52 protein-coding genes and 1 tRNA gene (2 of these 53 running past the window's edge) are annotated in these 55,698 nt (G+C 66.2%); 27 read left to right on the forward strand and 26 right to left on the reverse strand.

Annotated elements, in window-relative coordinates; translation table 11 throughout:
- Both GVM20_RS08545 and ald read right to left on the reverse strand, forming a co-directional pair.
- Positions 1 to 792, reverse strand: the beginning of a protein-coding gene (locus tag GVM20_RS08545; protein WP_166546785.1) for a TIM-barrel domain-containing protein. Its footprint begins 1,983 nt before the window's first position; the window shows 792 of its 2,775 coding nt (coding positions 1-792); its start codon is at positions 790 to 792; its stop codon lies off the left edge, out of view.
- 163 nt (positions 793 to 955) lie between these two features.
- Positions 956 to 2,050 carry an alanine dehydrogenase gene (gene ald, locus GVM20_RS08550; protein ID WP_166546786.1) on the reverse strand — a complete coding sequence of 365 codons (1,095 nt, stop codon included), beginning with the start codon at positions 2,048 to 2,050 and terminating at the stop codon, positions 956 to 958.
- A 137-nt stretch (positions 2,051 to 2,187) separates the two neighbouring features.
- Between ald and GVM20_RS08555 the strand changes: the two genes are divergently transcribed.
- The 3 genes from GVM20_RS08555 to GVM20_RS08565 all read left to right on the forward strand — a co-directional run bounded on the left by GVM20_RS08555 (position 2,188) and on the right by GVM20_RS08565 (position 4,776).
- The gene (locus GVM20_RS08555; protein WP_166546787.1) at positions 2,188 to 2,628 is read left to right on the forward strand and encodes an Lrp/AsnC family transcriptional regulator; all 441 of its coding nucleotides are present in this window, start codon (positions 2,188 to 2,190) and stop codon (positions 2,626 to 2,628) included.
- A gap of 191 nt (positions 2,629 to 2,819) precedes the next feature.
- Positions 2,820 to 3,854, forward strand: coding sequence for a diacylglycerol/lipid kinase family protein (locus GVM20_RS08560; protein WP_166546788.1), 1,035 nt, complete (start codon positions 2,820 to 2,822; stop codon positions 3,852 to 3,854).
- A 10-nt stretch (positions 3,855 to 3,864) separates the two neighbouring features.
- Positions 3,865 to 4,776: a hypothetical protein gene (locus GVM20_RS08565; RefSeq protein ID WP_166546789.1), complete on the forward strand. Its 912-nt coding sequence runs from the start codon at positions 3,865 to 3,867 to the stop codon at positions 4,774 to 4,776.
- 6 nt (positions 4,777 to 4,782) lie between these two features.
- On the opposite strand, the gene GVM20_RS08570 is transcribed toward GVM20_RS08565, so the two are convergent.
- Positions 4,783 to 5,328 carry a DUF2141 domain-containing protein gene (locus tag GVM20_RS08570; protein WP_234031923.1) on the reverse strand — a complete coding sequence of 182 codons (546 nt, stop codon included), beginning with the start codon at positions 5,326 to 5,328 and terminating at the stop codon, positions 4,783 to 4,785.
- Between the two features lie 223 nt (positions 5,329 to 5,551).
- Between GVM20_RS08570 and rpe the strand changes: the two genes are divergently transcribed.
- From rpe to GVM20_RS08610, 8 genes are all read left to right on the forward strand, one after another.
- The gene (rpe, locus tag GVM20_RS08575; protein WP_166546790.1) at positions 5,552 to 6,214 is read left to right on the forward strand and encodes a ribulose-phosphate 3-epimerase; all 663 of its coding nucleotides are present in this window, start codon (positions 5,552 to 5,554) and stop codon (positions 6,212 to 6,214) included.
- Positions 6,214 to 8,085, forward strand: coding sequence for a heparinase II/III family protein (locus GVM20_RS08580; RefSeq protein WP_166546791.1), 1,872 nt, complete (start codon positions 6,214 to 6,216; stop codon positions 8,083 to 8,085). The genes rpe and GVM20_RS08580 overlap by 1 nt, the downstream gene beginning before the upstream one ends.
- Positions 8,086 to 8,094: 9 nt before the next feature.
- A complete protein-coding gene (gene purH, locus GVM20_RS08585) occupies positions 8,095 to 9,717 on the forward strand; it encodes a bifunctional phosphoribosylaminoimidazolecarboxamide formyltransferase/IMP cyclohydrolase (RefSeq protein WP_166546792.1) in 1,623 nt (540 codons plus the stop codon).
- Positions 9,718 to 10,097: 380 nt separating this feature from the next.
- Positions 10,098 to 10,283, forward strand: coding sequence for a hypothetical protein (locus tag GVM20_RS08590; protein WP_166546793.1), 186 nt, complete (start codon positions 10,098 to 10,100; stop codon positions 10,281 to 10,283).
- Between the two features lie 4 nt (positions 10,284 to 10,287).
- Positions 10,288 to 10,968 carry a peptide-methionine (S)-S-oxide reductase MsrA gene (msrA, locus tag GVM20_RS08595; protein WP_166546794.1) on the forward strand — a complete coding sequence of 227 codons (681 nt, stop codon included), beginning with the start codon at positions 10,288 to 10,290 and terminating at the stop codon, positions 10,966 to 10,968.
- A gap of 199 nt (positions 10,969 to 11,167) precedes the next feature.
- Positions 11,168 to 11,632 (forward strand): Fur family transcriptional regulator, encoded by a 465-nt coding sequence (locus tag GVM20_RS08600; RefSeq protein WP_166546795.1) that lies wholly within the window; start codon positions 11,168 to 11,170, stop codon positions 11,630 to 11,632.
- Between the two features lie 77 nt (positions 11,633 to 11,709).
- Positions 11,710 to 13,638 carry a 1-deoxy-D-xylulose-5-phosphate synthase gene (gene dxs, locus GVM20_RS08605; protein WP_166546796.1) on the forward strand — a complete coding sequence of 643 codons (1,929 nt, stop codon included), beginning with the start codon at positions 11,710 to 11,712 and terminating at the stop codon, positions 13,636 to 13,638.
- Entirely contained in the window at positions 13,631 to 14,191 is a 561-nt protein-coding gene (locus GVM20_RS08610; RefSeq protein ID WP_166546797.1) for a hypothetical protein, read from the forward strand. Before dxs ends, GVM20_RS08610 begins: the two co-directional genes overlap by 8 nt.
- Positions 14,192 to 14,200: 9 nt before the next feature.
- Here the strand turns inward: GVM20_RS08610 and GVM20_RS08615 are convergent, their stop codons facing one another.
- On the reverse strand, positions 14,201 to 15,223 hold the full coding sequence (locus GVM20_RS08615; RefSeq protein ID WP_166546798.1) for an MlaA family lipoprotein: 1,023 nt from the start codon (positions 15,221 to 15,223) through the stop codon (positions 14,201 to 14,203).
- Positions 15,224 to 15,341: 118 nt separating this feature from the next.
- On the opposite strand from GVM20_RS08615, the gene GVM20_RS08620 reads away from it, so the two are divergent.
- Entirely contained in the window at positions 15,342 to 16,139 is a 798-nt protein-coding gene (locus GVM20_RS08620; protein WP_160759871.1) for a crotonase/enoyl-CoA hydratase family protein, read from the forward strand.
- Between the two features lie 9 nt (positions 16,140 to 16,148).
- Here GVM20_RS08620 and GVM20_RS08625 read toward each other — a convergent pair whose 3' ends face one another.
- Entirely contained in the window at positions 16,149 to 16,826 is a 678-nt protein-coding gene (locus tag GVM20_RS08625; protein ID WP_166546799.1) for an NnrU family protein, read from the reverse strand.
- Between the two features lie 47 nt (positions 16,827 to 16,873).
- Positions 16,874 to 17,332, reverse strand: coding sequence for a PaaI family thioesterase (locus tag GVM20_RS08630; protein ID WP_166546800.1), 459 nt, complete (start codon positions 17,330 to 17,332; stop codon positions 16,874 to 16,876).
- A 77-nt stretch (positions 17,333 to 17,409) separates the two neighbouring features.
- On the opposite strand from GVM20_RS08630, the gene GVM20_RS08635 reads away from it, so the two are divergent.
- Positions 17,410 to 17,763 (forward strand): winged helix-turn-helix transcriptional regulator, encoded by a 354-nt coding sequence (locus tag GVM20_RS08635; RefSeq protein ID WP_166546801.1) that lies wholly within the window; start codon positions 17,410 to 17,412, stop codon positions 17,761 to 17,763.
- Here the strand turns inward: GVM20_RS08635 and GVM20_RS08640 are convergent.
- The 4 genes from GVM20_RS08640 to GVM20_RS08655 form a co-directional block, all read right to left on the reverse strand.
- Positions 17,760 to 18,269: an FKBP-type peptidyl-prolyl cis-trans isomerase gene (locus tag GVM20_RS08640; protein WP_166546802.1), complete on the reverse strand. Its 510-nt coding sequence runs from the start codon at positions 18,267 to 18,269 to the stop codon at positions 17,760 to 17,762. The genes GVM20_RS08635 and GVM20_RS08640 overlap by 4 nt on opposite strands.
- An 8-nt stretch (positions 18,270 to 18,277) precedes the next feature.
- Positions 18,278 to 19,594 (reverse strand): amidohydrolase family protein, encoded by a 1,317-nt coding sequence (locus tag GVM20_RS08645; RefSeq protein WP_166546803.1) that lies wholly within the window; start codon positions 19,592 to 19,594, stop codon positions 18,278 to 18,280.
- The gene (locus GVM20_RS08650) at positions 19,591 to 20,985 is read right to left on the reverse strand and encodes an amidohydrolase (RefSeq protein ID WP_166546804.1); all 1,395 of its coding nucleotides are present in this window, start codon (positions 20,983 to 20,985) and stop codon (positions 19,591 to 19,593) included. The genes GVM20_RS08645 and GVM20_RS08650 overlap by 4 nt, the downstream gene beginning before the upstream one ends.
- A 120-nt stretch (positions 20,986 to 21,105) precedes the next feature.
- Positions 21,106 to 22,716, reverse strand: coding sequence for a peptide MFS transporter (locus GVM20_RS08655; RefSeq protein ID WP_166546896.1), 1,611 nt, complete (start codon positions 22,714 to 22,716; stop codon positions 21,106 to 21,108).
- 214 nt (positions 22,717 to 22,930) lie between these two features.
- On the opposite strand from GVM20_RS08655, the gene GVM20_RS08660 reads away from it, so the two are divergent.
- Together GVM20_RS08660 and GVM20_RS08665 are read left to right on the forward strand one after the other, a co-directional pair.
- Positions 22,931 to 23,284 (forward strand): GntR family transcriptional regulator, encoded by a 354-nt coding sequence (locus GVM20_RS08660; RefSeq protein ID WP_166546805.1) that lies wholly within the window; start codon positions 22,931 to 22,933, stop codon positions 23,282 to 23,284.
- Positions 23,285 to 23,496: 212 nt separating this feature from the next.
- Positions 23,497 to 23,775, forward strand: coding sequence for an integration host factor subunit beta (locus GVM20_RS08665; RefSeq protein WP_160759862.1), 279 nt, complete (start codon positions 23,497 to 23,499; stop codon positions 23,773 to 23,775).
- A 301-nt stretch (positions 23,776 to 24,076) separates the two neighbouring features.
- Here GVM20_RS08665 and GVM20_RS08670 read toward each other — a convergent pair whose 3' ends face one another.
- Positions 24,077 to 25,762, reverse strand: a complete 1,686-nt coding sequence (locus GVM20_RS08670; RefSeq protein ID WP_166546806.1) for a cation:proton antiporter domain-containing protein — start codon at positions 25,760 to 25,762, stop codon at positions 24,077 to 24,079.
- Here GVM20_RS08670 and GVM20_RS08675 point away from each other — a divergent pair.
- From GVM20_RS08675 to GVM20_RS08685, 3 genes are all read left to right on the forward strand, one after another.
- Complete coding sequence (locus GVM20_RS08675; protein WP_166546807.1) at positions 25,761 to 25,898, forward strand: hypothetical protein; 138 nt, start codon at positions 25,761 to 25,763, stop codon at positions 25,896 to 25,898. The two genes, GVM20_RS08670 and GVM20_RS08675, sit on opposite strands and share 2 nt — an antisense overlap.
- A tRNA-Leu gene (locus GVM20_RS08680) sits at positions 25,878 to 25,962 on the forward strand. The genes GVM20_RS08675 and GVM20_RS08680 overlap by 21 nt, the downstream gene beginning before the upstream one ends.
- 164 nt (positions 25,963 to 26,126) lie before the next feature.
- Positions 26,127 to 26,768, forward strand: a complete 642-nt coding sequence (locus GVM20_RS08685) for a PilZ domain-containing protein (RefSeq protein ID WP_166546808.1) — start codon at positions 26,127 to 26,129, stop codon at positions 26,766 to 26,768.
- A gap of 11 nt (positions 26,769 to 26,779) precedes the next feature.
- Here the strand turns inward: GVM20_RS08685 and msrB are convergent, their stop codons facing one another.
- The 4 genes from msrB to GVM20_RS08705 form a co-directional block, all read right to left on the reverse strand.
- Entirely contained in the window at positions 26,780 to 27,268 is a 489-nt protein-coding gene (msrB, locus tag GVM20_RS08690) for a peptide-methionine (R)-S-oxide reductase MsrB (protein ID WP_166546809.1), read from the reverse strand.
- An 86-nt stretch (positions 27,269 to 27,354) separates the two neighbouring features.
- Positions 27,355 to 28,707, reverse strand: a complete 1,353-nt coding sequence (locus tag GVM20_RS08695) for a cytochrome P450 (RefSeq protein WP_166546810.1) — start codon at positions 28,705 to 28,707, stop codon at positions 27,355 to 27,357.
- A gap of 102 nt (positions 28,708 to 28,809) precedes the next feature.
- Positions 28,810 to 30,090, reverse strand: coding sequence for an ABC transporter permease (locus tag GVM20_RS08700; protein WP_166546811.1), 1,281 nt, complete (start codon positions 30,088 to 30,090; stop codon positions 28,810 to 28,812).
- Positions 30,087 to 31,097 (reverse strand): ABC transporter ATP-binding protein, encoded by a 1,011-nt coding sequence (locus GVM20_RS08705; RefSeq protein WP_166546812.1) that lies wholly within the window; start codon positions 31,095 to 31,097, stop codon positions 30,087 to 30,089. The genes GVM20_RS08700 and GVM20_RS08705 overlap by 4 nt, the downstream gene beginning before the upstream one ends.
- 46 nt (positions 31,098 to 31,143) lie before the next feature.
- On the opposite strand from GVM20_RS08705, the gene queG reads away from it, so the two are divergent.
- A complete protein-coding gene (queG, locus tag GVM20_RS08710; RefSeq protein ID WP_166546813.1) occupies positions 31,144 to 32,202 on the forward strand; it encodes a tRNA epoxyqueuosine(34) reductase QueG in 1,059 nt (352 codons plus the stop codon).
- Between the two features lie 130 nt (positions 32,203 to 32,332).
- Here queG and GVM20_RS08715 read toward each other — a convergent pair whose 3' ends face one another.
- The 5 genes from GVM20_RS08715 to GVM20_RS08735 form a co-directional block, all read right to left on the reverse strand.
- Positions 32,333 to 33,577, reverse strand: coding sequence for an NAD(P)/FAD-dependent oxidoreductase (locus tag GVM20_RS08715; protein ID WP_166546814.1), 1,245 nt, complete (start codon positions 33,575 to 33,577; stop codon positions 32,333 to 32,335).
- 83 nt (positions 33,578 to 33,660) lie between these two features.
- Positions 33,661 to 38,367 (reverse strand): NAD-glutamate dehydrogenase domain-containing protein, encoded by a 4,707-nt coding sequence (locus tag GVM20_RS08720; RefSeq protein ID WP_166546815.1) that lies wholly within the window; start codon positions 38,365 to 38,367, stop codon positions 33,661 to 33,663.
- Between the two features lie 130 nt (positions 38,368 to 38,497).
- Positions 38,498 to 39,493, reverse strand: a complete 996-nt coding sequence (locus tag GVM20_RS08725; RefSeq protein ID WP_166546816.1) for an LLM class flavin-dependent oxidoreductase — start codon at positions 39,491 to 39,493, stop codon at positions 38,498 to 38,500.
- Complete coding sequence (locus tag GVM20_RS08730; RefSeq protein ID WP_234031924.1) at positions 39,490 to 40,350, reverse strand: tetratricopeptide repeat protein; 861 nt, start codon at positions 40,348 to 40,350, stop codon at positions 39,490 to 39,492. The genes GVM20_RS08725 and GVM20_RS08730 overlap by 4 nt, the downstream gene beginning before the upstream one ends.
- Before the next feature lie 5 nt (positions 40,351 to 40,355).
- Positions 40,356 to 41,102 (reverse strand): alpha/beta hydrolase, encoded by a 747-nt coding sequence (locus GVM20_RS08735; protein ID WP_166546817.1) that lies wholly within the window; start codon positions 41,100 to 41,102, stop codon positions 40,356 to 40,358.
- A 95-nt stretch (positions 41,103 to 41,197) separates the two neighbouring features.
- On the opposite strand from GVM20_RS08735, the gene GVM20_RS08740 reads away from it, so the two are divergent.
- Entirely contained in the window at positions 41,198 to 42,862 is a 1,665-nt protein-coding gene (locus GVM20_RS08740; protein WP_166546818.1) for an alkaline phosphatase D family protein, read from the forward strand.
- Here the strand turns inward: GVM20_RS08740 and GVM20_RS08745 are convergent.
- From GVM20_RS08745 to GVM20_RS08755, 3 genes are read right to left on the reverse strand one after another with little or no spacing between them, the layout of a single operon-like run.
- Complete coding sequence (locus tag GVM20_RS08745; protein WP_166546819.1) at positions 42,859 to 43,050, reverse strand: helix-turn-helix transcriptional regulator; 192 nt, start codon at positions 43,048 to 43,050, stop codon at positions 42,859 to 42,861. The genes GVM20_RS08740 and GVM20_RS08745 overlap by 4 nt on opposite strands.
- Complete coding sequence (locus GVM20_RS08750; protein WP_166546820.1) at positions 43,047 to 43,625, reverse strand: hypothetical protein; 579 nt, start codon at positions 43,623 to 43,625, stop codon at positions 43,047 to 43,049. Before GVM20_RS08750 ends, GVM20_RS08745 begins: the two co-directional genes overlap by 4 nt.
- 2 nt (positions 43,626 to 43,627) lie before the next feature.
- A complete protein-coding gene (locus GVM20_RS08755; protein ID WP_166546821.1) occupies positions 43,628 to 43,792 on the reverse strand; it encodes a hypothetical protein in 165 nt (54 codons plus the stop codon).
- A gap of 360 nt (positions 43,793 to 44,152) precedes the next feature.
- On the opposite strand from GVM20_RS08755, the gene thrS reads away from it, so the two are divergent.
- Complete coding sequence (gene thrS, locus GVM20_RS08760) at positions 44,153 to 46,147, forward strand: threonine--tRNA ligase (protein ID WP_166546822.1); 1,995 nt, start codon at positions 44,153 to 44,155, stop codon at positions 46,145 to 46,147.
- 86 nt (positions 46,148 to 46,233) lie between these two features.
- Positions 46,234 to 46,971 (forward strand): sulfite exporter TauE/SafE family protein, encoded by a 738-nt coding sequence (locus tag GVM20_RS08765; RefSeq protein ID WP_166546823.1) that lies wholly within the window; start codon positions 46,234 to 46,236, stop codon positions 46,969 to 46,971.
- Here the strand turns inward: GVM20_RS08765 and GVM20_RS08770 are convergent.
- From GVM20_RS08770 to GVM20_RS08775, 3 genes are all read right to left on the reverse strand, one after another.
- Positions 46,968 to 47,744, reverse strand: a complete 777-nt coding sequence (locus GVM20_RS08770; RefSeq protein WP_166546824.1) for a DUF1223 domain-containing protein — start codon at positions 47,742 to 47,744, stop codon at positions 46,968 to 46,970. The genes GVM20_RS08765 and GVM20_RS08770 overlap by 4 nt on opposite strands.
- Positions 47,745 to 47,811: 67 nt before the next feature.
- The gene (locus tag GVM20_RS16450) at positions 47,812 to 47,946 is read right to left on the reverse strand and encodes a hypothetical protein (RefSeq protein WP_286166006.1); all 135 of its coding nucleotides are present in this window, start codon (positions 47,944 to 47,946) and stop codon (positions 47,812 to 47,814) included.
- Positions 47,947 to 47,981: 35 nt separating this feature from the next.
- Positions 47,982 to 48,971, reverse strand: a complete 990-nt coding sequence (locus tag GVM20_RS08775; RefSeq protein ID WP_166546825.1) for an agmatine deiminase family protein — start codon at positions 48,969 to 48,971, stop codon at positions 47,982 to 47,984.
- Positions 48,972 to 49,088: 117 nt separating this feature from the next.
- On the opposite strand from GVM20_RS08775, the gene glnE reads away from it, so the two are divergent.
- The 5 genes from glnE to GVM20_RS08800 form a co-directional block, all read left to right on the forward strand.
- Positions 49,089 to 51,848 (forward strand): bifunctional [glutamate--ammonia ligase]-adenylyl-L-tyrosine phosphorylase/[glutamate--ammonia-ligase] adenylyltransferase, encoded by a 2,760-nt coding sequence (gene glnE / locus GVM20_RS08780; protein WP_166546826.1) that lies wholly within the window; start codon positions 49,089 to 49,091, stop codon positions 51,846 to 51,848.
- Entirely contained in the window at positions 51,845 to 52,318 is a 474-nt protein-coding gene (locus tag GVM20_RS08785; RefSeq protein WP_166546827.1) for a peroxiredoxin, read from the forward strand. The genes glnE and GVM20_RS08785 overlap by 4 nt, the downstream gene beginning before the upstream one ends.
- A 9-nt stretch (positions 52,319 to 52,327) precedes the next feature.
- Positions 52,328 to 53,119: a ferritin-like domain-containing protein gene (locus GVM20_RS08790; RefSeq protein ID WP_166546828.1), complete on the forward strand. Its 792-nt coding sequence runs from the start codon at positions 52,328 to 52,330 to the stop codon at positions 53,117 to 53,119.
- A 93-nt stretch (positions 53,120 to 53,212) separates the two neighbouring features.
- Positions 53,213 to 53,953, forward strand: coding sequence for a M23 family metallopeptidase (locus GVM20_RS08795; RefSeq protein WP_166546829.1), 741 nt, complete (start codon positions 53,213 to 53,215; stop codon positions 53,951 to 53,953).
- A 261-nt stretch (positions 53,954 to 54,214) separates the two neighbouring features.
- Positions 54,215 to 55,698: the 5' portion of an acyl-CoA synthetase gene (locus tag GVM20_RS08800; RefSeq protein ID WP_199799525.1), read on the forward strand. Its footprint extends 58 nt past the window's final position; only the first 1,484 of its 1,542 coding nucleotides appear in the window; its start codon is at positions 54,215 to 54,217; its stop codon lies off the right edge, out of view.

The raw sequence follows: 55,698 nt of genomic DNA on the forward strand, positions 1-55,698 counted from the left end.
GTCCGGGGAGAAGGTGCCGGTCCACACCACGCGCTGGGTCTCCACGGCATTGCCCTGCGTGTTCTGGCCGGTCGTCGCGGCCACCGTCGCCGCCTTCGCTTCGGCGGGCCAGCGGGACTGATCCTTGAGGTACTGATAGTCGACCGCGCTCTCGGCCCGCTCCAGCACCTTGCGGCTGCCGAGGAAGTATTCCGCCCGCCAGTCCAGCGCCAGCTTGGCATAGGGTACAGGATCGCCGACGCGTGTGATCGCGGCGTTGTCCCACAGGATGCCGTAGCCCTTGGTGGAGACGAGATAGGGAATGGCAATCGCCATGTTGTGCTGGGCGAGTTCCACATCCTCGCCATTGTAGTTCATCTGGCGGTTCTGATGTTGACCGAGGCCGTAAAGCCCCTCGTCCGTACCGCGGTTGAACTGGACGCGGGTGGCGAGCCATGGCTGGCCTTCGATGCTGACGGGGGCAAGGCGGCGCGCGGGGGCATATTCGTCCAGCAGTATCGCGCCGTGCGGGTCGCGGATCGCGATGTGGCCATCGGCAAGACGTACCGCTGCGGAGGCCTGAGGCATGACCAGCGTGGCCACTTCGCCCTCATGCCGAAACCCAGGCGTGCCGTCCGCATCGGCGATCACCATTGCGGTCGGGCGGCCATCGGGCAGGGTTTCGGCCACCGTGATGCGGAACGTGCCATCGGCATAGGCCAGCACGCGTACCTGCTCGCCCGCATCGGTGGTGACGATCATGCCATGCGTCACCTGCTGCACTTCGCCAGCCGAGGCTTGGGCCGCAAGCATACCTCCCAATGCCGCAAAACCTGCGAGCACCCTCCATGTTACCGCTACCAATTTTGATCCCTGCACAGGTCAGCCCCCGTCCTTTCACCGCAGCTTTTGCCGCGAACTCCCAGGATACAGGCTAGTGGTGGGGGCGCGGCGGTGCAACCCCGGCCTCAGCCGCTTAGCCGAGCGGCAGGCCCAGCGCTTCGGCCACGGCGGGAATGTGCAGCTTCCCGCCCGACACATTAAGTCCGGCCGCCAGATGCGGGTCAGCCGCCATCGCTGCGTCGGCGCCCATGTTCGCCAGCTTCAGCACGAAGGGCAGCGTCGCGTTGCCGAGCGCCATGGTCGAGGTGCGCGCCACCGCGCCGGGCATGTTGGCAACGCAGTAATGGATGACGCCGTCCACCACGAACACCGGGTCTTCGTGGGTCGTGGCATGGCTGGTTTCGAAACAGCCACCCTGATCGATCGCAATGTCGACCACCACTGTGCCGGGGCGCATGCTGGCGATCATCGCGCGCGTCACCAGCTTGGGCGCGGCGGCGCCCGGTACCAGCACCGCGCCGATCACCAGGTCAGCGCCCGCCACCGCGTCGGCAATCGCGGCGGAGGAGGCAAAGGCGGTGCGAATCTGGTTGCCGAACACCATGTCGAGTTCGGCGAGGCGGCGGTTGGAGATGTCCAAGATCGTCACGTCCGCACGCAGGCCGACCGCCATCTGCGCCGCGTTCACACCCGCAACCCCGCCGCCAAGGATCACGACCTTGCCCGGCTCCACGCCCGGAACGCCGCCGAGCAGCACGCCGCGGCCGCCTTGATGCTTCTCAAGGTAATGCGCGCCGCACTGCACCGACATCCGGCCTGCGACTTCGGACATCGGCTTCAGAAGCGGCAGGGTGCCGTCGGGCGCGGTCACAGTCTCGTAAGCAATGCACGTCGCTCCCGAGGCCATCAGGCCCTCCGTCTGCGGCTTGTCGGCGGCGAGGTGGAGGTAGGTGAACAGCACATGGCCGGGGCGCAGCATCGCGACTTCCACGGCCTGCGGTTCCTTGACCTTCACGATCATCTCGGCCGCTTCGAACACCGCTGCCGCATCAGGGAGGATCGCCGCGCCTGCCGCGACATAGGCGCTATCCGTGAAGTCCACCCCAAGACCCGCGCCGCTCTGCACCACGACCTCATGCCCTGCGCGGGTCAGTTCGGCGACCGCTGCCGGGGTCAGGCCGACGCGGTATTCGTTGTTCTTGATCTCGGTGGGAACGCCGACGCGCATGGTATCTCTCCTGCTGTATCTCTCTGCCGCGCCTTTAGCAGAAGGGCCATGCGCGTTCTTCGCAATGATCGGCATCGCGGGTCGGGTATGTGAGAAATTCTTGCACAAGCTTCCCGACTGGCGCAGAAATCTCGCGTATGGACGGCATCGACCGGAAAATTCTTGATCTGCTGGCGCAAGACTCGCGCCTGACTGGCGAGCAGCTGGGCGAGCGGGTTGGCCTCTCGCCCTCTGCCGCGCATCGGCGGGTCAAGGCGCTTGAGGAAGGCGGCGCGATCCTTGGCTACCGGGCGCGGCTGTCAGCGGCGGCGCGGGGGAACCCTTCGACCGTGTTCGTGCAGGTCACCCTCACCGATCAGCGGCAGGCGACGATGCTCGCCTTCGAGAGCGCCATGGCAAACACGCCGCAGATCGTCGAAGCCTATCTGATGAGCGGGCAATCCGACTATCTGATCAAGGTGCTGGTGCGCGAACAGGACAGTTATGAGCGGATCCACCGCGAGATTCTCTCCGCGCTACCGGGCGTGCAGCGGCTGGTAAGCCAGTTCACCATCCGTACATTGGAAGGCGGCGATTAGGCTGCGCTGCTCGGACGGCCCCGCCCTCCAGCGCAACCAGTGCCGTCGAGACACCCGTCGCAAATCACCTTGCTTCCGTCGCCCTGCCCCCTTGTTTTTCGGGGCAGATCGCCGATCTCGCAAGGCTGCTGTGACAGTTCCGGGTCAAGATTGCGGTAGAAAGTTAGTTTTCCGACAAGTATAGGACGCACATGGCGACGCCGATCTACGAATTTGCGCAAATCCCGCGGGTTGACCCTGCGGACAAACCGCGCGGCCGCGCGCGGCGGGTGCGTGACGTGGGTCAGGCGCCCACGGTCGGCGTGATCTACAATCCGCGCAGCCACCGCAATCTCGGCGCCGATTTCGACTGCGGCGTGTGTCCGCATGTCCACATCGCCCAGCCGCGTGAGCGGGGGCAGTTGCCGCTGGCGCTAGCGGAATTCGCCGCCAAGGGGATCGACCTGCTGGTCATCAACGGCGGCGATGGCACCGTGCGCGACGTGCTGACCTGCGGACAAACGATCTTTGGCGATGAATGGCCCGCGATTGCCGTGCTCCCCAAGGGCAAGACCAACGCGCTCACCGTCGATCTCGGCGTGCCGGACGATTGGACGCTGCAAGACGCAATTGACGCGCTGGATCACGGCACCCGTGTGTGGCGCCGCCCGATGGCCGTGTCGCGGATGGATGAGCCCGGTTCGCGCGTCGCGGGCTTCATCCTCGGCGCAGGAGCTTTCAGCAAGGCGACTCAGGCCGGGCAAAGCGCGCACAAGCTTGGCGCGTTTGACAGCATGGTCGTGGCGGTCACCGGTCTCTGGGCGCTGGCGCAATCGCTGTTTGCCGGGCGGAGCAATCCGTGGCGCAAGGGTGCGCGGATGCAGATCGGGCTCGGCGCCTCGGATGCACCGATGGAGCATAGCGGCCATGGCGATCCCGCAATGCGGCAATTGCTGTTCGCCTCGACGCTGGAACGTCTGCCCGCCGGGATCAAGCCCTTCGGCGCGCTCAAGAGCGGGCTGAAGCTCGTCGCGGTCGACCAGATTTCGCGCCGCACCACCGCGCTAGTGCCACTGGCATTGCTGGGCAAGCTGCGTGGCTCCCTGCGTGAGCGCGGCATTCACCAACTCGCCGCGACCCAGTTCAGCCTGTCGATTGACGATCAGTTCATCCTTGATGGCGAGGCGTTCCCGGCAGGCGATTACCTGATCGAGCAGGGGCCGGAGCTCGCCTTCATCGCGCCATGAGCGGTGCACAATGAGTGCGGGGCCCTCGGCGCTCGCCGAAAGGATCGCCGCGCGCCTTGCTGTCCCGATTGATCCTGCCGTGGCGGAATTCGCACGCGCGCTGGGCGATGCGGCGGGTGCACGAGCGGTGCTGTTCTACGGATCGAACCTGCGCACCGGATCGCTTGAGGGCGTGCTCGATTTCTACATCCTGCTGCCGGGCACCAAGGAAAGCGCGATCTGGCCGACAGTCTCTTACCATGAGCGCGACCATCACGGCGTGACTCTGCGCGCCAAGGTGGCGACCATGCGGCTGGCGACCTTCGCCCGCGCTACGAGCGGTGATCTGACCGACACCACAATCTGGGCGCGGTTCGTCCAGCCGAGCGCGCTGATCTGGGCGGTGGATGATACAGCGCGCAGCGAAGTGATCGCCGCCATCGCCTCGGCCGCCAAGACCGCCGCGCGGCTGGCGGCGGCGCTTGGCCCCACCAGCGGCACAGCGGAGGATTACTGGCGCGCGCTGTTCCGCGCCACGTACAGCGCGGAATTCCGGGTCGAGAAATCAGGCCGCGAGAATGACATCCTCAGCGTCAATGCCGAGCATTTCGCCGGATTGCTGCCGCTGGCGCTGGAGGCAGGCGGCATCCCGCCCGGCCAGGATGGCACCGTCCTCACGCCGCAACTGCCCCCTGCCGAGCGCGCGCGCATCCTGAGCTGGTGGAAGCGCCGCCGCCGCATGGGCAAGCCGCTCAATCTGCTGCGGCTGGTCAAGGCCAGCACCACCTTCGAAGGCGCGGCGCGCTATGCGGCGTGGAAGATCGAGCGGCACACGGGGATGCCGGTCGCCATTACGCCATTCCGCGAACGCTTCCCGCTGCTCGCCGCGCCGCAAGTGCTGCTCGACCTGCGCCGCCACCGTCGCCGGCAGCGGACGGGATAACCAGCCTCACATATACTGCATGGAAATCGCCATCCGGGTGACACCCGAACCGGCGTTGAAGCGCACCTTGTCGACCGAAGGCGGACGCGGGACAAGGCCGAGGATCTTCTTGATCCCGGGATTGTTCGACATCCCCGCCCCATCGGACAGATCGGACTTGCGGTTGCCGTTCACGTCATGGTGGACGGCGATCGCAAAGTCACCCGCCGCCGGCAACGGCACGCACACGGTCACACTGCCCGCCTGCGGCTTGACGTCGACCCGCATGATATAGCGCTTGCTCTCCAGCCAGTCGCGGCTGTTGGCGGGATAGGCGCGCACGAAGAGGTTGCCCGCGGACGATTTCAGCCCGCTCACCACGACGCGCACCGCCGGACCCTTGCCCGGCGCACATTGGCTCATGTCGTTCGGAGCGGTGCGGGCATAGGCAAAGGGCTGCGCGGCCAGCGGCGCAGCGACCAGTCCGGCGAGCGCCAGACCCGTCACCACCACCGGCAACAGCGCAGGCGACGTGCGATCCGGCAAGCGGGAAGAGGGCATAAAACCGGTCATGGACATCTCATCGGTAAGGGGAGAGGGGCGGGCGCGCAAGCAGTGCCGCATCGTCAAAGCCATCGTGGCATGAAAGCCTTATGACGAGCCGTGCCTGAATTACGGCTTAATTGACACAAACAGGGATGTTGGCGGTGGAAAAGGTCCGTTCCGCGCCTTGTGGCGCGATTCGCGGCACTCCTATGACTGGTCCAGCGTCCCAGAAAGGCCCAAAGCCCGCGCCATGCCATCACCTTTGATTTCTCCCTCGATCCTGTCTGCCGATTTCGCTCGGCTGGGCGAGGAAGTGCGCGCCATCGATGCGGCGGGAGCGGACTGGATTCACATCGATGTGATGGACGGACATTTCGTGCCCAATATCACCATCGGCCCGGATGTGGTGAAGGCGCTGCGACCGCACACCAAGAAGCCGTTCGACGTGCATCTGATGATCGCTCCGGTCGATCCCTACCTTCAGGCCTTTGCCGAGGCAGGTGCCGATATCATCACCGTCCATCCCGAAGCAGGGCCGCACATCCACCGCACGCTGCAAGCAATCAAGGCGCTCGGCAAGAAGGCGGGCGTGGTGATCAATCCGGGCACGCCGGTCGAAGTGCTCGACAATCTGATGGACCTCGCCGACCTGATCCTGGTGATGAGCGTCAACCCCGGCTTCGGCGGGCAGAGCTTCATCGCCTCGCAGCTGGGCAAGATCGCTCGCATCCGTTCGATGATCACGCGCTCGGGCCGGGCGATCCACCTTGAGGTCGATGGGGGGGTCAACGCGGAAACTGCCCGGATGTGCGTTGAGGCCGGGGCCGATGTGCTGGTGGCGGGCTCGGCGACGTTCAAAGGCGGACCGGATGCCTATGCTGCCAATATTGCAGGCCTGAAAGGCGCGCGCTGATGGCGACGCTGCTGCGCACCTCGGCCGCCATCCGTGCCGATGCGCTGGTGGAGCGGGTTGCCGATAATCCGGTGCTGGCGCTGGCCACCGGGGCCGAACCGAGCGCAACGCCTTCGTCCGAACAGCCGCAACTGGCCGAACCTTCGCGCGCGCTGGCGCTGTCCGATGTGATTGCGGTCAAGGCCGGGCCGGGTGAGGCGCTGATGCGGCTGGCCTATCGCTTGGGCGTTCCGGGCCATGCGCTCGCCGCCCCGTTCCGCCGACCGCAGCCGCTGCGGGTGGTGGCGACGGTCGAGAGCCCCAATCGCGGGGATCGGGCCGCCGGCACCGCGCTGCGCGCCGGACACTTCCTGATCCACGGCGCGCGCCTGCCGATCGCGAGCTTCGATTTCTCCGCCGCCGCGCGCCATGCGCCGGGGGTGGAGCGGGTGCTGCATTCTTTCAGCTGGCTCGCCGATCTCGCCGCCAGTGCCGCGCGGGCCGATGGCGCCGCCGTGGCGGAACGGATCGCGACGCAATGGCTTCATGCGCACCGCGAAGTGGGCAAGGGTCCGGCGTGGGAGACCGAGCACGCCGGTCTCAGGCTGGTGGCATGGCTGGTTCATGCTCCGCTGATGCTCGGCGGGCAGGACAAGCAGCTGAAGTCGCGCCTGCTTGCCGCCATTGCAGAAACGGCAGGCTGGCTCGACAAGCGCGCGCCGCGGGAAGACGCAGGGTTCGGGCAGGTCGCGGCATGGGCGGGTGTGGTGGCGGCCGGCCTGCTGCTCCCCCACGGCAAGCCGCGCCGGTTGTTCGGCGAAGCGGGCCTGGTCAAAGCGCTGGGCGACATGGTGGGCGAGGATGGCGGCTTGCTGTCGCGCTGTCCCGCCGCGCAATTGGATGCGATCCGCCTGCTGACCGATCTCATCGCCTGTTACGAAGCCGTCGACGTCACCCCGCCCGCCGCACTCAAGGTGATGCGCGAATTGCTGGTGCCGCCCTTGCTGGCGCTGCGCCATGGCGACGGGATGCTTGGCAGCTGGCAGGGACAGGGAGCGATCTCCGCGGACCGGATCAACGCCGTGATCGAAGCCAGCGGCGTGCGCACCCGGCCGCTGTCGGTGGTGCAGGGCTGGGGCTATCAGCGGGCCAAGGCGGGCGAGACCCTGCTGCAATTCGACACCGCCCCGCCGCCCCGCGCCAAGCACGCGCGCACGGGCTGTGCATCGACCCTGGCGTTCGAATTGTCCGACGGGCCGCAGCGGGTCATCGTCAATTGCGGGGGCGCAGCGCTCGCGGGCGGACAGGTTCCCGCGCGCATCGGACAAGGCCTGCGGGCCACTGCCGCGTTCTCGACGCTGGTGCTCGATAACGCCAATTCCACCGCGGTGCTGCTCAATGGCCAGCTCGGCAAGGGGGTCGAGACGGTCAATTTCGATCGCCGCACGGTGCCGTCACGCGGCCGCGAGGCGACCCGGATTGATGCTGCCCATGATGGTTACGCCAGCCGCTTCGGCCTCACCCACCAGCGCATCCTGACGCTGTCGGGCGATGGCACCGAATTGGCGGGTGAAGACCTCCTGATCCCGACCTCCAAGAACGGCAAGCGCGGCAAGATCGCCTTTGCGCTGCGCTTCCATCTCGGGCGCGGGGTCGAGGTGCAGCTTTCGGGCGACAAGCGCGGCGCGAGTCTGCTGCTGCCCGATGGTCGGCTCTGGCAATTCCGGCTCGGCGGCGATAGGGCGGGCGCCGACGCAATCACTCTCACTGCCGAGGATAGCCTGTGGGTCGACGGTGACGGCCGGCCCCATGCCACCGAGCAGCTGGTGATCGAAGGACTGGCATTGCGCAGCGGGGGGCACTTCTCCTGGCTGTTGAGGAAAACAGGGTAGATTTCCACCATGAGCGAGAAGGCGATTACGCGGGCGCTGCTGTCAGTGTCCGACAAGGCGGGTTTGGCTGAACTGGGCGCCGCTTTGGCCGCGCGCGGCGTCGAACTGGTCAGCACCGGCGGCACCGCCAAGGCTTTGCGCGATGCGGGGCTGACAGTGAAGGACGTTTCCGACCTCACGGGCTTTCCCGAGATGATGGACGGGCGGGTGAAGACCCTCCACCCCACAGTGCATGGCGGTCTGCTCGCCCTGCGCGACAACCCCGAACACGTCGCCGCGATGGAGGCTCACGGGATCGGCGCGATCGATCTGGTCGTGGTGAATCTCTACCCGTTCGAGGCGACCGTGGCGAAGGGTGCCAGCCGCGAAGAGATCATCGAGAATATCGACATCGGCGGGCCTTCGATGGTGAGATCAGCCGCGAAGAACCACGGTTTCGTGACAATCCTGACCGATCCGGCGGATTACCCGGCGCTGCTGGAGGAGCTGGACGCTCATGATGGCGCGACCAGCCTTGCCTTCCGCATCCGCATGGCGGGCAAGGCCTATGCGCGCACCGCGTCCTATGACGCCGCCATCGCCAATTGGTTCGCGTTTGGCGATGCCTTCAGTCACCCGCTCGGGGCCGAGGCGCTGCACGCCACCCCCTTCGTGGAGACCATGCCGCTGGCCTTCAAGCGCGCCGATGTGCTGCGCTATGGCGAAAACCCGCATCAGGCCGCCGCGATCTATGTCCCGCAGGTGGTTGGCGCGCGCGGAGTGCCGCAGGCGACGCAGTTGCAGGGCAAGGAGCTGAGCTACAACAACCTCAATGACGCCGATGCCGCGCTTGAACTGGCGGCGGAGTTTGCCGGGCAAGCCCCTGCGGTGGTGATCGTCAAACACGCCAACCCTTGCGGCGTCGCGCAATCGGGCTCGCTGCTGGACGCGTGGGAAGCGGCGCTGGCCTGCGATTCGGTCTCGGCCTTTGGCGGCATCGTGGCGGTGAATACCGAGCTTGATGCAGCAACGGCGGAGGCGATTTCCGCGATCTTCACCGAAGTCGTCATCGCGCCTTCCGTGAGCGCCGAGGCCCGCGAGATCTTCGCCAAGAAGAAGAACCTGCGCCTGCTCGAATGCGGGGCGCTGCCGAACCCGCGTCGGGGTGGGTTTGCGATGAAGACCATCGCGGGCGGGATGCTGATCCAGTCGCGCGATGCGGGGGCGGTGAGCCTCGATGACCTCAAGGTCGTCACCAAGCGCGCGCCGACGGATCAGGAGCTCAAGGACTGCCTGTTCGCCTGGACTGTGGCCCGCCACGTCAAGTCCAACGCGATCGTCTATGCCAAGGATGGCGCGACCGCCGGGATCGGCGCAGGCCAGATGAACCGCCGCGATTCGGCGCGCATCGCCGCGATCAAGGCGAGGGAAGCCGCCGAGACCCACGGCTGGGACGCCCCCCGCACCGTCGGCAGCGCTGTCGCCTCGGACGCGTTCTTCCCCTTCGCCGATGGGCTGATCTCCGCCGCCGAAGCGGGGGCGACCGCCGTGATCCAGCCGGGCGGATCGATCCGCGACGACGAGGTGATCGCCGCCGCCGACGCAGCGGGCCTCGCTATGGTGTTCACCGGGATGCGGCATTTCCGGCACTGATTTGTTTGCGAAGGGGCCTCCGCCCCTTCGTCCTCGGTGCTATTCCCTCCGCTTCGCTACGGGGCACCTGCGGCTCGCGCGCGTGCGCTCGCGGGCCTGTGGCCCGTTAATCCTCCTCGAGCTTGCTCGGGGAGGGGAACCACCGCAGGTGGTGGAGGGGCAGGTTCGGCTGTTCCGGAAGGCCGCCTTCGCATTCCCCCGCATTCGTCGCACAGCGCGCACGGCTCGGCACGAACTATCCGCCAGCTCAACTTTTTCTCAGCGGTTCCGTAACTAAGTTAAGGCCGCGACCTAATCGGGCCTGACCGCCATGTTCATCCCGCTGCAATTCGGCATCGGGCAGAGGCATTGGCGGCAACCACACGAATCACGAGTTCCCCATGCGTCTGTTCTCTCCTGACCTGTTCCGCAATTTCGGCATCGGCTTCGTCCTCGGAGCCCTGTTGATCGCGGGCGCCGAGGCGGACAGCTGGGTGGGTGAGCTGGCTCCGGCCGCGCAGGCTGCCGAACGCCATGAGACACCCGGCCCATCGGCGGAGTTCGTGATCGCGCCCGAAGGACGCTGATCCCATGCACAAGATTGCTGCCTTGCTCGCCGCCACGTCGCTGGCCCTGAGCGCCTGCGCCGAACCCGCGGTCGCTGAAGAAGCCGTCAACGCCCCCGCCGCGACCCGCGTCGCCAAGGAAGCGAAAGGCCTGAAAACCGCCGTTTTCGCCGGTGGCTGTTTCTGGGGTGTCGAAGGCGTGTTCAGCCATGTGAAGGGCGTGACCTCCGCGGTCTCGGGCTATCACGGCGGCAACGCAGCCAGCGCCAAATACGACCTCGTCTCCAGCGGCGTGACCGATCATGCCGAAGCCGTGCGGATCACCTATGACCCGGCGGTGGTGCGCTATGACCAATTGCTACGGATCTTCTTCTCGGTGGTCGCCGATCCGACGCTGAAGAACCGCCAGGGCCCGGACACCGGCGCGCATTACCGCAGCGCGATTGTCCCGATGAACGCAGAACAGGCCGCCGTTGCCAAGGCCTATATCGCCCAGCTCGGCAAGGCGGGCATCTGGAAGAACCCGATCGTGACCCGGATCGAAGCCTACAAGGCATTCTATCCCGCCGAGGCCTATCACCAGGACTACATGGCGATCAATCCGACCAGCCGCTACATCGTGCGCTGGGATGCGCCCAAGGTGGCAGCGCTCAAGACGATGTATCCGAACATGTATCGGGCCAGCTTTCTCAGGGATGCAAGCTGAAGATCCCTTTGACAAAACCGTCATCCCAGCGAAAGCTGGGACCTAGGGCCACACAGGGCAGCGCTTGCCGCCCTAGGCCCCAGCGTTCAGCCTTCGCCTGTGCTTCGCAACCGCTGGGGTGACGAAGAGGGGTGGGGGCCAAGTTACCTTCCTCTCTCCCCACTGGCGCTCCCCCGCCTGTCTCATTATATTGGCAGACATGGGACAGCACGCGCACAGCCATCAGGAACACACCGGACAGGATCTTGTCGCCGAAGCCGCGCGCGCGCTTGTGGCGGCGGGCGAGCAGTGGACCACCATGCGCGAAGCGGTCTTCGCGGAACTCGCGCGGCACGAACGTCCGGTCTCGGCCTATGACATTGCCGACAATCTCTCGGCGGCGCGCGGCAAGCGGGTGGCGCCCAACTCGGTCTACCGCATTCTCGATGTGTTCGTGGCGAACAACCTCGCCTTGCGGGTCGAAAGCGCCAACGCCTATCTCGCCAACACCCATCCCGGCTGCGCGCATGATTGCATCTTCCTCGTCTGCGATGAATGCGGCGAAGCTGCCCATGTCGATGATGAGGATGTGAGCCGCGCCGTCCGCGCGATCGCCGCCGCCCGCAGTTTCAAGGCGGAACGGCCGGTGCTGGAGATCCGCGGATTGTGCAAGGCCTGCACGTAACGTGCATCGGCGCGGCGTTTGATCTCCATCAAGCCTTCAATCGACAGGTCCGATTTCCCTGTGTAAGGCTTAATTCTATGACACAATCGCCTTACACACCTTTGCTCGATCAGGTTGACACCCCTGACGATCTGCGCCGCCTCAAGCCCGAACAGCTCCGCCAACTCGCTGACGAACTGCGCACCGAGATGATCGATGCGGTCAGCACGTCGGGTGGGCATCTGGGATCGGGTCTGGGCGTGGTCGAACTGACCGTGGCGATCCACTATGTGTTCAACACACCCACCGACAAGCTGGTGTGGGACGTGGGCCACCAATGCTACCCGCACAAGATCATCACCGGGCGGCGTGACCGGATCCGCACGCTGCGGCAGGGCGGCGGGCTGTCCGGCTTTACCAAGCGCAGTGAGAGCGAATACGACCCCTTCGGCGCGGCGCACTCGTCCACCTCGATTTCGGCGGCGCTGGGCTTTGCCATCGCCAACAAGCTGAAGGGTGAGCCGGGGCGCGGGATTGCCGTGATCGGCGATGGCTCGATGAGCGCAGGCATGGCCTACGAGGCGATGAACAACGCCGCGCAGGCGGGCAACCGGCTGATCGTGATCCTCAACGATAACGACATGTCGATCGCGCCGCCGGTGGGCGGGCTGTCCGCCTATCTGGCGCGGATGGTGTCTTCGAGCGAATATCTCGGCATCCGCAGCCTCGCCAGCCGCGTGATCCAGAAGATGAGCCGCCGGATGCACGACACCATCGGCAAGGCGGAAGAATTCACCCGCGGCATGGTGACCGGCGGGACTCTGTTTGAAGAACTGGGCTTTTACTACGTTGGGCCGATTGACGGGCACAATCTCGATCACCTGCTGCCGGTGCTGGAGAACGTGCGCGATACCTCGGAAGGCCCGGTGCTGATCCATGTCGTCACCGAAAAGGGCAAGGGCTATGCCCCGGCGGAAAACTCTGCCGACAAGTATCACGGCGTGCCCAAATTCAATGTCATCACCGGCGAAAAGGCCAAGAGCGCCCCCAGCGCGCCAGCCTATCAGGATGTGTTCGGGTTGACGCTGGCGAAGCTCGCCGAGACGGATGACCGCATCTGCGCGATCACCGCCGCCATGCCTTCGGGCACAGGCGTCGACAAATTTGCGAAGGCGCACCCCACCCGCACCTTCGACGTCGGTATTGCCGAACAGCACGCGGTGACCTTTGCGGCAGGCCTGGCCGCTGAAGGGATGCGCCCGTTTGCGGCGATTTACTCCACCTTCCTCCAGCGTGCTTACGATCAGGTGGTGCACGATGTGTGTATCCAGAATCTGCCAGTGCGCTTTGCCATCGACCGCGCCGGGTTGGTCGGCGCTGACGGGGCGACCCACGCAGGCAGCTTCGACATCACCTATCTCGCCACGCTACCGAACATGGTGGTGATGGCCGCGGCTGACGAAGCCGAGCTGGTCCACATGACCTACACCGCCGCCGAATATGACGCTGGCCCCATCGCCTTCCGCTACCCGCGCGGCAACGGCACCGGGGTTCCGCTGCCGGAGGTTCCGGTGAAGCTCGAAATCGGCAAGGGCCGCTTGGTGCGTGAAGGCACCAAGGTTGCGATCCTTTCGCTCGGCTCGCGCCTGACCGAAGCGCTCAAGGCCGCCGATACTCTGGAGGCCAAGGGGCTCTCCACCACGGTCGCCGACCTGCGCTTTGCCAAGCCGCTGGACGAAGACCTGATCGCCAAGCTGATGCGCAGCCACGAGGTTATCGTGACGGTCGAGGAAGGTTCGATCGGCGGCCTCGGCGCGCATGTGCTGACCTTCGCCAGCGATACCGGCCTGACCGACAATGGGCTGAAAGTGCGCACCTTGCGCCTGCCTGACACCTTCATCGATCACGACGATCCGATGAAGCAGTATGACGAGGCTGGCCTCAACGCCCCGCAGATCGTGGACACGGTGCTGAAGGCGTTGAAGCACAACAGCACCGGGATCACAGGCGAAGAGGCGCGTGCCTGAGCCTGATGGACAGGCCGCGCCCGAAGCCTTCGTGGCGCGTTATTCGCTTACCAAGCTGATCGCCTGGGCCGCCCTGTCCGGGGGGATGGCAGCATTGTGCCTTGCGTTTGCTACGGGCAGCTTTGGCATTCCGGGGCTGATCGGACTGGCCCTGGGCGGATCGGGCACGTTGTTTTTCGGCACGATCGGCGCGGTTCATATCGTCCGTCTCTTTGACCGGCGTCCGCAGGTCATTATCGACAAGCGCGGGGTTTATGTCCGCTCGCATGGCGAAAAACGGATCGGACTGCGTTCGATCAAGGGGCTGCATAGGGACGCGGGCCGACTCAGCGTCACGTTCTACAAGCCGTCCAAATATCCGATAGAACGCTGGCACCGAAGATTGATCTACCGGATCAACGGCAGCGCAGCGCGGGGATTTTTCGGCGACATGTGGATCTGGACGAACCAGATCGACAGATCGCAGACCGCCCTGATCGATGCGATTCTGGCACACCGGCCCCAGACCGATTTTGAGCGCGAACTCGCCGAGATTATCGCCGCAAACCGTTAGGCATCAGGCCTAGCGCGGCTGAGTGATCGCGATGGCCTCGGGATTGGCGGGGGCCTCGACCGGGGCGCCATTGTCTGGTTGGGGCGCTGTGGCGGGCGTATCCGCTGAAGGCGTCCCCTCCAGCTCCTCCAGCCGCATCTGGTCCAGTTCCGAAATCGGTTCGCCCTTCAGCAGCGCGATATCGCGGCGGCGCTTGGCGAGATAGGTTTCGCGCCGCATCAGATAGGGATCGTCCGAGTTGCGGATCGCGGCAATCTCCGCGTCGAACTCCAGCCGCTGGTCGAGCGAGTTCACCACGAAATACGGAACAGTATAGGTCGGCTTGTTGAATGGCTTGCCGAACGCGAAGGGCAGCAGCGCCTGATCCAGCGTCAGTCCGATAATGTCGCGCACGCTTGTCGGCCCGGTCACTGGCACAAACATATACGGCCCCGGCCCGATGCCATAATAGCCCATCGTGTTGCCAAAGCCGTTGCGGCGATAGGGAAGATCGGCCTTCTTGCCCGCCACGTCGAACAGGCCGCCCACGCCGATGGTGGAATTGATCGCCAGCCGCCCCAACGTCTCGAACGCCTTGCCGACCTTGCCTTGCAACAGGAAATTCAACGCATTGGTCGGCTCGGCCAGATTGCGCACGACATTGCCCAGCCCGTCGCGCAGTGGCTCGGGCAGGCCATCGCGATAGGCATTGGCCATCGGCTCGACCAGCGACTGATCGACCGCCTGGGTCAGGCGATAGCTCTCTTCATTGACGCGTTCGAGCGGATCGCTTTTGGGCGGGCCATACTCGCCCTCGACCACGATTTCGTTGGTTGGCTGACCATCCACCGGCTCACCTTCGGGCGACGGGGGAGCGGCGTCATCAGGCGGGCCGTCTGTCGGTGGCGGCGCGCTGTCCTGCACCGCAGCCATGTTCCATTCGAGCGGAACGACCTGCGGCGGCGGCGGGGGTGCCTGAGGCTGCGGCGCTGCCAGCGCGAGCGCTGTGCTCAGCAGCTGGGGCGAGGTCGCAAGCAGGGTGAGGCTGGGCAATCGAGTTCTCCGCTTCGACCCCTATCATTAGCAAGGGCCGCGGGGCGCCAGCCTTGCCCTTGCCATCCCCCGCCTATACGCAAGGTGAATTATCTCTCGCAAACGTGCAAGGTTGCTGATGTCACTGATCCAGATTGCCAAAGAAGGCCCTGTCACCATTCTCACGCTCGATCGGGCCGAGTCCATGAACCCGCTGGGCGCGCCGGGCGATGGGGATGAGTTTGTCCGGGTCGCCAATGCGATCAACCGCGACATGGAATGCCGGGTGGTGATCCTGACCGGCGCCGGGCGAGCCTTCAGCGCGGGCGGCGATGTGAAGGCGATGCGGGACAAGACCGGCACGTTTGGCGGCACCACCCCGGCGATCTCGGACGGCTATCGTGACAATATCCACCTGATGCTGCGCGCGCTCTATGGCCTGCGGGTGCCGGTGATCGCGGCGGTCAATGGCCCGGCGATCGGGCTGGGGTGCGATGTCGCCTGCCTCGCCGACATCCGCATTGCCAGCGAGAGCGCGAAGTTCGGCGTGACCTTCCTCAAGCTCGGGATCATCCCCGGCGATGGCGGGACATGGATCCTGCCCCGTGTGATCGGGATGAGCCGGGCAGCCGAGCTGTTCTATACCGGCGACGTGATCGACGCTGCCACCGCGAAGGACTGGGGCCTCGTCAGCCGCGTGGTCGCGCCCGAGGCATTGATGGACGAAGCGCGGGCGCTGGCAGGTCGGATCGCGCTGCTGCCGCCGCATTCGCTGCGGCACACCAAGAACCTGCTGCGGCAGGGCCAGCAGACCAGCTACGACACGGCGCTCGAACTCGCCGCCAACACCCAGGCGATGATGCACACTACCGCCGACCACGCCGAGGGGGTCGCCGCGCTGATCGAGAAGCGGGGCGCGGTGTTTACGGGCGAGTAGCGCAGAGGGTCAGGCCAGCCACTTGAACACCCCCGCCGGGATGCCCGCGCGCCACAGGTGGATATAGCTGCCCGCCAGCCACAGCACTGTCCCCGCAATCAGCGGCACAGCGCCGACGCTGAGCAGCGCTCCCCAGCGCGGCCAGTAGCTGGTCTTGCTCTCCCACTCGGCCCACGCCGCGCCCATCAGGACTTCCTTCTTGGCGTCCTGAAACTTCGCGCCGACCAGTGCGAGGATGCCCATGGCGAGAGCGGTCAGCAGCGTCCGGGTGCTCCAGAACAGGATGATATGCGAGGCTGCCCATAGGCCGATTGCCCACATCATCGGGTGGCGGGTGACCTTGAACACGCCTTTGGGCTCGGCGCGGGCCTGCGCCTCGGCCATCGGGGTCGGCAGCGCGGGATTGCCCATGAACGAGCCCGCCAGCAAAATCATCGCGGGCAAAGTGATGATCGTCGCCGCGATCCAGCCGATATCGCCGGACCCCGGAAGGTCCGCTGGCGGGGCTGCGATGAAGGCGAAATAGACCCAGGCCAGCGCGGCGAAGCTCACCACAGTATAGGCCGCTTGGAACCCGCCCGCCCCCAAGGCCTTGACCATCGGTGCCCGCAAGGGGTGCGACATGGCGAAATGTGTGCCGACGAATGCGACATTGGCCGCGATGAGTGTGATGATTGCCCCGTCCATGGCGGCGAACCTAACATGGGTGAGGAGGCACGCCTAGCGGGCTTGGATCACGCCCCGACCCCGGTCGGAACGATGCCAGTGGGAACAATGGTCGCCTGCGCCACTGCGACATGGACCGGCGCCTTGCCGTCGCTTTCGGCCCACACATCCGCGCGGACCACCACCTGCCGCTTGCCTGCCTTGATCACGGTGCCTCGCGCACGCAGCCGATCGCCCTTCGCAGGCCGCAGGAAGTCGATGGTGTAGCCGCCGGTGACGACATCGCCCACCACAGATGCCCCCGCCCAGGCGCAGGCATTGTCGGCCATCAGTCCGACAATTGCGCCGTGGGCATAGCCGTGGTGCTGGGTCATTTCCGGGCGCATCACCAGCAGCAATTCGCTCTCCCCCTCCCACACTTTCACCGGCTCGACATCGAGCCAGGCGGAGAAGCCCGAGCGCGCGACGGCGACCTTCTTCATATAGGCGATGGAGTCTTCGGGAGAGGCGAAGCGGGATGCGGACATGGGCAGGCTTCCTTTAAGTCTGTTATGCAGATGTTATGCCGCTTGCCTTGTCGGCGCGCAAGTCTGATAATCAGACGATGAAAACCTACACGCCCTCACGCGCGCCTTGCCCGATTGGCCGCGCCGCCCGCCTGCTCGGCGATCGCTGGGTGCTGCTGATCCTGCGCGATGCATTTCTGGGAGCGGAGCGTTTCGAGGAGTTCGTGGACCGTCTCGGCATCAACCGCGCCGCCCTGACCTCGCGATTAGCGATCCTGCAAGAGGCGGGGCTGATGCGCCGCGACCCGCCCGACGGCAAGCGTGCGCGCTACATCCTGACGGACAAGGCGCACGCACTGGTGCCGATGTTCGAACAGATGGCGGGATGGAGCAGCGCGCATCTCTTCGCGGAAGGCGAACCCGTGCCGCAATGGCCGCCGCGCGCTGGCTAGGTCTGACCTTCGATTCCGATCAGCTCAACCTTGAACACCAGCGTCGCATTTGGCGGGATCGGCCCTCGTCCGACCGGGCCGTAAGCGAGGTCTGCGGGAATAGCGATTTCGATGATCTCGCCCACGCCCATCTGCGGAATTGCAAGCTGCCAACCCCTGACCAGCCGGCCCAACGGGAAGGTTGCAGGCTCCCCCCGGGCATAGGAGCTGTCGAACACAGTCCCGTCGAGCAACCGCCCCTCGTAATGGACGGTGATCCGGTCAGCGACAGTCGGCTTGCGGTCTGACGCGAGATACTTGATCCAGCGCCAGCGCACCCCGCCATCGACAAAACGCCAGCCGTCTTCGGGCGTGAGACCCAGCAGATAGATCTGCTGCGCAGAATGCCATGCAGAGTCTTGCGCCCTGGGATCGGCGACGGCCTCGCCCGCCCCTTCCTGTGCGTGGACAGGTTGCAGGGCGAGCAAGAGCGCGGCCACCAGAGCGGCGGCCGTCTGTCTGGACATCAACGCCATTACCAGTCGTAGGCCTTGGGCCGGTCGCTTTCATCGAGGTCGATATAGCGGTCGCGCAGGCGGGTCTGGTGATTGGTGAGATCCTGCTCGACCCCGGCAATGAACACCTTGGTCGGCACCGAGCCGACTTCGAGCGGATCTCCGGTCCACATCACCACATCGCCCAGCGCGCCGGGCTTGAGCACGCCCGCCTTGCCGCCCATGCCGCTGATTTCGGCGGGAACCGAGCTGATCGCGGCAAAGGCCTTGCCCCAGTCCATCCCGCTCGCCCCAGGCATCCGGGTCAGCGCGACGAGGTTACCCGCCACCTGCTGCAAGCGGCGCGGGTTCTGGAGGCTTTCGGCGTTGATCGCGACTGTGACGCCCGCCTTGGCCATCCGTCCGGCATTGGACTGGGTCGCACCCAGTTGCTCGAAGGTCTCGGGCAGATCGTTCAAGCCGTTGGCAATCACCGGAACCCCGGCGGCAGCGATTTCATTCGCCACGAGCCACCCTTCGGTCACGCCGACCAGCACCAGATCGAGCTTGGGATATTCCGTCTTCAGCGCCAAAACGGCGCGGATATCGGCCATCCGGTCCACCGCAACGTAGAGCTTCTGCCTGCCCGTCACCACCGGCACCAGCGCCTCGGCATCGAAGCGGCTGAGGAACACTTCGTCGTCCTTGCCGATCTCGGTCGTCTCGGGAATGCCGGGCTTGCCCACCAGCGCCTGCGCCTCGCGCAGCGCCGAACGCAGCAGCGCATGGGCTGCGGCGCGGCTGCCACCCGCGCGGTCCGCTCCGCCCTCGCCCAGATTGATCATCTGGAACGCGCGCGCCTGCATCACCGGCTTGGCATCGCCATCAAGGTCGATGATCGCGCCTTGCCCCGCAAAGATCGAACCGGACGGCATCATCGATGTCGCCGCGCGGGTGATCCCGGCGGCCTTGTGGACGAGGATGTGCTGCGAGGTGGGGTTGATTGCCGTCGCCGCATCCAGTGCGGCGCTGAACGGCGTTTCGCGCGCGGTGATGTCGTTGCTCTCGTCCACCGCCGACACATCGGCGAGGCCGAGCGTCGTCACGGTCGCGAACAGCCCGGGGGTGACCCATGCGCCGCCCGCGTCGATGACAACGTCGGTCGTGAAGGTCTGGCCGGGGGTGGGCGCTCCCGCAAACACCACCTTGCCATCGTCCACGATCACGACGCCGCCTTCGATCGGGGCGCCGCCGTCACCGATTACCAGCTTGGCGTTGGTGACGACCATGTCCTGCGCGAATGCAGGCGAGGCGGTGAGGGTCAGAACGCTGGCCGCTGTGATGAGGAGCCGCTTCATTTCACATCTCCTTCACCGGGCTGGCCAAGCTCGAAATCGCTGACGGGCCGTGTCTTGGGGTTCATCGCATCGAACATCAGCGCGCCGTCAATCCAGACCTTCTCGGGCCGCGAATAGACGCTGAGCGGATCGCCGTTCCACAGCACCACATCGGCCATCTTGCCGGTCTCGAGACTGCCGGTCATGTCGGCAATCCCCATCGCCTTGGCCGCGTTGTAAGTGAGCCATTGGATCACGGTCGCATCGGGAATGTCGATCCCAACCCGCGCACCGGCGGCCTGCGCCTTGGCGGCCTCCTGGTTGAGGCGCTGGATATCGTTCTGATCGTCCGAGTGGATCACCACGCAGGCGCCTTCGCGCTGGAGGAACGCCGCGTTCTCCAGAATCCCGTCATAGCTTTCCATCTTGAAGCCGTACCAGTCGGCCCAGATCGCGCTGCACACGTCATTTTCGCGTAGCAGATCGCCGATCTTGTAGGCTTCGACCGCGTGGTGGAAGGCCGCGACCTTGTAGCCCATCTCCTTGGCCATATCGAGCACCAGCGCCATTTCGTCGGCGCGGTAGCAGTGGTTCTGGATCAGGATTTCGCCCTTGAGCACGCCCACCAGCGTCTCCTTGCCGAGATCGCGCTTGGCCTTCGGGTCGTTGGCGTAATCGATCGCGCCGAGCCAGGTTTCGCGGTTGACCGCGAGGTTGCCCATCCGGGTCGAAGGCATCCGCCCGCGGCTGCCATAGACGCGCTTGGGGTTCTCCCCGCAGGCCATTTTCATCGAATAGGGCGCGCCGGGGAACTTCATCCCCTGCATGGTGCGCGCGGGCACGTTCTTGAGCGTCACTGAACGCCCGCCCATCAGGTTGGCCGAGCCGGGGAGGATCTGGAGCGCCGTGATCCCGCCATTCGCCAGCGCGCGGCTGAAGCCGGGGTCTTGCGGCCAGACGGAATGTTCGGCCCAGACTTCGGGCGTGGTCGGCGCGGTGGCTTCGTTGCCATCGGAATGGGCTTCGACGCCGGGCGAGGGGTAGTCGCCGAGATGCGAGTGGATGTCGATGATGCCCGGGGTGACGAACTTGCCGGTGCCGTCGTACACGGCGATGTCGGCCGGGATCGGGGTGTCCGGGCCGCCGACCGCGGTGATCTTGCCGCCCGACATGAACACGACGCCGTTTTCGATTGTGCCGCCCTTGCCGTCATAGATCGTGGCGCCGCGGATCGCGGTGGCGACGTTGGGGTAGGGCTTGTAGGTCGAAGCAAAGACCGGATCGCCTGCGGGCGTGGCGGCGAAAGCGTCATCCTTGGCCTTATCCGAGGCGCTGGCGGTATCGCCGCTACCGCCGGTGGTCGCGCAGGCAGAAAGCGCCAGCGCGCTTGCCAAAGTGGCTAGCGCGCCCATGCGCGCTCGCAGTTTGAAGTGTGAAAGCATCGAAAACCCTTCCCGTTTCCCAGTCACATTGTGTGACGGGAAACGGGCGGGTTGTCTATGCAGCTCGACGATTAATGTGTCAGGCCAAGGTTACTTGGCGGGACGCGTGGCGGGATAGCCCTCGTCTGCGGCATCGAAGGTGGGAACAACCTTTTCGTCCGCAAGCGTATCGAGGTGCATCCACTTCTTCACAATCGGGCTGACCAGCAGCACCGCCACCGCCGCACCGATCGCGATCCAGCCGAACACTTCGTAGATGTCGAGCAGGCCCTGCTTGGTCATCACACCGTCATGTCCGCCGGTCGCTTCGCCGATCTTGCCAGCGACGAAGTTGCCGACCGCGGTCATGTAGAACCACGCGCCCATGATGAGGCTGGCGAGGTGCTTGGGCGCGAGGCGGTTCATCGCCGACAGGCCGACCGGCGAGAGGCAGAGTTCGGCCGTGGTGGCGAAGAAGTAATAGGCGAAGACCAGGATGACCGGGGTCATCGCGGCGATGCCATAGGCTTCGGCACCCCACACCAGCACAAGATTGGCAAAGCCCATCTGCGCCAGCGCCAGCCCGAACTTGGCAGGAGCGGAAGGCTCCTTGCCCTTGCGTCCCAGCCACTGCCACAGTCCGGCAAACAGCGGGGCGAGCAGGATGATGTAGATCGGGTTGATCGACTGGAAGATCCCCGCAGGCACCCCGCTGCGATCGACGAACTTGTCGGTGAATTGATTCATCGACCCGCCCGCCTGCTCAAACAGGCCCCAAAACAGCGGGTTGAGGCTGATCAGGAACAGGATCGCGAACATGCGTTCACGCGGTTCCTTTTCGAGCTTGAAGCTTTCGAACAGCACATAGCCGAGCAACGACACGCCGGAGATGATCAGCAACGTCTGGATCACGTCCTGATACTGCACCAGTCCCCAGATCACGGCGACCGCAGCGACACCGATACCATAGAGGCTGTATTCCGTTCCCTTGGTCAGCGGCCGGGGGGCCTCACCTGCGCCGCCCAGCGTTGATTTGCCGAGGACGAAGACAACGAGGCCCAGCAGCATCCCGATCCCGGCAAGACCGAAGCCAAAGCCCCAGCCAACCGTCTGGCCGAGATAGGCGACTAGGATCGTCCCGATCGCCGCGCCGACGTTGATGCCCATGTAGAAGATCGTATAGGCGCCATCGCGGCGGATATCGGTCATCGGGTAAAGCTGGCCAACCATCACCGAGATGTTGGCCTTCAGGAAGCCCGAGCCGACGATGATGAAGGCCAGCGCCGCCCAGAACACGTTGATCGTGGGATCGTCCTGCCCGCCGGTGCCTTCCACCGCCATCAGCGAGTGGCCTACCGCCAGCAGCAAGCCGCCGAACAGGACCGCCTTGCGCTGGCCGAGATAGCGGTCAGCCAGCCAGCCGCCCAGCACCGGCGTGATGTAGACGAGGCTGGCATAAGCACCGAGGATCAGGTTCGACTTGCCCTCGGTGAAGTCCCAATGCTGGGCCAGATAGAACACCAGGATTGCGCGCATGCCGTAGTAGGAGAAGCGCTCCCACATCTCGGCGAAGAACAGCATGTAGAGGCCCTTGGGGTGCCCAGCGAACTCGGGCTCCTTCTGCACCGCGATCTTGCTGCCAATCGCAAGAAACACGATCAGCACGACCACGGCGATGGCCGCAATCCAATCGGCCTCCGCCCACAGCGACATATCTTTCATGAATTCGATCCCCATCGAATGGTTAAGCGGTGCCTCACCACACCGCCGCAATGGGGAGGCACCCTAGCGCCTGTTGCGCCCGTGTGAAGCTTTTGTTGCGTGCTTGTTTTGCGATCGTGCTGACGCACGATGCAGACCACCGTTAAGTAGCCAAACACATTGACCGCATGGCTGTATTATGGCACTGATGCACCTCGCAAGGGACACCGCTGTTATGAACCCCAACCGCCCAAGCTCCAACCGGCCCGTCTATCTCAAGCTGCGCGATCAGATCGCCGCTGCGATCATAGACGGCGCTTATCCCGAAGGCGCGATGCTTCCCTCGGTGCGGGCGCTGGCGGCTGAGCAGGGGGCGAACCCGCTCACCGTGGCCAAAGCCTATCAGCAATTCCAGAACGACGGCCTCGTTGAAGTGCAGCGCGGCGTCGGCATGTATGTCGTGCGCGGCGCGGCGGAGCGGCTGCGCGCCACTGAACGCGAGACGTTCCTGCGCGAGGAATGGCCCGAAATCCGCAGTCGGATGCAACGCCTCGGTCTTGATCCAGCAAATCTCGCGGTCGTTTTGTAAGGTTTTGCCTTACTGACATTAATGCAGGTTGCGGACTTTCCCGAATTCTGACAGTTTGTTCACACTCTTCAGCAACGGGTTGCATATCTTGCAAAGCTGAGAGTAAAGGGGGCCGCCCCACGGGTCGGGGGCGCGTAAACGAAACGACGGGGTAACCCGCATTTACGACGTGATATGGCGGCGAGACCGTCCATGGGCGTCGGGAGATCGCCATGATCAGATCCGAATTGCTGCAGGAATTGCACAAGGATAATCCAGAGCTTCGCGCGGACGAAATCGAACAGGTGGTCGACATCTTCTTCGATGAAATCGCGCAACGGCTGGCCGAAGGCGGCCGGGTCGAACTGCGTGGCTTTGGTGCCTTTTCGACGCGAGAGCGTGAAGCGCGCAGCGGACGCAATCCGCGCACCGGCGAAACGGTGGACGTGCCCTCGAAGCGCGTGCCCTATTTCAAGGCCGGCAAGGAAATCCGCGAGCGTTTGAACAAGTAAGGTTGGCCCTTGTGTTGCGAAGGCGCCTCCGCGCCTTCGTTTTCGCCGCTATTCCTTCGCTACGCTACGGGCACCTGCGGCTCGCGCGCGTGCGCTCGCGGCCCCTTCGGGGCCGATCCTCGCTCGCAGATCAAACTTAGGCGGTGATCCGGCCCGCAAACGGACGGGCCGCAAGGCCGACCGGCCGCCCGCAGCGACGCGACCTTCAGGTCGCATGAGCGAGGATTTCGCATCGCGGAGGCGATGCGGAACACAAAAACGCCCCGAGGACGCTCGTCCGGAGGGGCGAGCGAAAAGCAAATCACGCCACCTTGCGCGGCCGCACTTCGTCATGGGCGAGGCTCGGCACAGGCAGCGCGCGCTGTTCGCCCAAGGCGGCGAAGACCAGTTCGATCAACCGCTCTCCCCCGCCGCTCAAGCTCATGTCGACCGGCAGCATCCCGAGCGCAGCGATCTCGTCGATCTCGTCCGGCCCCGGCACCGCGATGATGCGCGCCAGCCCCGGCATCCGCTGCTGTGCCAAGGGCGTGACCTCACGCGAGACCGAGGTATCGCCCGTCGCCACCACCAGCACCTGCCGCCGGTCGATCCCGATCGCGTCCCAGCTCCTCGGGTCGGCCGGGTTGGCGCGGTGGACGTGGTAGCCATCGGCCAGCGCCATCTGGAAGCGATCATGATCCGCCTCCAGCGCGAGGTAGCCAATGTCATTGAATGACAGCGCATCCGCCAGCGTACGACCCGCCGACGTCATGCCGATGATCAGCACCGGCGCGTCATCACCCGCCAACTTCATGTCCGGCGGCCCGGCGCGCAGGCGTCCGGCCAGTTTGCGCCCGATGTTCGACACCAGCGGCGTCACCGCGAGGCTGATCGCGATTGCGGTGACCATCGCGGACACCAGCCGCGGTTCGGCCAGCCCCGCCACCGCAGGCAGCGCCAGCAGCACCAGCGTGAACTCGCTTCCCTGCCCGAGCAAAAACCCAAGCTGGATCGACCCCGGCACCGACCAGCGGTTGAGCAGGGCAGCCACGACGTTGAAGGCGCATTTCAGCACGATCATGCCGAGCGAGACGCCCACCACCAGCATCCAGTCCGCCACCAGAAGCGCCGGATCGATGCTGAGGCCGACCGAGATGAAAAAGAAACTGAGGAACAGCCCTCGGAAGGCGTCGATCTCGGTCTGAACCAGAATTCGGTAGCGCGAATCCGCCACGGCCATCCCGCCCAGAAACGCGCCCAGAGTCAGCGACAGCCCCGCCATCCCCGTCGCCCACCCGGCGGCAAGCGCGATGAACAGCGCGGTGGCGGTATAGACCTCGGTCGTGCCCGCGCGGGCGATCAGGTTGAACAACGGCTCGGTCAGGTAGCGGGCGAACAGCACCGCGATCCCGAAGGCGGCGAGCGCCTTGGCCCCCGCCAGTCCCAGCGCAGGCGCCAGCGCCCCGCCGCTCGCCAGTGCACCGGCGGTCACCAGCAGCAGGATCGCGGCAATGTCCTGAAAGATCAGGATCGATTGCGCCGCGCGGCCGACGGGACAATCCTCCTGCCCGCGCTCACGCACCAGTCCGATCACGACAGCGGTGGAGGACAGGCCCATGCCGAAGCCGGCAATGATCGCAAAGGCCACCGGCAGGCCGAAGGCGATGAACAGCGCCGCAAAGGCCCCGCCCGCCACCACCATCTGCAAGCTGCCGAAGCCGAAGATATTGCCCGCTTCAGCCCGGATCCGCCCCAGCGAGAAGTGCAGGCCGAGATTGAACAGCAGGAACATTACTCCCGCCTCGGCCATCGCGGCCACCACGGGCCCGCGAAAATCGGACGCCATGCCGAGGCTCGCCAGCCCGAGCCCCAGCCCGAGATAGCCGACGATCGGGTTGAGCCGCAGCGCCCGGCTCGCCAGCGCCGCGCCGATGCCGAGGCCCAGCAGGGAAATCGCCGGCTGGATGGTCGCCACCACCGAATGCGCGTCAGATGCTTCGCCCGCCATGCTGCGCCCCTGTTGTGTGAATATCCTCGCCGAAATGGGCGATGATACGCCGACTGGCAAGCTTTCGGGCAAGCTCTGGCTTTGGAACCGCAATCTGTGGCAAGGGCCGCATCATGCGGGCGTGGCGGAATGGTAGACGCCGGGGACTTAAAATCCCCTGAGCTTTGCTCGTGCGGGTTCGAGTCCCGCCGCCCGTACCAGATACGTCATTCAGCGTAAGCAACGCGCGTTGACGCTCAGTGTGCATTATCTCCCCCTTAACGCCTTCTACCTATGTCCGTTCTGGGAACATGGGACAGGCGCGTCCCATTAACATGTCTCGCCAGTGCCAGGACCAGGGGCTGTCGGGTTGGGACAACAGGGCATGGACATAGCGACGAATACCGCACGTCTCGAAGAAGCATCCGATACGCTCGGCGCGGATCAGCGCGCTGCGCCGCGCTTCACGCTGCTCATCCGCGCGGCCAAGCTGGTCTCGGCGCAGGGCGAGTTCGTGTGCGTAATCCGTGACGTTTCCGAAACCGGGGTGAGCGTTCGCCTGTTCCACGCCTTGCCCAGCTGCAAGGACTACGCGCTGCACATGCCCGCCGGCGCGACCTACGAGGTCAGCTGCGTGTGGCAGCGGGAGAACGAGGCGGGCTTTACCTTCGCGCACAGCGTTCAGGTCGGCCAACTGGTCAATGAAGCGAGCGATTATCCCAAGCGCGGGCTCAGGCTTGGTCTGTGCTTCCCGGTGCTGGTCCACACCTTGTCGGGCAGCTTCGATGCGGTGGTGGAAAACCTCTCGCAGCAGGGCGCGCGGATCACTTGCGACCAGCTGCTGGCGATCGACCAGAACGTGCGGATCGCGGCGCCGGGCCTGTCGGGCAAGACCGGCGAAGTGCGCGCCAAGGTGCGCTGGCGGCGTGAACGTCAGTATGGGGTGGTGTTCGACGACACCTTCACGCTTGGCGAATTCGCGCGTCTCGCGGCCCAGCTTCAGGCCCCGGCGCTCCTCGGCGAGTAACCTGCCCGAAATCAGGCAGGCACGAACTTCATCGCGACCCCGTTGATGCAGTGGCGCTTGCCGGTGGGCTTGGGGCCGTCGTCGAAGATGTGCCCCAGATGCCCGCCGCAATCGGCGCAGTGCACTTCGGTGCGGGGGTAGCCGATCAGGTAATCGGTCGAAGTCCCGACCGCACCCTTGTCGATCGCCTGCCAGAAACTCGGCCAGCCGGTGCGGCTGTCATACTTGTGGGCCGAGGCATAGAGCGGGTTCGCGCAGCCTGCGCACACGAAAGTGCCCTTGCGCTTTTCCTTGTCGAGCGGCGAGGTGAAGGCGCGTTCCGTGCCCGCCTGACGCAGCACATAGAACTGGTCCTTGGTTAGCGCCTTGCGCCATTCGGCTTCGGTTCTGGCCTTGGGAAAGTTCTTGGCTTCGGCGGGCGCGGCGGAGCAGGCGCCGATAAATGGCAGCGCGGCGCCAAGGGCGAGCAGACGGCGGCGATCAATCACAGGCAGGCGCATCGGGGCGTGTTCCATCCGGGGGGCATGAAGGTCCTGTCCTTAATACGCCCGGAACACGCCTGAGGTTTCACCTGCCCATCCGGCAATCAGAAAGAGGTGATCTCAACCTCAAGCTTGCGGAAGCCGTGGACGAAGTTGGCGCGCACCCGCTCGACATCGCCGGCGACATGCACCCGCATCCGGCGCTTGTGCATTTCCTCCAGCAGCACCCGCAATTGCAGTTCGGCCAGACGCGCGCCGACGCAGCGGTGGATGCCATAGCCGAAGGCGAGGTGGCGGCGGGCGTTCTCGCGGGTGATGTCGAGCTTGTCGGGGTTCTCGAACACCTCGTCATCGCGGTTGGCGCTGATGTACCACAGCACAACCTTGTCGCCCGCCTTGATGGTCTGGCCGAACACCTCGGTGTCCTCGGTGCAGGTGCGGCGCATATGCGCCAACGGCACCTGCATCCGCAGGATTTCCTGCACGGCATTGGGGATCAGCTCGGGCCGTTCCTCGTAGAGTTTGCGCTGATCGGGGAACTTGTCGAGCGCGTGGATGATGCCGCTCATGGTGTTGCGGGTGGTGTCGTTGCCGCCGACGATCAGCAGCACCAGATTGCCCATGAATTCCTCCGGGCTCATCTGGTTCATCGCGGGCGAGTGGATCATCATCGAGATGAGATCATTGCCCGGCTCCTTGTCCATCGTCCGCTCGATCCAGAGCGTCTGGAAATAGGCCGCCATTTCCTGAAGGATGCCCCAGCGGGTCTCATCCAGCGCGCGCACCGCGCCCAGCTCGGTATCGCCCGCCCAGTCCGACCAGAAGGTCAGCAGGCGGCGGTCTTCCCACGGAAAGCCGAACAGGATGGCGAGCATCCCGGTGGTGAGTTCAATCGAGACCGTATCGACCCAATCAAACACTTCGCCGCGCGGCAGGCGGTCGAGCACTTCGCCCGTGCGCTGGCGGATTTCGGCTTCCATCTCGGTGATGGCGGTGGGTGTGAACTTGGGCGCGACGGTGCGGCGCTGCCCGGTGTGCTGCGGGCGGTCCATCGCAATGAACATCGGCAGCTCGCGCCGTTCGACGCCCATTTCGGCCAGCTGTGCATCATCGGGCCGTTCGAGGATGGTGATCCCGCCATGCTCCCAGCTCGAGGAGAAGGTTTCGGGCAGGGCCTCGATATGCTGGATCGCCTTGTGGCCGACCACCGCCCAATAGGGGCCGAACGGGCTTTCGGGAATCCAGTGCAGCTGCCCCGCCGCGCGCATCTCGGCGAAGACCGGCTGCCACTTGTCCTCGAAATAGATCTCCGAACGGCTGACGTCCCACGGGTGCGTGTGGCGGAGGCGTTCTTCGGGATGGGCGGCGAAGTGCGCCTTGAGCGCATCGTAAGAGCTCGGCTCGCGGCGCACTTGCGGGCGCTGAATCGCAGGTGGGGTGGGGGCGATGGTGGCCATGTCTGTCTCCCGTCAGGCAGCCTCTGGTACGGGCCGCTCCGATCCGAGTCGCATCCTCAGACTAACTGACAGCAATGTCAATAGTGGGTTGCGAATGGAGACCTATTCGGCCGGCTGAGTTGGGCCAGACGCACGGCGAGCGAACCAGCTCTTCTTGGCCCGCCCGGCCCCGCCCGACTTCATCACCCGCTTGCGGAACAGCAGCGATCCGCCCTTGACCAGCAGGATCACCGCAATGCCCTGCCACACAATCGCCAGCGCATGGGGCCACAGCGTATCTTCCAGCGCGGCGCGGGCCAGCATGGCAAAGGGCGAGGACAGCGGGAAGGCGATCGCCCCCAGCTCCAGCGGGGTGCCGGTCTGGCCGATATTCGCGGCCGACAGGAAGAACACCATCAGTTGCAGCATCGTCACCGGCATCGAGAGGGTCTGCACCTCGCGCACCGAAGCCGCCATCGCCCCAATCGTCAGGAACAGCGATCCGAGCAGCAGATAGGCCATCGTGAAATAGATCAGCCCCAGCGCCATGAACATCGGCCAGCCGACCGCCGGGCCGGGCAGCTCGCGGAAATTGGTCTGGGTGACAGTGACAATCGCGTCCTCGGCAATCGCCCAGAACGCCCAGCCGACCGTGCCCCACACCGCAATCCCGACGAAGGACACGCCGAGCATCGCGAAGAGCTTGCCCATGAACACCGCATCCATCGGCAAGGCCGCGGCGAGGATTTCGATGATCTTGTTGCCCTTTTCCTCGGCGAGGTTGGACAGCACCATGCCGCCCAGCAGCATCGTCAGCAGAAACAGGACCATTTGCGCGGCCTGCGCGGTCCGCACCCGGTTGGTGCGTTCGGACGCGGCGCTGGTCGCGACCACTTCGCTGGTGGCCTTGGGGAACTGCGAGGGCGAAGCGCCGCTCGCTGTCGCCGCGATCAATTCGATCGGCCCCGACCAGCGATCAATCTGACCCTTTGTGCCGACCAGTTGCGGCTCCGCCAGCGATCCGGTCAGGATCGCGGCGTAATTCCCGCGGCGCTGATCCAGAAAGGCGCGCGCATCGAAATTGCTGTCCTGCGCAGCCTCTTTGATCACCCGCAATTCGGGCACCTGAGCGCCGAGCTGCGGGCGCAGGACATCAGCCGCCGCGATCATCGCCGCGTTGTCTTCAGGCGAAAGGGCCATGCCGATCTCCGTGCTGACAGCACTGCGCTGCACCTGCCCGCCGATACTGCCCGCCAATCCCCCGATCAGCACCGGGAAGAGCGGGCCGAGCAGGAAGAACAGGAAGGCACGGCTGAACAGCACCGCGACGAAATCGCGCCGGGCGATGACCCAGGCGGCTTCCAGCGTGGTGAGGCGCGGGCGCAGCATTTCGGTATCGCTCATGCGCGGTTCCCCTGATTATCAGCTTCGAGCTGGCGCGCGGCAGCCTCACCCGCGATGGCGACGAAGGCATCGTGCAGGCCCGCGCGCTCGATCGAGAGCGAGAGAATCCCCGCCTCGCCTTCGATCAGCTGGCGCAGCAGTGGTTCGATCCCGCTTTCGGGCAGCGGGAACTGGAAGAAATCGCCATTGCGGCGGGTGTCAGCGGGCAGGGCCGAAAGCCACGCGCCCTCGCGCGCCCGCGTCTCCAGCCGCACCTGCGCCGGGATCCGGTCGCGCGCGGCCTCGACTGACCCTGCGTAAGGCACCTTGCCCCCGGCGATGATCGCCACGCCTTCGCACAGGCGTTCGGCATGGTGGATCACGTGGGTCGAGAAGATCACGGTCACGCCATCTTCGGCCAGCGCGCGGATCATCAGTTCCAGCTTGCCCTGATTGATCGCGTCGAGGCCGGAGAACGGCTCGTCCAGCACCACCAGGCGCGGGCGGTGTACCAGCGTGCCGAGCAGCTGGACGGTCTGCGCCATACCCTTCGACAGCTGGCGGATCTGGCGGTCAGCGGCATAGCCAAGCTCGTGGCGTTCGAGCAGTTCGGCGGCGCGTTTACGGCCCTCTTTGAGCGGAAGCCCGCGCAGCGCGCCCATGAAGGCAATCGCCTCGATGCACTTCATCGCCGGGTAGAGCCCGCGCTCCTCCGGCAGGTAGCCGATCAACCGGCCGATATCATGCGGGCGATCATGCCCGAACACGCGGCGCACGCCTTCATCCGGGTCGATGATGCCGAGCAGCATCCGCAGCGTCGTGGTCTTGCCCGCACCGTTGGGCCCGAGGATCCCGTAAATCGCGCCCTCGGGGACGAAAATGTCCACCCCGTCGACGGCACGCGTGCCGTCAAAGCTCTTGACCAGCCCGCGGGCTTCGATTGCGAGAGGGCGCGCATCGGCCGGGATGGCGCTGAAGCCGTCCGCCCGATTGCCCGATGCTGTGTGATCGCTTACCGCCATATCCATAGCCTACGCGGTTAGCGGGCAGGATTAAACGGGAGCCTCTCCGAATATGGTTAATGCTCCGGTAGCATCTGACCTTTCAGCCCGGATTGCGGGGGAGGCAGCCGCCTTGGGCTTTGCCGTGTGCGGCTTTGCCAGCGCAGGCGAAGACCCGCAGCGCAGCGCCCGGCTGGAGCAATGGCTGGTCGAGGGACAGCACGGTTCGATGGAGTGGATGGCCGCACGGCTCGATCATCGCCGCTCCCCCCAAGGCCTGTGGCCTGAGGCGCGCAGCGTGATCGCGCTGGGGATGAGCTACGCCCCGGCCCATGACCCACTGGCGCTAGAGGGGTCGGACATACACGCCCGCATCTCGGTTTACGCGCAGGGCAAGGATTACCACGATGTGGTGAAGAAGCGCCTGAAAGCCCTCGCCCGCTGGCTGGTTACCGAGGTGCCTGACGCACAGGTGAAGGTCTTTGTCGACACCGCCCCGGTGATGGAAAAGCCGCTGGGCGAAGCGGCGGGGATCGGGTGGCAGGGCAAGCACACCAACCTCGTGAGCCCCACCCACGGCAGCTGGCTGTTCCTCGGCGCAATCTACACGACACTCGACCTTGCCCCCGCAGAGCCGCACCGCGACCAATGCGGTTCGTGCCGCGCGTGCCTCGACGCCTGCCCCACCGGCGCCTTCCCCGCGCCTTACCGCTTGGACGCGCGGCGCTGCATTTCCTATCTTACCATCGAACACAAAGGCCCGATTGCCGAAGAATTCCGCGAAGCCCTCGGCAACCGCATCTATGGCTGCGACGATTGCCTTGCGGTCTGCCCGTGGAACAAGTTCGCGAGCGAAGCGCAGGCGATCCGCGAATTCCTCCCCCGCGCCGAACTGGTCGCCCCGCGCTTGGGCGAGTTGCTGGCGCTGGATGATGCGGGGTTCCGGGCGCTGTTTTCCGGCTCACCGATCAAACGCATCGGGCGCGACCGGTTCGTGCGGAACTGCCTTTATGCAGCGGGCAATAGCGGCAACAGAGCGCTAACCGCGCAGGTCAGCGCGTTAACGAGCGACCCCGATCCGGTGGTGGCGGAGGCGGCCGAGTGGGCGCTTGGCCGACTTCGGTCGGCCTAAGTTCTCCCCTCCCCGGCGGGGAGGGGTCGGGGGTGGGGGCTCGACGATAGCTGTGACGCGAGACCTAACGGCCTCGCTCCCCCATCCCCAGCCCTTCCCCGGGGGGAAGGGAGTCGGAATGCCCTGCTCGCTACATCAAATCCTTGATCGCCACCTCGGGGTCAGCCAGCAGCGCCGGATCAATCCGGCCCGCCCCGCTTTCCAGCAGCTTCCGCGCCTGCACATAGTCCTTCATCGTGCCGACGCAGTCGAAGGCGATCGGCTTGCCGTCCTTCAGGTACACCACCGTAAACTTGCGGGTCTCGGGATCACCGCGCAGCACCGTCTGATCGAAGCCGAGGCTCAGCCCGGCGGTTTGCAGCTTCAGATCATACTGGTTCGACCAGAACCACGGCAGCGCATGGTAAGGCTCCTTCTCGCCCATGATCGCCTTGGCCACAGTGTTCGCCATGTCATGCGCGTTCTGGACCGATTCCAAGCGGATTACCGCGCCATCGGCAAAGTCGTTGGCATGGGCGGCGCAGTCCCCGATCGCATAGACGTCATCCAGCGTCGTGCGGCAGCAGAAGTCCACATCGACCCCGTTGCTCCCCGCCGCGCCCGCCGCAATCAGCGGTGCGACCGCGGGCACCACCCCGATGCCGACGATCACCATGTCGCAGGCGACCTCCTCGCCATTGTCGAGCCTGACGCCTGTCACCCGGCCCGCGTCCTCGCCCAACACGGCGTTAACGCCGGTGCTCAGCCGAACGTCGACGCCCTGACGGCGGTGCTCCTCGGCATAGAAGGTGGACAGCTCCTCACCCGCCACGCGCGCCAGCAGGCGGGGGAGCATCTCGACCAGCACCACCTCGCAGCCGAGCTTGCGCAGCACGGCGGCTGCCTCCAGCCCGATATAGCCGCCGCCGATCACCACCGCGCGCTTGGCGCCATCGGCCAGCGCCTGCATCATCGCATCGGCATCGGCCTTGTCGCGGACGTAGAACACGCCCGGCAGCACCGCACCCGGCACCGGCAAACGCCGCGGATCGCCCCCGCCTGACCAGATCAGCTTGCGATAGGTCACCTGTGCACCGTCGCTGAGGGTGAGCGTGTGCCTGGCCGGATCGATCCCCGTCACCGCCGCGCCGAGGCGCAGGGCGATGTTCTTCTCCGCCCAGAACTTCTCGGGCCGGATCATGATCCGCTCGAACCCCTTGTCCCCGGCGAGGTATTCCTTCGACAGCGGCGGCCGCTCATAGGGCGGCGCATCGTCGCGGCCGATCATCAGGATCGAGTCCTCGTGGCCGTGCTGGCGCAAGGCAATCGCTGCCTGCGCACCGCCGTGGCCGGTGCCGACGATCACGACATCTGCGTGCTGGTTGGTAAAACTCATGTGCTTGCTATGCCCCTCCGGCGTCTTGCGGCCCTTGATGTGGCGCAAACAGCCGGAGGGTCAACCCGCCATAAGGACGAGTGCTACCGTTCGAGCAGATTGCGCGCCTGGCTGGCGATCTGGGCGAGCATCGCCGCACCCACCGGCGGGCGTGCCTGTGCGCGGGCGATCATGGCGCGGAACTGCGCGACGCCTTGCGCATTGCGCTCGGCCCATTCGGCCACGGCACCGCGCGGGTCTTCTGTACCCGACTTCGCCTGCATCAGCCGCCGCAGGAATTCGATGCGCATCTGCTGGAAATCCCGCGCGAGGCCGGACACCAGCAACCGCTCCCACACGTCGGACGGTGACATATAGGCCGCGGTCCCCTGCGCCCAGTCGAGCCCCAGCCGGGTGCCGATATCGGTAAAGGCGTGGGTGAGCAGCTTGGTCTCGATCCCGGCGACGAGCGCGCCTTGCGCCAAACCCACCGCCCCGTCGAAATCGAACAGGTTGGCGACCTTGGCGGCCAGCGCCTCGGGCGCTCCGGCGGCGACAAAGCGGTCCCGCAGTGCCCGGGAACGGGCGCGCGGCTCGTCGGTGAGCAGCTCGTCACGGCCCGAGACGAGGGCCGCCACGCCGCTCTGCAATTCGCCGATCATGGCGCCTGCGGCGACCTTGCCCGAAGCGGTGCGCAGAACGTCGGACATCAGGTTGCCGACGGCCGCTGCCAGTCGGTCAAACAGCACCAATCGCGCCGCTTCGGGGATGTCGGCCCCGTCAAGCTCGCGCCACAGCGGGTCGAGCCCGAACAAGCGCTCGGCCACCACGAAAGCGGCGGCGACTTCGGCGAGGCCCACGCCCTCTTCCTCGGCGAGTTCGAAGGGGTGCACCATGCCGAGCCGGTTGACGATGCGGTTCGACAGGCTGGTCGAAATCATCTCGGACCGCAGCCGGTGACCGCGAATCTCGGCGGCATAGGCCTTGCGCATGGCGGAGGGGAAGCGCGCCAGCAGCACAGGCTCCAGCACCGGATCATCGGGCAGCGTGCTCGCCTCTATCGCCGATTGCAGCGCCAGCTTGGCCGAGGACAGCAGCACCGCGAGTTCGGGGCGGGTGAGCCCCTGTCCGTCCGCCGCGCGGCGGCTCAGGGTCTCGCCATCGGCAAGGCCTTCGGTACGGCGGTCGAAATCGCTGACTTCCTCCAGCCGCTCGATCAGGCGGATGTAGGACGCCGTGGCACCCGCGCCGCCGCTCGACGCGACCGACAGGGCGAGTGCCTGCAAGCGGTTGTCTTCCAGCACCAGCGCGGCGACCTCGTCCGTCATCGCGGCGAGCAAGGTGTTGCGCTTCTTGGGACTGAGCTTGCCCGAAGCGGTCGCCGCGGCGAGCGCGATCTTGATATTGACCTCGTTGTCCGAACAATCGACCCCGGCCGAATTGTCGATGAAGTCGGTGTTGATGCGCCCACCATTGAGCGAGAAGGCGATCCGCCCCGCCTGCGTCACGCCAAGATTCGCGCCTTCGCCGATCACGCGGGCGCGCACTTCGGTCGCATCGACGCGCAGGCCATCATTGGCCGGATCGCCGACCGCGATGTTGTTCTCCTGCGGGGCCTTCACATAGGTGCCGATCCCGCCGAACCACATCAGGTCAACCGGCGCGCGCAGGATTGCGCTGATCAGCGCTTCCGGCTCGATTTCCTTCGCCTCGATCCCCAGAACTTCGCGCGCCTGCTTCGACAGCTTGATCACCTTGGCCGAGCGCGGGAACACGCCGCCGCCCTTGGAGATCAGCGCGGCGTCGTAATCCTCCCAGCTCGACCGGGGGAGTTCGAACATCCGCTTGCGCTCTTTCCAGCTGCTCAGCGGATCGGGCGAAGGGTCGATGAAGATGTGGCGGTGATCGAAGGCGGCGACCAGCTTCAGCGCCTTGGACAGCAGCATCCCGTTACCGAACACATCGCCCGACATGTCGCCGCAGCCTGCGACGGTGACGCTCTGGGTCTGCACGTCGATGCCCATTTCGCGGAAGTGGCGCTGGACCGAAACCCAGGCGCCGCGCGCGGTGATGCCCATCGCCTTGTGGTCATATCCGTTCGACCCGCCGCTGGCGAAGGCGTCGTCCAGCCAGAAATCCCGGCTTTGCGCGATCCCGTTGGCGATGTCGGAGAAGGTCGCGGTGCCCTTGTCGGCGGCGACCACGAAATAGGGGTCTTCGCCGTCGAGCACCTGCACGCAGTCGGGGTGAACAACGGTCCCGCCCACGATATTGTCGGTGACCGACAGCAGCGTGCGGATGAAGATTTCGTAGGCGGCGCGGCCCTCAGCGGCCCAACCTTCGCGGTCGATCGCGGGGGACGGGAGCTGCTTGGGATAGAACCCACCCTTCGCGCCGGTCGGCACGATCACGGCGTTCTTCACGCGCTGCGCTTTCATCAGGCCGAGAATTTCGGTGCGGAAGTCATCGCGCCGGTCTGACCATCTGAGGCCCCCGCGCGCCACAGCGCCCGAGCGCAGGTGAATACCCTCGACCCGGCGCGAATAGACGAAGATCTCGCGCCACGGCACGGGCTTGGGCAGGCCGGGGACCAGCGCGGAATCGATCTTGAACGCCAGCGCCTCGGCAGCAGCAGGCGCGAAAGCATTGGTGCGCAGCACCGCGTCGATCACCGCGCGGTAGAGCCTGAGCAGCCGGTCGTCATTGATTGCGGTGACCTTGGCGAGGCCGCGGGTAAAGGCGCTTTGCGCGGCGGCGATCGCCTCGTCCCGGTCACCGGCGAAGGTCGGATCGTGGCGCGCGGCGAACAGGTCGATCATCGCCCGCGTCACGTGCGGCGCGGCAACCAACGCGTCGACCACGGTGTAGATCGTGTAGCTCACCCCGGTCTGGCGCAGATAGCGATAAACCGCGCGCAGCCAGTTGGCGCTGCGCGGGGCGAGGCCAGCGGCAGGGATCAGGCGGTTGAAGGGATCATCCTCCGCCGTACCATTCAGCACCTCGGCCAGCGCGCCTTCGATCAGCGCGGCGCGTTCCAGCAGCGCCCCCGCATCCCGTCCAGCGGGCACGGTCAGGATGAAATCGTGGATCGAGCCGAGGCTCGCGTCGGTCAGGAAGGTCGGCACTTCGGCGGCGACGCGGAAGCCGAAATTCTCCAGCGCCGGAACCGCATCGGACAGGGCGAGCGTGCCGGTCATCACATAGACCTTCAGCCGCAGCGTATCGGCCCCGTCACTATCCAGCCGGTAGAGCCGCACCGTGCGGGTGGCGCGGGTCACCTCGCCTTCGGCCACCACGAGCGTGCGCAGCTTGGCGATGTCGCGCGCGGCTTCCTGCGGGCCGTAGGTCAGGCGATAACCCGTCGGGAAGGCAGGCGCATACCGCGCGGCGAGCGCAGCGGCTCGGCCTTCTTCCTCGCTGGCGGCGAGATGGCCTGCGACCGCCTCGTTCCAGCCGCGCAGCAGATCGACCAATTGCGCTTCAATCGCGGCATCATCGGGCAGATCGGCGCAGGCGCGCACATCGACCAGGAAGCGCAGCAGCGCGAGCGTGCTGCTTTCGACCTCAAGGCTCCAGTCGAGCAGCGCCGCGCCCGGCGTGCCGAGCAGCATCGCCTGAATCTGCAAGCGCACATCGGTCGACAGCTGATCGCGCGGCAGCCAGACGAAGGCGAAGACGTGCCGCTCCAGCGTGGCGCGCACCATGATGAGGCGCGGGCGCGGACGGTCAATCAGGGCCATCTTGGCGGTCACCAGATCGGCGACGCGCGCAGGCTCAAAGGCGGTCAAAAGGTCATTGGGCAGCGAGGTGAAAGCGTGCACCAGCGCCTTGCCATTATGCCCCGCCGGATCGAAGCCGAGCTGCTGGGTCATGCCCGCGACCATCGCGCGCAGCACCGGCACTTCGCTCGGCCGCGCGTTCAGCGCCGCGCTGGTCCACAGCCCGGCATGGATCGACAGTGCGGTGATCGCGCCACCGTCGCGCACCGGCACGATGAACAGATCGAGCGGGCTGAAGCGGTGCACCCGCGCCTGCACATTGGACTTGATCGCCAGCAGCGCCTTGGGCGTGCCAGCCGCCTCGTGCCGGTCGAACCATTCGAACGCGCGGGCATAGCTGACCTCGGCGAGCAGCTCGCCCGCCGAAGCGCGGCAGATGCCAAGCTGCTGGGTGGTCGTCCCGTCACGGTGGCGGGTGAGGTGGCCGAGCTGGGTCAGCATTCCGCCGCCCAGCCAGCCGAGCAGCGCGCCTGCCTCGGCGTCCAGTGCCCCGGCCAGCGCCGCATCGGCATTGATCGCGGCCTGCATCGCGGGCCAATCGCTCACCGCGGCATGGACATCGGCAAGCGTGGTTTGCAGCGCTTCGAGCAGGTCGCGCCGCTGGCGGGCATCAACGCGCGGGGTTTCGATATAGATCAGCGATTCGCGGCTGCCGTCCTTGCCCAGCCCCGTGACCGCGCCCGCATCATCACGCTCGACCGGGACAACGGGGTGCAGCAGCCGGTCAATCGCCAGCCCCTGCGCTGCAATCGCCGCCGCAATCGAATCGACCAGAAACGGCATGTCGTCATTGATGATGGCGATGCGCAGGTGGCGCCGGTCGCCGGTCGCGGATTCGATCTGGACTAGCGATTGGCCGGGCGCGCGGGTGGCCGCAGCGGCGAGCAGCCAGGTGGCGGCCTCTTCCAGCGCGGCCTTTTCTACCGGGGCGTCACCGGGAAGCAGCGAGGCTTCAAGCTGTAGGCGCAAGGCCTTGATCAACGCGCGGCCCGGGGATTTGGGCGCCGCGGCGGCAACGGTCTTGGACCCCATTTTTGGCTCCTGCTCATCCTGCGTTCCGGCTGCGCTTTGCGCGCAATATTGTTGTTCCGGATTGTTGTTATCGTGTCTTGGGCGATACCCGCTTTCGTGCGTCTGGCGCAAGCGTGATGATTGCGCAGTGTTACGCTGCGAGGACGGTTTCGCAGGCTTCCAGAGTGAGTTCGAGGCTGCGGATACGTGCCGCGGCGTCATAGGTTGCGCCGCACAGCAGGATCTCGTCCGCGCCAGTGCGGGCGACGAAAGCGGCGATCCGTTCGCGCACCTGCGCGGGGGTGCCGACGGCAGCGGCCTGCCCCAAATGGGCAAGCATCGCTTGCGCCTGTGCCGGCAGCGTGTCGGTGTAGCCTTCAATCGGCGGCGGCAGCTTGCCGGGCGAGCCGCTGCGCAGCCGTACGAAGCTTTGCTGCTGGCTCGACGCGAGCAGGCGCGCCTCGGCCTCGGTCTCGGCGGCGAACACGTTCATCGCCACCATCACGTGCGGCTTGGCGAGCGCTTCGGAGGGCTGGAAATCGCGGCGATAGACGGCGAGCGCGGCGTCGAGGTGATCGGGCGCAAAGTGGGCGGCGAAGGCATAGGGCAGGCCCAGCTTCGCGGCGAGCTGCGCGCCAAACAGGCTCGACCCCAGCATCCACAGCTCCACCTGCGCGCCAAGCCCCGGCGTGGCGTGGATCGGCAGGTCGTAATCCCCCGTCAGCAGTGCGCGCAGTTCGACCACGTCCTGCGGGAAATATTCGGCGGCCTGATGGAGATTCTTGCGCAGGGCCCGCTGCAATTCCGGCCCAGCTCCCGGCGCGCGGCCGAGGCCCAGGTCGATCCGGCCGGGGAACAGCGCGTCCAGCGTGCCGAATTGCTCGGCGATCTGGAACGGGGTGTGGTTGGGCAGCATGATCCCGCCCGATCCGATGCGGATGCGGCTGGTGGCATTGCCGATATGGGCGAGCACGACCGAAGTCGCCCCGCCCGCGATCCCGTCCATCGCGTGATGTTCGGCGACCCAGAAGCGGTCGCAGCCGAGCGCCTCAGCGGCGCGCGCAAGTTCGGTGGTGTCGGCGAAGGCTTCTGAGAGCGTACCGCCTTCGCGCACCGGCACGAGATCGAGCACGGAAAATCGGGTCATGACGCGGGTTCCTCCTGCGGGGCGACAGTCTCCCCTGCTTGTCCAAGCTGCGCAAGGTAATCCTTGGCGGTTGCGGCGGCCGGACTTTCGGGCGCGAGGGCGAGCACGGATTGCCAGCTCTCCCGCGCGGCATCCTCCCGCCCGGCGAGGATCGCGATCACGCCGGCCTCAAGCCCGATATCCGGATCGCCGGGAGTGAGCAGGGCGGCGCGTTCGATCGCGGTCTGCGCCTCGGGGAGCCGGTCGAGCCTGCGGAGCAGAGTGGCTTTCAGCAGCCAACCCTCGGCCCGTTCCGGCGCGAGCGTGGTCGCCGCTTCCAAAGCGCCCAGCGCATCCTCGCCGCGCGACAGGGCCACCAGCGCGCGTGCACGATCGGTCGCTGCGATAGCTTCAAGCGGGGCGAAACCGGCGGTGCGGGCATCGGCCTCGGCTGCGGTCAGCAGGGTGAGCGCGCCCTCGGCATCCCCACCCGCCAGCGCAGCATTCCCGGCGAGCGCGGCAAAGCGCGCGCGGGTGCGGGTCTCGTCTGCGGGCGTTTCATCGCGTGCAGCGAGAAAGGCGGTGCGCGCATCCTGCCACAGACCCAGCTCACTCGCAGCGGTGCCGAGACAGTGATTGGCGAGCACGCGGTCTGCGCCCTTGGTCTCGCTCCGGCGGATTTGCGCCATGGTGTGGGCGCGCGCCGGGTCTTCCGCCAGCTGATCAAGGCAGGTCTGGAGCCATGCACTGGTGGCGTTGATATCGCCCTTCACCCCATCGGCACGGGGCGGACGGTCGCGCATCAAGTCGTCGCCCGCCATCCCTCCGGCCATGGGATTGGGGCCAACCTGAAGCAGCAGTGCGAGGAGCAGGGACAAAGGATCTATCCGTAAAATTCGGCCACGATGGCCTTGAGGGCGGTAATGTCGGCGGGGCGCGACAGGCGGTGGTCGCCGTCTTCTATCAGAGTCACCTGAACATCGTCCGACCGCAGCGCCGCTTTCAGCCTGAGGCTGACCTCCCACGGCACGTCAGCGTCCGCCTTGCCGTGGAGCAACCGCACCGGGCAGGTGAGGGCGATGCCGCTCTCCAGCCGCAGGTGGCATTCGGCGTCGGCGAAGAACTTGGCGTAAGTCGGCGTGGGTTTGGGGCCATAGGGGTTGGGCTCGAAGATCGTCTCGCCCGCTGCCAGCGCCGCGCGCTGTTCCTCGGTATAGCCCCAGCGGGTGAAGTCCGGCGCGGGGGCGATACCGATCAGCCCGGCGAGGCGATGCTTCAGATGCTCGGCCACCAGCAGCATCAGCCAACCGCCCATCGACGAGCCGACCAGCAGCACCGGACCACTGACGTACGAAGCGACCAGCGCCAGCACCTCATCGCGCCAGCTGCTCAGCATCCCTTCGGCAAACTCGCCGTCGCTCAAGCCGCAGCCCGAATAGTCGAGCAGCAGGCAGGCCCGGCCCTTTTCCTGCGCCTCGGCAAACAGCGCGGTCGCCTTGCTGCCGCTCATGTCGGACATGTAGCCGGGCAGGAACACGAGGCACGGGCCCCCGGAGTCTTGGGCGCCCTGCGTGTAGCGGAAGGCCACGCGGCGGCCATCGTAGAGGGTGTGGTGCAGATGATCGGTCATGCGCGCAACCATGCCTTGCCCGGAGGCGCAAAGGCAACCATTGTCGGCGTGCGACTGTCACAGCAGCGCAACGGGAGAGGATTACGCGACGCGCCATGTTCACCAATGATTCTGCCGCCCAGCCGGCCCCCTCGCCCACGGCTCTGACGCGCCGCAACCTGTTCACGCTCGCCGGGGCGTCCGCCGCCTTGGCAGCGACCCCGCTCGCCGCGCGCAGCTTCGGCACCGGCTTCACGCACAATGTCGCCAGCGGGGAGCCTTCGGCGACCAGCGTGTTGCTGTGGACCCGCTACGTCGCCGATGCGGAAATCACCCTGACCTGGCAGGTGAGCGAGGCTGAGGACTTCGCAAAGCCGATAACCGAGGGCAGCGTAACGGCCTCGCCCGCGCGCGACTGGTGCGCCAAGGGCGTGGTGACGGGCCTGTCGCCGGATCGTTGGTATTTCTACCGCTTCCTCGCGCCCGATGGCGCCGCTTCGCCCGTGGGCCGCACCCGCACCTTGCCTGAGGGGCCGTCCGCGACCTTCCGCCTTGCGGTGTTCTCCTGCTCCAACTTCGGGTTCGGCTGGTTCAACGCCTATGGCCATGCCGCCGAGGCGAATGACGCCGACCTCGCGGTGCATCTCGGCGATTACATCTACGAATATGCCGCGGGCACCTATCCTAGCGCGGACCAAGCCAACCCCGACCGCCTGCTGGCGCCGGCGACCGAGATCGTCGCGCTCACCGATTACCGCCTGCGCTACGCCACCTACCGCGCCGATCCGGATTGCCAGCGGCTGCATCAGGTGCTGCCGATGATCGCCGTGTGGGACGATCACGAAAGCGCGAACGACGCCTACAAGGACGGCGCGCAGAACCACCAGAGCGAGACCGAGGGCGATTGGGCCGCGCGCAAGGCTGCCGCCAAGCAGGCCTACCGCGAATGGATGCCGGTCTCCGACGCGCCCTATGCCGCCTATCAGGTCGGTGACCTGGCGACGCTGTTCCGGCTCGACACCCGGCTGGAGGGGCGCGAGAAACAGTTCAGCCTTGAAACCGTGCTGGCGGGCAAAACCGATCCGCAAGCCGCCATTGCCGCCCTCGACGCGTTTCGGACGGGAGACTGGGCCAACCCTGATCGCCAGCTGCTTGGGCAGGCGCAGGATTCGTGGCTGGCAGAGGGCCTCGCCGCCTCCACCGCCAAGGGTACCGCGTGGCAGGTGCTGGTGCAGCAGGTGCTGATCGGCAATCTCAAGAGCCCGCAATCGCTCTACGCCCAGCTCGGCGACGGCTTGCCCGATTACGTCCGCCAGCGCCTCACTGCCGCCGCCATGGCGAGCAAGGCGGGCTTGCCGCTCAATATGGACGCATGGGACGGCTATCCCGCCGCGCGCGAACGGGTGTTCAAAGCGGCGCTGGCGGCGGACGCGAACCTGATCGTGCTGGCGGGCGACACCCACAACGGCTGGGCCTTCGACCTGACGCAGGACGGCGCGAAAGTGGGTGTCGAGCTGGGCGTCTGCTCGGTCAGCTCGCCGGGCTTTGAAAGCTACCTCAGCACCATCAAGCCCGATGTGCTGGCCGCCGCGTTGGTGGCGGAGAACGAACAGCTCAAATGGGCTGACACCGCGCAGCGCGGTTACATGGTGGTCGAGCTGACCCCCGCCCGCGCGACGACCGAATATCGCTTCAGCACCGGCGTGAAGCAGCGCTCGACAAAGCTCGCAGGCACGAAGCGGATCACGACCGAGAAGGGCTCGGGCACGCTGGCGGTTTAATCGCGGCTGAAGATCGCCTCGATCGGCAGGCCGAAGACATCGGCAATGGTGAAGGCGAGCGGGAGTGAGGGGTCATAGCGGCCGGTCTCGATGGCGTTGACGCTCTGGCGGGAGACGCCCAGACGGTCGGCCAGATCCTGCTGGCTCCAGCTGCGTTCGGCGCGCAGCACGCGCAGGCGGTTGTTCATTCGCCGCGCACCTTCATCACGACCTGCGCAATCCCAAGTCCCACAGCCCAGACCGGCAGCACCCACCACGACCAAACGTGCGGGACCAGTTCGAACATCTCCAGAAAGCCCCAGAAAATGCCGATGGCGAGCACCAGCCCGAGGCTCATGAGCGCGGCGCGGACCATGCGGTAACGCAGGTATTCGTCGGTTTCCTCGACCAGATAGCGGCCCATCGCCCAGATCATCCCGAAGGTCGGCAGGGTTGGCAGCAGCGCGAGGGCAAAGACCGTCGCACCCGTGAGCTTGTAGCTGTTCCACACCGCAATCGCGATGCCAAGGCCGAGGACATAGCCGAAGGATGCGATCAGAAACCGACGGTTGTAACGGATGATGACGGGGTTGACGCAGTCCCCGCGCTCGCTCGCCCGCACCAGCGGGATCAGCAGCCCCATTGCGCCCAGAAACAGGATCATCGCGACCGGGGCTGTGATTGCGTCGGTCAGCTTGAGCACGACGATGATGGCGGACGAAGCCAGATAGTTTCCGGCCCAGAACCAAGGGCTGCGGCGGGAAGGGGATGTTGCCTTGTCCATGGTCAGCACGCCCGACCAGCGCAGGTCTTGCGGCGGCGCAGGACGAGCGGCACCAGCGCCAACGGGGCGTATTGGGCGACAGCCTCGGGGATCACATCGAACACTGCGAGCACCGCGATGGCGATCATGGCGGCGCCGAGCAGCAAGGCTTCTTGTGTAGGCGACATGGAAAGCTCCTTTTGCATAATGGCAAGGTTGCTTTACATTCGACTCACCGACCGTGTCAAGGACGCTTTCCATTGATGCGCCCGAAAGCCCGCTTCGCGGTGCACTTCATCAAGTTGCGCGTGACTTTTCGCCGTCAGAGGCTAATCTTGCCGCCATGGCCATGCTGCCCACCACAACCCGCACCACCACCACCCGGACGACTATCCGGGGGCGGCGGCGCGCGGGTTAGACCCGAGCAGCCCGCCGCCCGGTTCGGGGCGGCGCGGTGTTCTCCCTGATCCGGTTACTTGCTCAACACCGCTCTTCCGGTGCGTTCCCCTTTGCCCTAAGGCGCGCCCAAACGAGACGGAACTGCGACGATGACCGAACTGCTCAAGATCAGCCTGCCCGATGGATCGGTGCGTGAAGTGCCTGCCGGATCGACCCCGGCGGATATCGCCGCCGCGATCGGCCCCGGCCTCGCCAAGGCGGCGCTGGCGGCGCGCGTGGATGGCGAACTCCGCGATCTCACCCGCCCCTTCGATGGCGATGCGAACCTCGCGCTGGTCACCGCGCGGGACGAGGCCGATGCGCTCGAACTCGCCCGGCACGACTATGCCCACGTCCTCGCCGAGGCGGTGCAGGCGCTGTTCCCCGGCACGCAGATCACCTTCGGCCCCTCGACCGACGATGGTTTCTATTACGACGTGAAGGCGCCGGAGAGCCGCGAGCCGTTCAGCATGGACGATCTCCCCGCCATCGAGGAGGAAATGCGCCGCATCATCCGTGCCGATAAGCCGCTGCGCCGCGAGGTGTGGAGCCGCGAAGATCTCATCGCCAAGTGGGCGGGTGAGGGCGAGACCTTCAAGGCCGAATGGGCCAAGGAACTGCCCGAAGGCGAGGAGCTGACGGTCTACTGGAGCGGCAACGACTGGCTCGACATGTGCCGCGGCCCGCACCTGCCTTCGACCGGCAAGCTCGATCCCGATGCCTTCAAGCTGATGCGCGTCGCCGGAGCCTACTGGCGCGGCGACCAGAACAATGCGCAGCTGACGCGCATCTACGGCACCGGCTGGCTCAACAAGAAGCAGTTGCAGGCGCACCTCACCCGCCTCGAGGAAGCCGCCAAGCGCGACCACCGCAAGCTGGGCCGCGAGATGGACCTGTTCCACTTGCAGGAAGAAGCGCACGGCAGCGTGTTCTGGCACCCCAAGGGCTACCGCATCTGGCGCGAGCTCGAAGCCTATATGCGCCGCAAGATGGACGGCAGCGGCTACCGCGAGATCAAGACCCCGCAGCTCATGGACGTGCGCCAGTGGACCCAGTCGGGCCACTGGGGGAAGTACGCGCAGAACATGTTCGCGGTCCCCGATATCGTGCCGGACGTGGACGAGGAAAGCGGTGCGGCCTCGCCCAAGGTCGCCGATGATGCCGAATGGCTGGCGATCAAGCCGATGAATTGCCCCGCGCACGTGATGGTGTTCAAGCAGGGGATCACCTCCTACCGCGATCTGCCGATCCGCCTCGGGGAGATGGGCTGCTGCCACCGCAACGAACCCCACGGCGCGCTCCACGGGCTGATGCGCGTGCGCCAGTTCACGCAGGACGATGCACATATCTTCTGCACCGAGGCGCAAGTCGTGTCTGAAGTGCAGAGCTTCATCGCGCTGGCCGATAGCGTCTATCGCGACTTCGGCTTCACCTATGACATCAAGCTCGCCCTGCGCCCGGAGAAGCGTTTCGGGAGCGAGGCCGATTGGGACAAGGCCGAGCAGGAATTGCGCGATGCCCTCACCGCCAACGGCCTCGAATGGGAGGAACTCCCCGGCGAAGGCGCGTTTTATGCGCCCAAGCTCGAATGGCACCTCACCGACGCGATTGGGCGCACCTGGCAGGTCGGGACGATCCAGTCGGACCGCGTTCTGCCCGAGCGCTTGGACGCGAACTATGTCGGCGAAGATGGCGAAAAGCACCGCCCGGTGATGCTCCACCGCGCGATCTTCGGCTCGTATGAACGCTTTATCGGCATCCTGATCGAGCACTTCGCCGGTCGCCTGCCCGCATGGCTGGCTCCGGTGCAGGCGGTGGTGGCGACCATCGTGTCAGACGCGGATAGTTATGCCCATGAGGTCGAAGCGCAACTGAAGGCGGCGGGCATCCGCGTGGAGACCGACACCCGCAACGAGAAGATCAACTACAAGGTCCGCGAACACTCGCTGGCCAAGGTCCCGCATCTGCTGGTGGTTGGCAAGCGCGAGGCCGAGGAAGGCACCGTCGCCGTCCGCACGCTGGGGGCGGAGCACCAGAAGGTGATGCCGCTCGCCGAGGCCATCGCGATGCTCAAGAGTGAAGGCACGCCGCCCGATCTGGCCTGAGACCCTTGAAATCCGTTCGTGTCGAGCGAAGTCGAGACACGGCCAAACGGCATCTCGACTTCGCTCGATGCGAACGGGAACTGAGGATGTTCGAGAGCTTTACCGCGCTGCAAATCGCCGTTGCGCTGGCAGCGGCGCTGGGGTCTGCCTTTGTGCGCGGCCTCACTGGGTTCGGCATGGCGATCCTGCTGGTGCCGGTGCTGGCCTTGGCGCTCCCTCCGGTCGAGGCTGTGGTGCTAACCAACGCGCTCTCGCTGATGATCGGCGCGACCGAGATTCGCAGCCTTGTCCGCGATGCCGAGCCGACCGCGTGGGGCATCGGCGCAGCGGTGGTGCTGGCCACGCCGCTTGGCCTCTGGGCGCTTGCCATGACGGGCACGGATGTCGCGCGGCTGGTGATTGCGCTGATCGCTCTCAGCGCCTTTGTCGCGATCCTGCTGCCGAAGCGCGGTGCGGCCGTGCCCGGGCGCTGGGTGACCGGCGGCGTCGGCGTGCTGAGCGGGCTGATGACAGGCTATGCCGGGATGCCGGGTCCGCCGGTGGTGCCCTATTATGCAGGTCGAGACCTGCCGCGCCCGACGATCAAGGCGTCAATGCAACTGATCTTCACCATTGCGGCCTGCGCAGGGCTGGCCAGCGCGACCTGGCTCGGCATCCTGCGACCGGAATTGCTGCTGTTTGCGCTGGTGATGCTGCCGATGATCATTGCGGGCAATCGGCTCGGGGCGCGGGTATCAGGGCGAGTCAGCGATCCGCTCTGGCGCGTGACAGTGGGTCTGATCCTCGGCGGCGCAGCAGCGGCGGCCTTCGTCCGCCTGATTTAGGTGAGCCAGCGCGCCGCGAACACCGTGCCGCCGCCCGGCGCGCGCAGCACCAGCGCATAGGCATCGGCCCCCGCCACCTTGAGCTGATCGGCCCGAACGGCCACCTTCACTGCACCGCCCTGCCAGTCGGCGATCTTGCGTTCGCCCCGCAGGACATTGGTGTAGCTGACCTTGCGCCCGCCATTCTCGCCGCTGCCGATCCCGACCGTCTCCTTGCGAGTCACGGCGACCAGCACGAGTTCGCCCTTACCCTTAGCCGTGCCCGAGAGGCTGACCGCGTAGCCGCCCGCTTCGCGCTTCGCCGCCCGGATCGTCGTATCGCCCGCGCGGCCATAGCGCTTGACCCCGGCGGCGATGTCTTCGCGGCGCGATCCGACCGCGCCGAAGCGGCCGTCCACCACGAGCTGCGGGGTATAGACCCCGTTGCGCCCGGCCAATCCGCGACGGGCGTAATCCTGTTGCAGCGTTGTATTATCCTCACGCGCCAAACTGTCCTTCCAGCCGAGCCGGTCCCAATAGGTCACCGGCCGGGCGATCACGACAAGACTGGGATCAGTCGCGAGCGTCTCTGCCAGCCGGTCCGCCGGGGGGCAGGAGGAACAGCCCTGACTGGTGAACAGTTCGAGCAGCACCGGCTCGCCCGAAGCGGCAATTGTGGGCGCATCAGGCTTGGCACCGGCCACAGTCGGCACGCTCTGCGGCCAGACAAGCGCCGCCGCGCCAACCATGGCAAGGCCACCGAGTGCGGCGGTAAGGGTCTGTCGGCGGGTCATGGGGTCATCCTCGTCACGTTGCGAGGATGGGTTCGCGTTAAACCGTCATCCGGTTACGCGGAAGGTATTAGAACGGCAGCGCTTGTCCGGCGAGGATCAGGGCCGCCGCGCAACCCAGCACGATCACGCGCCGCACCAGATCGAGCGAATCGAAGCGGGTCGCAGTGGCGAGCGGCAGGGCAAGGGCGAGTGCGCGGGTCATAACCTGCACCTTCGCCCCAATATGCTAACGAACCGTTAATTTGGCTCCGGCAGCGAGGGCATTTGCTGGCTGGCGCAGTGGAATCCGCCGCCGCCGGCCAGCACCGCCTCGCCCGGCAGGCCGATCGTGTCGCGGTCAGGGAACAGCGCGGCAATCGCGGCGACACCCTCTGCATCATGGGGCGAGCCAAAGGTCGGCACCACCACCAGATGGCTGGTGATCGCGAAGTTCACATAGCTGGCAGGCTCGATCACCCCGTCGCGGACCAGCAGGCCGGGTGAGGGGATGCGGACGACGTCGACCCCGAAGGCCGCAGCGCGGGCGGCGGCATCGGCATAGATCGCGGCGTTGGGATCGTTTGTGCCGGTCGCTTCCGGCACCACCAGCCGGTTCGGGCCGACAAACCGCGCAAGGTTATCAACATGGCCATCGGTGTGGTCATTGATCAGGCCATCGCCGAGCCACAGCACGCGGGTGAAGCCGAGCTGCTGGCCAAGTTCCGCCTCGATCTGCGCGCGGCTCAGGTGCAGGTTGCGGTTGGGGTTGAGCAGGCATTGCTCGGTCGTCGCGACGAGGCCCGTGCCGTCGCCATCCACCGCCCCGCCTTCGAGGATCATCGGGGTGCTCGTGACCGCCAGCCCCGCATCGCGCGCCAGTTCCGCGCCGATCTCCTGATCGCCCGGCATCAGATACTTGCCGCCCCAGCCATTGAAGGCGAACCGCCGCGCGCTGCGCTCGGCTCCGTCCGTCACCACCAGCGGACCGGTGTCGCGCAGCCAGACATCCCCATAGACGCGGCGCTCCAGCGTCACCTTTGCGCTCACCAGCGCACGGGCGCGGGCTTCGTTGGCCTCGTCGCGCACCAACAGGCGCACCGCTTGCCCGCTCTCAGCGACAGCGCTGGCGAAGGCCGCCATCTGCACCTGCGCAGGTTCGAGCCAGCCGGGCCACTCCTCGGCGAGATGCGGGAAGCCGATCCACAGCCAGTCCTGCGGGGCCCATTCGGGAGGCATGATCATGGTCATGCCGCGCCCCATCGCAGAGCCTCGGTGGACACGCAAGCACGCCCTCAAGTCGCGAAGCGATAGGGCCACAAGGCCCCCTCTTGCAGCCGCAGCGCCGGGGGGCCAGAGAGGCGGATGATGGGAGAGAACCACACGCCTGATTGGGAGCACGCGCTCCACCGCGCCCGCAATCACGCGCCGTTTCTGGCGCGCGCGCTGGACCGCCAGCCGGAACTGGCCGCCCTGCTCGCCAAGGGTGAGGGCGATGCCGCGCTGGCATGGGCGCGGGCGCAGGGCGATGGGGGCGACGCCGAGGGGGCGCTCAGGCGCGAGCGGCTGGCGCTGGCGGCGGCGCTGGCGGTCGGCGATCTGGCCGGAGCATTCCCGCTGGCGCAGGTGGTGGGCGAACTCACCGCTTTTGCCGATCGCGCTCTGGACCGCGCGATCCGCACCGCGATTGCCGAACGCACCGATTCCGACGCAGCCGATGGCTTCATCGCCTTGGCCCTCGGCAAGCAAGGGGCGAGCGAGCTCAACTACTCCTCCGACATTGACCCGATCCTGCTGTTCGACCGCGAGCGCCTCGCCCGCCGCGCCACTGACGATCCGGGTGACGCGGCGCAGCGTTACGCCCGCCGGATCGTGGCCCTGCTCTCCTCGAGCACCGCCGATGGCTACGCGCTGCGGGTCGATCTGCGGCTGCGCCCCAATAGCGAAGTCAGCCCGCTGTGCGTGCCCGTCGGCTCGGCCATGACCCATTATCAGGGGCACGCGCTGGCGTGGGAGCGGGCCGCCTTCACCCGCGCCCGTGCGGCGGCGGGGGACATCGCAGCGGGCGAGGATTTCCTCAGCCAGATCCGCCCCTTCGTCTGGCGCGCCCAGCTCGATTTCGGCGCGATCGAGGAAATCCGCGCGCTCACGCACCGCATCCGCCACAGCCACGAAGGCCCGCCCGCCCCCGGGCCCGGCTTCGACGTGAAGCGCGGGCGCGGCGGCATTCGCGAGATTGAGTTCTACGCGCAGACCCACCAGCTGATCCACGGCGGGCGCGACACATCGCTGAGGGTGCGCGGCACCCGCGCCGCGCTTGATGCGCTGGCGCAGGCCGGGTGGATCACAGCCGAGAACGCTGCCACGCTGGGCGCAGCCTATGACCGGCTGCGGCAGGTCGAACACCGGCTCCAGATGGTCAATGACCGCCAGACCCACGCGCTGCCCGACAGCGCTGCGCTCGATAATGTCGCGCAGCTTGACGGGCTGGCGGACGGCGCGGCGCTGGTGGCGGAATTGACCGCGATCACCGCCCGCACCGCGCGCATTTACGAAGAGCTGATCGGCCAGCCCGAGACCGTGGCCGTGCCGGTCGCCATGCCGGTCAGCGCGCTGACCCACCAGCTCGGGGAATGGGGCTATCCCGAGCCTGATACCCTCGCCGAACGGATCGAGTCCTGGCGCGATGGGCGCCATGCAGCGATCCGCAGCCCGCAGGCGGTGGCCGCGTGGGACCGGCTCGCCCCAGCCCTGCTCCAGGCGATGGCGGCGAGCGATGACCCGATGCGCGCGATCACCCGGTGGGAGCGCATCATCGAAAGCGTGCCTTCGGCGATCACGACCTTCCGCCTGCTTGATGCGCGGCCCGATCTCACCCGGCGGCTGGTGGCGGCCCTCACCCTCGCCCCCGTGTTGTCGGACGAATTGGCGCGCAAGCCCGAACTGCTCGACACGCTGATCGATCGCGATGCGCTCGACCTGCCGGGCGATGTGCCGCAGATCATGGCGCGGATGCGCGGGGCGGCGATCCGGGCGGATTACGAGGCACTGCTTGATGCGATCCGCATCATCACCGGGGAAATCCGTTTCGCGCTCGGCATCCAGCTGATCGAAGGGCTGGCCGACCCGCTCGACATCGCCCGCGCCCTGTCACGCACCGCCGAAGCGGCGATGCAATTGGCGGCCGAAGCGACAGTGCAGGAATTCGCGGCCAAGCATGGGCGAGTGCCGGATAGCGAGTTGCTGATCCTCGGCCTCGGGCGGCTCGGCGGCGGGGCGCTGACCCATGCCTCGGACCTCGATATCGTCTACCTGTTCACTGGCGATTTCGCCGCGCAATCGGATGGCGCGCGGCCCTTGGGAGCGACGGTCTATTACAATCGCCTCGCCAGCCGGGTCAGCGCCGCACTCTCGGTGCCGACCGCGCAGGGCGCGCTTTACGAGGTCGACACGCGGCTCCGGCCGCAGGGCAACCAGGGGCCACTGGCGGTCAGCTGCGCAGCCTTTGGCAAGTATCAGCGCGAAGCGGCATGGACGTGGGAGCACATGGCGCTCGCCCGTGCACGGGTGCTTTATGGTTCGCCGCAAGCGCGCGCCGAGCTGGAAGATGTGCTCGCTGAAGTCCTGCACGCCCCGCGTGACCGGGCGGCTCTGCGCGATGCCGTGCTGGAAATGCGGGCCGAGATGGCGAAGCACAAGCCCGCCAGCGGCCCGGTCGATGCCAAGCTGGCGCGCGGCGGCCTCGTCGATATCGAGTTCCTCGTCCACTATCTGCAATTGAAGGGCGAAGCGGCCGACGGCACCCCGCTGGCCCAGACGGCACGCCGCGCGCTCGATCCCGATCTAGCCACGGCGCTGGAGGGGCTGATTGCGGCCGGCCTGCTCCCCGCCAGCCTTGCCGCGCCGCACGCGCTGATGAGCCGGATGCTGGTCGCCGGACGCCTGCTCGCCCCCGATGGCCGCGAACCTCCGCCGAGCGGTGCGCGAGCGCTGGCGCGGGCGTGCGGGTGTGACAGCTACGAAGCTTTGCTCGAAGCCTTCGCCGCCGCGCGCCACGAGGTCGCGCAGGCATGGAAACAAATCTTGGGCACAGACATTCTCGCTACCGAACAGGAGAACCCCGCATGAGCAATTTCCCCGGCGTCGGCGACGCCATCCCCGATATCGCCATGGAAACCCCCGAGGGCGGCCAGGTGAAGCCTTCGGACTTCGCCGGATCGAAGCTGGTGATCTTCTTCTACCCCAAGGACGACACCCCCGGCTGCACCACCGAGAACAAGGATTTCTCCGCGCTCAAGGCCGACTTCGAAGCGGCGAGCACAAAGCTGCTCGGCGTCAGCAAGGACCCGGCCAAGAAGCACGCCAAGTTCATCGCCAAGCACGGCCTCACCGCCCCGTTGGCGACTGATGCGGAAGAAGGCGGCCTCTCCGACGCGCTGGGCGTGTGGGCGGAAAAGCAGATGTACGGCAAGACCTACATGGGCATGGTGCGTGCGACCTATCTGGTGGGCGCCGACGGGAAAATCGCGCGCATCTGGGACAAGGTGAAGGTGGCCGGCCACGCCGAAGAGGTTCTGGCGGTAGCTAAAGCACTCTAACGCACCTTCATGACAACCATCGCCCGCGCCATCCGTTCAGCCCTGCTGACCGCCGACCCGCGCGCCAAGTGCTTCGCCACCCGGCAGGTGGCGCGGGACTGGCGCATGGGGAAGCTTGCGTGGGACTTCGACGTGGCGATGCCGGGCCAGCCCGCCTGGCCCGACGCGCCCGAACTGCTGTCGCCGGGCCAGATGCCGAAGCGCCGCAAGGGCGGCAGCGAACGCGGGCGAATCGCGCTGTGGCACAGCCTTGCCCATATCGAATTCGTCGCGATTGATCTGGCGCTCGACATGGCGGGGCGGTTCGGGGCCGAGATGGGGCGCGAATTCGTCAGCGATTTCATGGATGTGGCAGCGGACGAGGCGATGCATTTCGCCCTGCTGGCGCGAAAACTCGAACAGCTCGGCAGCCATTACGGCGCGCTGCCCGCCCATGCCGGGCTGTGGGAAGCGGCCCACGAAACGCGCGATGATGTCGCCGCGCGGCTCGCCGTGGTGCCGATGGTGCTCGAAGCGCGGGGGCTGGATGTGACGCCTGCGACGCTCGACCGGGTGCGTGCGAGCGGCGATGAGGGCGGGGCAAAGATCCTCTCGCGGATACTTGACGACGAAATTCGCCATGTCGCGGCAGGCACCAAGCACTTTTTGCGATGCGCGGAACTGACGCAGTCTGAGCCCGAATCCCTTTGGCAGAGCCTCGTAAAGCGGCACTTCAAAGGTCACGTTAAGCCACCGTTCAACGACTCAGCGCGTCTTGCAGCCGGTTTGTCGCGTGGTTTCTATGCAGAGATTGCGCATTAACGACTCACCCGGATAACAACGCTTCAAGAAAGGCGCGCAACAGACGTGCTGGGGCATTCAACGGCGAAAGCTGCTATCGGGATTCGGGTCAGTATGAAATTTGCCGTGCGCCACATGCTGAAGCTTGCTGTGTCAGCTGCTTCAGCCATTCTGGTCTCCGCTGCCGCTCCGGCATTCGCCAACACCGCCAATTCCGCCACCACTGCCACCAGCGCCGACGTGACCCAGCCGCTCCGCGAAGGTCAGCCCGAAGTGGTCGACACGGGCGATGCCCGCTTCAAGTCGCTTTTTTCCAGCTGGACCGCGATGGAGCGTACCAGCCCCACGCTCGGATCCGGCGCCGAGGTGACCGCCTATTCTTCCCCGATCCCGCAGCGCGCCGTTTCGGTGCCGTCGCGCATGCCGCTTGAAGGCGCATCGCTGACCAGCGGCTTCGGAATGCGCACGCACCCGGTGCTCGGCGGGCGCCGCGCCCACGCCGGGATCGATCTCGCTGCGCCGACCGGCACCCCGGTCTATGCCACCGCTGACGGCGTGATCGGCCGCGCCGACTGGTATTCGAGCTATGGCCTTTACATCAGCATCAATCACGGTGCTTCGATGGAAACGCGCTACGCCCACCTCTCGCGTCTGGCAGTGGCTGCGGGCGACAATGTGAAGAAGGGCGACCTCATCGGCTACGTCGGTTCGACCGGCCGTTCGACCGGCCCGCACCTGCATTACGAAGTCCGCGTTGACGGGCTTGCAGTCAATCCGATTCCGTATATGGTAGAGAGCGAAGCACAGCTGGCTTACGCCCGCGATGCTCGTCTGACCGGCCAGGGTGGCGAATAAGCGACCCTCACGATAGGCTCCGGCGAGTAGGCTTCACGAGATTGCCCGCTGTAAGTGGGCCGGACATTGGAGAGGGTGTCCGATCATTGGCGGCGGGTTTACCCGCCGCCTTTTTTTGTGCCCTCGTGATCGCCAGCTTCGCGCCTCACTCCCCGCACGATAAGTAGCATTTTCCATACCGTTTTTGCTTGCGGGGCCGCGCGCCTCGCGTAATTTCCTCTCCAAGCCATGCAAATGGCAAGGGAGAGAGAAACCATGTCGATGCATCCGATCGCGCACGCCGCGACCCGCCCTGATCATCCCGCTGTCATCATGACCGGATCAGGCAAGCAGATCACCTATGGCGCAATGGAAGCGGAATCGAACCGCTTTGCCCACTTGCTGCGCGCCCGGGGCATCAATCAGGGCGATGCCTTTGCGGTGCTGCTGGAAAACCGGATCGAGTATTTCACCCTGATCTGGGGCTCGCAGCGCGCGGGCACGATGCTGGTGCCGATCTCGTCGCGCCTGACCGCGCCCGAGGCTGCCTATATCATCCGCGATGCGCAGGCCACGCTGCTGATCACCAGCGGCTATTTCACCGAGATCCTCGGCGATATCCGCAAGGAGTGTCCCGGCCTTGAGGTGCTGATGATGGATTCCGGCGACGCGGAAGATTTCGCCGCCGCGCTTGCCGCCCAGCCGACCACTCCGATCCCCGATCAGCGCGCCGGGATGGTGATGCTCTATTCCTCGGGCACCACCGGCCGCCCCAAGGGCATCCGCCCCGCCCCGCCCGAAGATCCCGATCCGCAGGCGCCCGTCCCGCTGCTCGGCCTCGCCACGATGGGCGCGGGGATGCCGGCGGACGGCACGATGGTCTATCTCTCCCCCGCCCCGCTCTACCACGCGGCCCCCATCGGCTGGTGCTCGATCGTCCACCGGCTTGGCGGGACGGTGGTGATGATGGAGAAGTTCGATCCCGAGGAAGCCTTGAAGGCGATCGAGCGCTACAAGGTAACCGACAGCCAGTGGGTGCCGACCCATTTCGTGCGCTTCCTCAAGCTCGATCCGGCGGTGCGCACCCGTTACGACCTTTCGAGCCACAAGCGCGCGCTCCACGCCGCCGCGCCCTGCCCCGTGCCGATCAAGCGCGAGATGATCGAATGGTGGGGGCCGATCGTGAACGAATACTACGCCGGCTCCGAAATGATCGGGATGACGCTGGTGAAGTCCGAACACTGGCTCGCCAAGCCCGGCACGGTCGGTATTGCGGTGCATGGCAAGGTCCATGTCTGCGGGCCGGAGGGCGAGGAGCTTCCCGCCGGGCAGGATGGCCTCATCTTCTTCGAGAACGTCAATCTCCCCACCTATCACAACGATCCCGCCAAGACCGCCGAAGCGATGCACCCCAGCGGGTGGATGACGCTTGGCGATATCGGCCATCTCGACAGCGACGGCTTCCTGTTCCTCACCGACCGCAAGAGCCACATGATCATCTCCGGCGGGGTGAACATCTACCCGCAGGAGATCGAGAACCTGCTCGTCACCCACCCCAAGGTGATGGACGCCGCCGTGATCGGCGCGCCTTGCCCTGATCTGGGCGAGAAGGTGGTGGCGGTGGTGCAGCCCAAGGACATGGCGCAGGCCGGGCCGGGGCTGGAGGCGGAGCTGCGCGACTTCCTCAGCGCCAGCCTCTCCAAGATCAAGATGCCCAAGCTGTTCGACTTCCGCCCCGAACTCCCGCGCGAAGCCAATGGCAAGCT

The organism is Porphyrobacter sp. SLTP, assembly GCF_009905735.1.
GTDB lineage: Bacteria > Pseudomonadota > Alphaproteobacteria > Sphingomonadales > Sphingomonadaceae > Erythrobacter.

Excerpts from the sequence above, each read along its gene's own strand:
- GVM20_RS08645 (WP_166546803.1), bottom strand. The coding sequence starts at position 19,594 with ATGAAGCGGCTCCTCATCACAGCGGCCAGCGTTCTGACCCTCACCGCC.
- queG (WP_166546813.1), top strand. The coding sequence starts at position 31,144 with ATGGTTAATGCTCCGGTAGCATCTGACCTTTCAGCCCGGATTGCGGGG.
- GVM20_RS08570 (WP_234031923.1), bottom strand. The coding sequence starts at position 5,328 with ATGACCGGTTTTATGCCCTCTTCCCGCTTGCCGGATCGCACGTCGCCT.
- GVM20_RS08745 (WP_166546819.1), bottom strand. The coding sequence starts at position 43,050 with ATGAACAACCGCCTGCGCGTGCTGCGCGCCGAACGCAGCTGGAGCCAG.
- GVM20_RS08630 (WP_166546800.1), bottom strand. The coding sequence starts at position 17,332 with ATGTCCGCATCCCGCTTCGCCTCTCCCGAAGACTCCATCGCCTATATG.
- GVM20_RS08785 (WP_166546827.1), top strand. The coding sequence starts at position 51,845 with ATGAGCAATTTCCCCGGCGTCGGCGACGCCATCCCCGATATCGCCATG.
- GVM20_RS08620 (WP_160759871.1), top strand. The coding sequence starts at position 15,342 with ATGTCACTGATCCAGATTGCCAAAGAAGGCCCTGTCACCATTCTCACG.
- GVM20_RS08770 (WP_166546824.1), bottom strand. The coding sequence starts at position 47,744 with ATGACCCGCCGACAGACCCTTACCGCCGCACTCGGTGGCCTTGCCATG.
- GVM20_RS08750 (WP_166546820.1), bottom strand. The coding sequence starts at position 43,625 with ATGGACAAGGCAACATCCCCTTCCCGCCGCAGCCCTTGGTTCTGGGCC.
- GVM20_RS08625 (WP_166546799.1), bottom strand. The coding sequence starts at position 16,826 with ATGGACGGGGCAATCATCACACTCATCGCGGCCAATGTCGCATTCGTC.
- msrB (WP_166546809.1), bottom strand. The coding sequence starts at position 27,268 with ATGCGCCTGCCTGTGATTGATCGCCGCCGTCTGCTCGCCCTTGGCGCC.
- GVM20_RS08650 (WP_166546804.1), bottom strand. The coding sequence starts at position 20,985 with ATGGGCGCGCTAGCCACTTTGGCAAGCGCGCTGGCGCTTTCTGCCTGC.
- GVM20_RS08765 (WP_166546823.1), top strand. The coding sequence starts at position 46,234 with ATGTTCGAGAGCTTTACCGCGCTGCAAATCGCCGTTGCGCTGGCAGCG.
- dxs (WP_166546796.1), top strand. The coding sequence starts at position 11,710 with ATGACACAATCGCCTTACACACCTTTGCTCGATCAGGTTGACACCCCT.
- GVM20_RS08790 (WP_166546828.1), top strand. The coding sequence starts at position 52,328 with ATGACAACCATCGCCCGCGCCATCCGTTCAGCCCTGCTGACCGCCGAC.
- rpe (WP_166546790.1), top strand. The coding sequence starts at position 5,552 with ATGCCATCACCTTTGATTTCTCCCTCGATCCTGTCTGCCGATTTCGCT.
- GVM20_RS08740 (WP_166546818.1), top strand. The coding sequence starts at position 41,198 with ATGTTCACCAATGATTCTGCCGCCCAGCCGGCCCCCTCGCCCACGGCT.
- GVM20_RS08555 (WP_166546787.1), top strand. The coding sequence starts at position 2,188 with ATGGACGGCATCGACCGGAAAATTCTTGATCTGCTGGCGCAAGACTCG.
- GVM20_RS08695 (WP_166546810.1), bottom strand. The coding sequence starts at position 28,707 with ATGGCCACCATCGCCCCCACCCCACCTGCGATTCAGCGCCCGCAAGTG.
- GVM20_RS08560 (WP_166546788.1), top strand. The coding sequence starts at position 2,820 with ATGGCGACGCCGATCTACGAATTTGCGCAAATCCCGCGGGTTGACCCT.
- GVM20_RS08685 (WP_166546808.1), top strand. The coding sequence starts at position 26,127 with ATGGACATAGCGACGAATACCGCACGTCTCGAAGAAGCATCCGATACG.
- GVM20_RS08720 (WP_166546815.1), bottom strand. The coding sequence starts at position 38,367 with ATGGGGTCCAAGACCGTTGCCGCCGCGGCGCCCAAATCCCCGGGCCGC.
- GVM20_RS08715 (WP_166546814.1), bottom strand. The coding sequence starts at position 33,577 with ATGAGTTTTACCAACCAGCACGCAGATGTCGTGATCGTCGGCACCGGC.
- GVM20_RS08565 (WP_166546789.1), top strand. The coding sequence starts at position 3,865 with ATGAGTGCGGGGCCCTCGGCGCTCGCCGAAAGGATCGCCGCGCGCCTT.
- msrA (WP_166546794.1), top strand. The coding sequence starts at position 10,288 with ATGCACAAGATTGCTGCCTTGCTCGCCGCCACGTCGCTGGCCCTGAGC.
- GVM20_RS08635 (WP_166546801.1), top strand. The coding sequence starts at position 17,410 with ATGAAAACCTACACGCCCTCACGCGCGCCTTGCCCGATTGGCCGCGCC.
- GVM20_RS08655 (WP_166546896.1), bottom strand. The coding sequence starts at position 22,716 with ATGAAAGATATGTCGCTGTGGGCGGAGGCCGATTGGATTGCGGCCATC.
- GVM20_RS08755 (WP_166546821.1), bottom strand. The coding sequence starts at position 43,792 with ATGTCGCCTACACAAGAAGCCTTGCTGCTCGGCGCCGCCATGATCGCC.
- ald (WP_166546786.1), bottom strand. The coding sequence starts at position 2,050 with ATGCGCGTCGGCGTTCCCACCGAGATCAAGAACAACGAATACCGCGTC.
- GVM20_RS08700 (WP_166546811.1), bottom strand. The coding sequence starts at position 30,090 with ATGAGCGATACCGAAATGCTGCGCCCGCGCCTCACCACGCTGGAAGCC.
- GVM20_RS08580 (WP_166546791.1), top strand. The coding sequence starts at position 6,214 with ATGGCGACGCTGCTGCGCACCTCGGCCGCCATCCGTGCCGATGCGCTG.
- GVM20_RS08795 (WP_166546829.1), top strand. The coding sequence starts at position 53,213 with ATGAAATTTGCCGTGCGCCACATGCTGAAGCTTGCTGTGTCAGCTGCT.
- glnE (WP_166546826.1), top strand. The coding sequence starts at position 49,089 with ATGGGAGAGAACCACACGCCTGATTGGGAGCACGCGCTCCACCGCGCC.
- GVM20_RS08590 (WP_166546793.1), top strand. The coding sequence starts at position 10,098 with ATGCGTCTGTTCTCTCCTGACCTGTTCCGCAATTTCGGCATCGGCTTC.
- GVM20_RS08665 (WP_160759862.1), top strand. The coding sequence starts at position 23,497 with ATGATCAGATCCGAATTGCTGCAGGAATTGCACAAGGATAATCCAGAG.
- GVM20_RS08775 (WP_166546825.1), bottom strand. The coding sequence starts at position 48,971 with ATGACCATGATCATGCCTCCCGAATGGGCCCCGCAGGACTGGCTGTGG.
- GVM20_RS08640 (WP_166546802.1), bottom strand. The coding sequence starts at position 18,269 with ATGTCCAGACAGACGGCCGCCGCTCTGGTGGCCGCGCTCTTGCTCGCC.
- GVM20_RS08600 (WP_166546795.1), top strand. The coding sequence starts at position 11,168 with ATGGGACAGCACGCGCACAGCCATCAGGAACACACCGGACAGGATCTT.
- purH (WP_166546792.1), top strand. The coding sequence starts at position 8,095 with ATGAGCGAGAAGGCGATTACGCGGGCGCTGCTGTCAGTGTCCGACAAG.
- GVM20_RS08735 (WP_166546817.1), bottom strand. The coding sequence starts at position 41,102 with ATGACCGATCATCTGCACCACACCCTCTACGATGGCCGCCGCGTGGCC.
- GVM20_RS08670 (WP_166546806.1), bottom strand. The coding sequence starts at position 25,762 with ATGGCGGGCGAAGCATCTGACGCGCATTCGGTGGTGGCGACCATCCAG.
- thrS (WP_166546822.1), top strand. The coding sequence starts at position 44,153 with ATGACCGAACTGCTCAAGATCAGCCTGCCCGATGGATCGGTGCGTGAA.
- GVM20_RS08660 (WP_166546805.1), top strand. The coding sequence starts at position 22,931 with ATGAACCCCAACCGCCCAAGCTCCAACCGGCCCGTCTATCTCAAGCTG.
- GVM20_RS08675 (WP_166546807.1), top strand. The coding sequence starts at position 25,761 with ATGCTGCGCCCCTGTTGTGTGAATATCCTCGCCGAAATGGGCGATGAT.
- GVM20_RS16450 (WP_286166006.1), bottom strand. The coding sequence starts at position 47,946 with ATGACCCGCGCACTCGCCCTTGCCCTGCCGCTCGCCACTGCGACCCGC.
- GVM20_RS08725 (WP_166546816.1), bottom strand. The coding sequence starts at position 39,493 with ATGACCCGATTTTCCGTGCTCGATCTCGTGCCGGTGCGCGAAGGCGGT.
- GVM20_RS08705 (WP_166546812.1), bottom strand. The coding sequence starts at position 31,097 with ATGGATATGGCGGTAAGCGATCACACAGCATCGGGCAATCGGGCGGAC.